The sequence below is a fragment of the Chryseobacterium lineare genome (genome assembly GCF_977014045.1).
On the sequence record NZ_CDRNIQ010000001.1, the window covers coordinates 1,153,433 to 1,211,103 of the forward strand.

The 57,671-nt window shown below is 34.9% G+C and carries 60 protein-coding genes (1 of these 60 cut by a window edge); 16 read left to right on the forward strand and 44 right to left on the reverse strand.

Annotated features, from left to right (window positions below; all coding sequences use genetic code 11):
* From ACWNCI_RS05140 to ACWNCI_RS05185, 10 genes are all read right to left on the reverse strand, one after another.
* Positions 1–239, reverse strand: the 5' portion of a protein-coding gene (locus ACWNCI_RS05140) for a catalase (protein WP_449387431.1). The gene continues 1,903 nt to the left of window position 1, outside the view; the window shows 239 of its 2,142 coding nt (coding positions 1–239); its start codon is at positions 237–239; its stop codon lies beyond the left edge, outside the window.
* A gap of 243 nt (positions 240–482) precedes the next feature.
* The gene (locus tag ACWNCI_RS05145; RefSeq protein ID WP_346985312.1) at positions 483–1,103 is read right to left on the reverse strand and encodes a ferritin-like domain-containing protein; all 621 of its coding nucleotides are present in this window, start codon (positions 1,101–1,103) and stop codon (positions 483–485) included.
* Between the two features lie 75 nt (positions 1,104–1,178).
* Positions 1,179–1,979: a KGG domain-containing protein gene (locus tag ACWNCI_RS05150; RefSeq protein ID WP_449387432.1), complete on the reverse strand. Its 801-nt coding sequence runs from the start codon at positions 1,977–1,979 to the stop codon at positions 1,179–1,181.
* A 208-nt stretch (positions 1,980–2,187) separates the two neighbouring features.
* Complete coding sequence (locus ACWNCI_RS05155) at positions 2,188–2,784, reverse strand: Crp/Fnr family transcriptional regulator (protein WP_449387433.1); 597 nt, start codon at positions 2,782–2,784, stop codon at positions 2,188–2,190.
* A gap of 74 nt (positions 2,785–2,858) precedes the next feature.
* Positions 2,859–3,455, reverse strand: a complete 597-nt coding sequence (locus ACWNCI_RS05160) for a Crp/Fnr family transcriptional regulator (RefSeq protein ID WP_449387434.1) — start codon at positions 3,453–3,455, stop codon at positions 2,859–2,861.
* A gap of 554 nt (positions 3,456–4,009) precedes the next feature.
* The gene (locus ACWNCI_RS05165; protein WP_042721528.1) at positions 4,010–4,606 is read right to left on the reverse strand and encodes a Crp/Fnr family transcriptional regulator; all 597 of its coding nucleotides are present in this window, start codon (positions 4,604–4,606) and stop codon (positions 4,010–4,012) included.
* Positions 4,606–4,983, reverse strand: a complete 378-nt coding sequence (gene ytxJ / locus ACWNCI_RS05170; RefSeq protein WP_449387435.1) for a bacillithiol system redox-active protein YtxJ — start codon at positions 4,981–4,983, stop codon at positions 4,606–4,608. Before ytxJ ends, ACWNCI_RS05165 begins: the two co-directional genes overlap by 1 nt.
* Entirely contained in the window at positions 4,980–5,441 is a 462-nt protein-coding gene (locus ACWNCI_RS05175; RefSeq protein ID WP_449387436.1) for a DUF1569 domain-containing protein, read from the reverse strand. The genes ytxJ and ACWNCI_RS05175 overlap by 4 nt, the downstream gene beginning before the upstream one ends.
* Positions 5,435–5,971 carry a YfiT family bacillithiol transferase gene (locus ACWNCI_RS05180; protein WP_346985306.1) on the reverse strand — a complete coding sequence of 179 codons (537 nt, stop codon included), beginning with the start codon at positions 5,969–5,971 and terminating at the stop codon, positions 5,435–5,437. The genes ACWNCI_RS05175 and ACWNCI_RS05180 overlap by 7 nt, the downstream gene beginning before the upstream one ends.
* Positions 5,928–6,527: a hypothetical protein gene (locus ACWNCI_RS05185; protein ID WP_449387437.1), complete on the reverse strand. Its 600-nt coding sequence runs from the start codon at positions 6,525–6,527 to the stop codon at positions 5,928–5,930. Before ACWNCI_RS05185 ends, ACWNCI_RS05180 begins: the two co-directional genes overlap by 44 nt.
* Positions 6,528–6,614: 87 nt before the next feature.
* Between ACWNCI_RS05185 and pncA the strand changes: the two genes are divergently transcribed.
* Complete coding sequence (gene pncA, locus ACWNCI_RS05190) at positions 6,615–7,220, forward strand: bifunctional nicotinamidase/pyrazinamidase (protein WP_449387438.1); 606 nt, start codon at positions 6,615–6,617, stop codon at positions 7,218–7,220.
* Positions 7,221–7,297: 77 nt separating this feature from the next.
* Here pncA and ACWNCI_RS05195 read toward each other — a convergent pair whose 3' ends face one another.
* Together ACWNCI_RS05195 and gyrA are read right to left on the reverse strand one after the other, a co-directional pair.
* Entirely contained in the window at positions 7,298–8,332 is a 1,035-nt protein-coding gene (locus tag ACWNCI_RS05195; RefSeq protein WP_346985303.1) for a tetratricopeptide repeat protein, read from the reverse strand.
* A gap of 29 nt (positions 8,333–8,361) precedes the next feature.
* Positions 8,362–10,941, reverse strand: coding sequence for a DNA gyrase subunit A (gyrA, locus tag ACWNCI_RS05200; RefSeq protein ID WP_449387439.1), 2,580 nt, complete (start codon positions 10,939–10,941; stop codon positions 8,362–8,364).
* Positions 10,942–11,089: 148 nt separating this feature from the next.
* Here gyrA and ACWNCI_RS05205 point away from each other — a divergent pair, with 148 nt between their 5' ends.
* Complete coding sequence (locus tag ACWNCI_RS05205; protein WP_449387440.1) at positions 11,090–11,404, forward strand: DUF4286 family protein; 315 nt, start codon at positions 11,090–11,092, stop codon at positions 11,402–11,404.
* Positions 11,405–11,501: 97 nt separating this feature from the next.
* On the opposite strand, the gene ACWNCI_RS05210 is transcribed toward ACWNCI_RS05205, so the two are convergent.
* From ACWNCI_RS05210 to ACWNCI_RS05235, 6 genes are all read right to left on the reverse strand, one after another.
* Complete coding sequence (locus tag ACWNCI_RS05210; RefSeq protein WP_449387441.1) at positions 11,502–11,687, reverse strand: hypothetical protein; 186 nt, start codon at positions 11,685–11,687, stop codon at positions 11,502–11,504.
* A 125-nt stretch (positions 11,688–11,812) separates the two neighbouring features.
* The gene (locus tag ACWNCI_RS05215; RefSeq protein ID WP_449387442.1) at positions 11,813–12,310 is read right to left on the reverse strand and encodes an N-acetyltransferase family protein; all 498 of its coding nucleotides are present in this window, start codon (positions 12,308–12,310) and stop codon (positions 11,813–11,815) included.
* 1 nt (position 12,311) lies between these two features.
* Positions 12,312–12,824 carry a DUF421 domain-containing protein gene (locus tag ACWNCI_RS05220; protein WP_449387443.1) on the reverse strand — a complete coding sequence of 171 codons (513 nt, stop codon included), beginning with the start codon at positions 12,822–12,824 and terminating at the stop codon, positions 12,312–12,314.
* A gap of 144 nt (positions 12,825–12,968) precedes the next feature.
* Positions 12,969–13,103 carry a bacteriocin-like protein gene (locus tag ACWNCI_RS05225; RefSeq protein WP_449387444.1) on the reverse strand — a complete coding sequence of 45 codons (135 nt, stop codon included), beginning with the start codon at positions 13,101–13,103 and terminating at the stop codon, positions 12,969–12,971.
* Positions 13,104–13,189: 86 nt separating this feature from the next.
* The gene (locus tag ACWNCI_RS05230; RefSeq protein WP_449387445.1) at positions 13,190–14,110 is read right to left on the reverse strand and encodes a carbohydrate kinase family protein; all 921 of its coding nucleotides are present in this window, start codon (positions 14,108–14,110) and stop codon (positions 13,190–13,192) included.
* 22 nt (positions 14,111–14,132) lie between these two features.
* Positions 14,133–15,131 (reverse strand): LacI family DNA-binding transcriptional regulator, encoded by a 999-nt coding sequence (locus tag ACWNCI_RS05235; RefSeq protein WP_449387446.1) that lies wholly within the window; start codon positions 15,129–15,131, stop codon positions 14,133–14,135.
* Positions 15,132–15,522: 391 nt separating this feature from the next.
* Here ACWNCI_RS05235 and ACWNCI_RS05240 point away from each other — a divergent pair, with 391 nt between their 5' ends.
* Positions 15,523–15,939: an NUDIX domain-containing protein gene (locus ACWNCI_RS05240; RefSeq protein ID WP_449387447.1), complete on the forward strand. Its 417-nt coding sequence runs from the start codon at positions 15,523–15,525 to the stop codon at positions 15,937–15,939.
* Between the two features lie 32 nt (positions 15,940–15,971).
* Here the strand turns inward: ACWNCI_RS05240 and ACWNCI_RS05245 are convergent, their stop codons facing one another.
* Positions 15,972–16,676 carry a DUF4294 domain-containing protein gene (locus ACWNCI_RS05245; protein WP_449387448.1) on the reverse strand — a complete coding sequence of 235 codons (705 nt, stop codon included), beginning with the start codon at positions 16,674–16,676 and terminating at the stop codon, positions 15,972–15,974.
* A 51-nt stretch (positions 16,677–16,727) separates the two neighbouring features.
* On the opposite strand from ACWNCI_RS05245, the gene chrP reads away from it, so the two are divergent.
* The gene (chrP, locus tag ACWNCI_RS05250) at positions 16,728–17,801 is read left to right on the forward strand and encodes a chryseobasin maturation metalloprotease ChrP (RefSeq protein ID WP_346985294.1); all 1,074 of its coding nucleotides are present in this window, start codon (positions 16,728–16,730) and stop codon (positions 17,799–17,801) included.
* Positions 17,802–17,879: 78 nt separating this feature from the next.
* On the forward strand, positions 17,880–18,530 hold the full coding sequence (gene rpe / locus ACWNCI_RS05255; protein ID WP_449387449.1) for a ribulose-phosphate 3-epimerase: 651 nt from the start codon (positions 17,880–17,882) through the stop codon (positions 18,528–18,530).
* Positions 18,531–18,820: 290 nt separating this feature from the next.
* Here rpe and ACWNCI_RS05260 read toward each other — a convergent pair whose 3' ends face one another.
* From ACWNCI_RS05260 to ACWNCI_RS05295, 8 genes are all read right to left on the reverse strand, one after another.
* On the reverse strand, positions 18,821–19,237 hold the full coding sequence (locus tag ACWNCI_RS05260) for a nucleoside-diphosphate kinase (RefSeq protein ID WP_042721546.1): 417 nt from the start codon (positions 19,235–19,237) through the stop codon (positions 18,821–18,823).
* A 336-nt stretch (positions 19,238–19,573) separates the two neighbouring features.
* Entirely contained in the window at positions 19,574–20,500 is a 927-nt protein-coding gene (gene rsgA, locus ACWNCI_RS05265) for a ribosome small subunit-dependent GTPase A (protein WP_449387450.1), read from the reverse strand.
* Positions 20,501–20,606: 106 nt separating this feature from the next.
* Positions 20,607–21,686 (reverse strand): chorismate mutase, encoded by a 1,080-nt coding sequence (locus ACWNCI_RS05270; protein ID WP_449387451.1) that lies wholly within the window; start codon positions 21,684–21,686, stop codon positions 20,607–20,609.
* Positions 21,687–22,118: 432 nt separating this feature from the next.
* The gene (locus ACWNCI_RS05275; protein ID WP_449387452.1) at positions 22,119–22,670 is read right to left on the reverse strand and encodes a hypothetical protein; all 552 of its coding nucleotides are present in this window, start codon (positions 22,668–22,670) and stop codon (positions 22,119–22,121) included.
* 68 nt (positions 22,671–22,738) lie between these two features.
* The gene (gene dnaX, locus ACWNCI_RS05280; protein ID WP_449387453.1) at positions 22,739–23,827 is read right to left on the reverse strand and encodes a DNA polymerase III subunit gamma/tau; all 1,089 of its coding nucleotides are present in this window, start codon (positions 23,825–23,827) and stop codon (positions 22,739–22,741) included.
* A 96-nt stretch (positions 23,828–23,923) separates the two neighbouring features.
* Positions 23,924–24,553 carry a TetR/AcrR family transcriptional regulator gene (locus tag ACWNCI_RS05285; protein ID WP_449387454.1) on the reverse strand — a complete coding sequence of 210 codons (630 nt, stop codon included), beginning with the start codon at positions 24,551–24,553 and terminating at the stop codon, positions 23,924–23,926.
* A gap of 6 nt (positions 24,554–24,559) precedes the next feature.
* Entirely contained in the window at positions 24,560–25,816 is a 1,257-nt protein-coding gene (locus ACWNCI_RS05290) for an aminotransferase class I/II-fold pyridoxal phosphate-dependent enzyme (protein ID WP_449387455.1), read from the reverse strand.
* Positions 25,817–26,031: 215 nt separating this feature from the next.
* A complete protein-coding gene (locus ACWNCI_RS05295) occupies positions 26,032–26,790 on the reverse strand; it encodes a response regulator transcription factor (RefSeq protein ID WP_346985285.1) in 759 nt (252 codons plus the stop codon).
* Between the two features lie 95 nt (positions 26,791–26,885).
* Between ACWNCI_RS05295 and ACWNCI_RS05300 the strand changes: the two genes are divergently transcribed.
* The 3 genes from ACWNCI_RS05300 to ACWNCI_RS05310 all read left to right on the forward strand — a co-directional run bounded on the left by ACWNCI_RS05300 (position 26,886) and on the right by ACWNCI_RS05310 (position 29,062).
* Positions 26,886–27,533: a DUF1349 domain-containing protein gene (locus tag ACWNCI_RS05300; protein ID WP_449387456.1), complete on the forward strand. Its 648-nt coding sequence runs from the start codon at positions 26,886–26,888 to the stop codon at positions 27,531–27,533.
* A 551-nt stretch (positions 27,534–28,084) separates the two neighbouring features.
* Positions 28,085–28,276, forward strand: a complete 192-nt coding sequence (locus ACWNCI_RS05305) for a hypothetical protein (protein WP_449387457.1) — start codon at positions 28,085–28,087, stop codon at positions 28,274–28,276.
* 366 nt (positions 28,277–28,642) lie between these two features.
* Positions 28,643–29,062 (forward strand): hypothetical protein, encoded by a 420-nt coding sequence (locus ACWNCI_RS05310; protein WP_449387458.1) that lies wholly within the window; start codon positions 28,643–28,645, stop codon positions 29,060–29,062.
* A gap of 67 nt (positions 29,063–29,129) precedes the next feature.
* On the opposite strand, the gene ACWNCI_RS05315 is transcribed toward ACWNCI_RS05310, so the two are convergent.
* On the reverse strand, positions 29,130–29,930 hold the full coding sequence (locus ACWNCI_RS05315) for an HAD family hydrolase (RefSeq protein ID WP_346985281.1): 801 nt from the start codon (positions 29,928–29,930) through the stop codon (positions 29,130–29,132).
* Positions 29,931–30,165: 235 nt separating this feature from the next.
* Between ACWNCI_RS05315 and ACWNCI_RS05320 the strand changes: the two genes are divergently transcribed.
* On the forward strand, positions 30,166–31,545 hold the full coding sequence (locus tag ACWNCI_RS05320) for a hypothetical protein (protein WP_449387459.1): 1,380 nt from the start codon (positions 30,166–30,168) through the stop codon (positions 31,543–31,545).
* A gap of 632 nt (positions 31,546–32,177) precedes the next feature.
* Here ACWNCI_RS05320 and ACWNCI_RS05325 read toward each other — a convergent pair.
* The 4 genes from ACWNCI_RS05325 to ACWNCI_RS05340 form a co-directional block, all read right to left on the reverse strand.
* Entirely contained in the window at positions 32,178–32,576 is a 399-nt protein-coding gene (locus ACWNCI_RS05325; protein ID WP_449387460.1) for a hypothetical protein, read from the reverse strand.
* 101 nt (positions 32,577–32,677) lie between these two features.
* The gene (locus ACWNCI_RS05330) at positions 32,678–33,034 is read right to left on the reverse strand and encodes a hypothetical protein (RefSeq protein WP_449387461.1); all 357 of its coding nucleotides are present in this window, start codon (positions 33,032–33,034) and stop codon (positions 32,678–32,680) included.
* Positions 33,035–33,496: 462 nt separating this feature from the next.
* Positions 33,497–34,822: a hypothetical protein gene (locus ACWNCI_RS05335; RefSeq protein WP_449387462.1), complete on the reverse strand. Its 1,326-nt coding sequence runs from the start codon at positions 34,820–34,822 to the stop codon at positions 33,497–33,499.
* Positions 34,823–34,832: 10 nt separating this feature from the next.
* A complete protein-coding gene (locus tag ACWNCI_RS05340; protein WP_449387463.1) occupies positions 34,833–36,728 on the reverse strand; it encodes a type VI secretion system Vgr family protein in 1,896 nt (631 codons plus the stop codon).
* A 678-nt stretch (positions 36,729–37,406) separates the two neighbouring features.
* Here ACWNCI_RS05340 and ACWNCI_RS05345 point away from each other — a divergent pair.
* Positions 37,407–38,774, forward strand: a complete 1,368-nt coding sequence (locus tag ACWNCI_RS05345) for a T9SS type A sorting domain-containing protein (protein WP_449387464.1) — start codon at positions 37,407–37,409, stop codon at positions 38,772–38,774.
* A gap of 113 nt (positions 38,775–38,887) precedes the next feature.
* On the opposite strand, the gene ACWNCI_RS05350 is transcribed toward ACWNCI_RS05345, so the two are convergent.
* On the reverse strand, positions 38,888–40,366 hold the full coding sequence (locus tag ACWNCI_RS05350) for an alpha-amylase (protein WP_449387465.1): 1,479 nt from the start codon (positions 40,364–40,366) through the stop codon (positions 38,888–38,890).
* Between the two features lie 166 nt (positions 40,367–40,532).
* On the opposite strand from ACWNCI_RS05350, the gene ACWNCI_RS05355 reads away from it, so the two are divergent.
* Positions 40,533–41,138 (forward strand): hypothetical protein, encoded by a 606-nt coding sequence (locus tag ACWNCI_RS05355; RefSeq protein ID WP_449387466.1) that lies wholly within the window; start codon positions 40,533–40,535, stop codon positions 41,136–41,138.
* A 117-nt stretch (positions 41,139–41,255) separates the two neighbouring features.
* Positions 41,256–41,837, forward strand: a complete 582-nt coding sequence (locus ACWNCI_RS05360; RefSeq protein WP_449387467.1) for a YciE/YciF ferroxidase family protein — start codon at positions 41,256–41,258, stop codon at positions 41,835–41,837.
* 77 nt (positions 41,838–41,914) lie between these two features.
* On the opposite strand, the gene ACWNCI_RS05365 is transcribed toward ACWNCI_RS05360, so the two are convergent.
* Positions 41,915–42,376 (reverse strand): Lrp/AsnC family transcriptional regulator, encoded by a 462-nt coding sequence (locus ACWNCI_RS05365; protein ID WP_042721138.1) that lies wholly within the window; start codon positions 42,374–42,376, stop codon positions 41,915–41,917.
* Positions 42,377–42,753: 377 nt separating this feature from the next.
* Positions 42,754–43,920: a cytochrome-c peroxidase gene (locus ACWNCI_RS05370; RefSeq protein WP_449387468.1), complete on the reverse strand. Its 1,167-nt coding sequence runs from the start codon at positions 43,918–43,920 to the stop codon at positions 42,754–42,756.
* Between the two features lie 188 nt (positions 43,921–44,108).
* Here ACWNCI_RS05370 and ACWNCI_RS05375 point away from each other — a divergent pair, with 188 nt between their 5' ends.
* Together ACWNCI_RS05375 and ACWNCI_RS05380 are read left to right on the forward strand one after the other, a co-directional pair.
* Positions 44,109–46,289, forward strand: a complete 2,181-nt coding sequence (locus ACWNCI_RS05375) for an outer membrane beta-barrel protein (RefSeq protein WP_449387469.1) — start codon at positions 44,109–44,111, stop codon at positions 46,287–46,289.
* A gap of 183 nt (positions 46,290–46,472) precedes the next feature.
* Complete coding sequence (locus tag ACWNCI_RS05380) at positions 46,473–46,745, forward strand: hypothetical protein (protein ID WP_449387470.1); 273 nt, start codon at positions 46,473–46,475, stop codon at positions 46,743–46,745.
* 50 nt (positions 46,746–46,795) lie between these two features.
* On the opposite strand, the gene ACWNCI_RS05385 is transcribed toward ACWNCI_RS05380, so the two are convergent.
* The 6 genes from ACWNCI_RS05385 to ACWNCI_RS05410 are packed head-to-tail and all read right to left on the reverse strand — an operon-like array spanning position 46,796 to position 54,081.
* Complete coding sequence (locus ACWNCI_RS05385; protein ID WP_346985266.1) at positions 46,796–47,158, reverse strand: response regulator; 363 nt, start codon at positions 47,156–47,158, stop codon at positions 46,796–46,798.
* Positions 47,159–47,173: 15 nt separating this feature from the next.
* Entirely contained in the window at positions 47,174–47,770 is a 597-nt protein-coding gene (locus ACWNCI_RS05390) for a chemotaxis protein CheB (protein ID WP_449387471.1), read from the reverse strand.
* Positions 47,770–48,600: a CheR family methyltransferase gene (locus tag ACWNCI_RS05395; RefSeq protein ID WP_346985264.1), complete on the reverse strand. Its 831-nt coding sequence runs from the start codon at positions 48,598–48,600 to the stop codon at positions 47,770–47,772. Before ACWNCI_RS05395 ends, ACWNCI_RS05390 begins: the two co-directional genes overlap by 1 nt.
* Entirely contained in the window at positions 48,601–48,966 is a 366-nt protein-coding gene (locus ACWNCI_RS05400) for a response regulator (RefSeq protein ID WP_346985263.1), read from the reverse strand.
* 15 nt (positions 48,967–48,981) lie between these two features.
* Positions 48,982–52,599 carry a response regulator gene (locus tag ACWNCI_RS05405; RefSeq protein WP_449387472.1) on the reverse strand — a complete coding sequence of 1,206 codons (3,618 nt, stop codon included), beginning with the start codon at positions 52,597–52,599 and terminating at the stop codon, positions 48,982–48,984.
* 6 nt (positions 52,600–52,605) lie between these two features.
* Positions 52,606–54,081 (reverse strand): hybrid sensor histidine kinase/response regulator, encoded by a 1,476-nt coding sequence (locus ACWNCI_RS05410; RefSeq protein ID WP_346985261.1) that lies wholly within the window; start codon positions 54,079–54,081, stop codon positions 52,606–52,608.
* Positions 54,082–54,515: 434 nt separating this feature from the next.
* Here ACWNCI_RS05410 and ACWNCI_RS05415 point away from each other — a divergent pair, with 434 nt between their 5' ends.
* Together ACWNCI_RS05415 and ACWNCI_RS05420 are read left to right on the forward strand one after the other, a co-directional pair.
* Positions 54,516–55,112: a Crp/Fnr family transcriptional regulator gene (locus ACWNCI_RS05415; RefSeq protein ID WP_449387473.1), complete on the forward strand. Its 597-nt coding sequence runs from the start codon at positions 54,516–54,518 to the stop codon at positions 55,110–55,112.
* A gap of 72 nt (positions 55,113–55,184) precedes the next feature.
* Entirely contained in the window at positions 55,185–55,514 is a 330-nt protein-coding gene (locus ACWNCI_RS05420; protein WP_449387474.1) for a DMT family transporter, read from the forward strand.
* Between the two features lie 57 nt (positions 55,515–55,571).
* Here ACWNCI_RS05420 and ACWNCI_RS05425 read toward each other — a convergent pair whose 3' ends face one another.
* From ACWNCI_RS05425 to ACWNCI_RS05435, 3 genes are all read right to left on the reverse strand, one after another.
* Positions 55,572–56,339 carry a class I SAM-dependent methyltransferase gene (locus ACWNCI_RS05425; protein WP_449387475.1) on the reverse strand — a complete coding sequence of 256 codons (768 nt, stop codon included), beginning with the start codon at positions 56,337–56,339 and terminating at the stop codon, positions 55,572–55,574.
* Positions 56,339–57,148 carry a type I methionyl aminopeptidase gene (map, locus tag ACWNCI_RS05430; RefSeq protein ID WP_449387476.1) on the reverse strand — a complete coding sequence of 270 codons (810 nt, stop codon included), beginning with the start codon at positions 57,146–57,148 and terminating at the stop codon, positions 56,339–56,341. Before map ends, ACWNCI_RS05425 begins: the two co-directional genes overlap by 1 nt.
* Positions 57,149–57,225: 77 nt before the next feature.
* Positions 57,226–57,657: a BT0820 family HAD-type phosphatase gene (locus tag ACWNCI_RS05435; RefSeq protein ID WP_449389481.1), complete on the reverse strand. Its 432-nt coding sequence runs from the start codon at positions 57,655–57,657 to the stop codon at positions 57,226–57,228.
* Positions 57,658–57,671: the final 14 nt, after the last annotated feature.

A 57,671-nucleotide genomic window follows, 5' to 3' on the forward strand; every position in this document is an offset into this window, starting at 1 on the left:
GCACCGGATCCGCGAGCATGGACTACCCTTTCAGGAATTCTTTCGTGATCGAAATGCGTAATTTTTTCTCTTAAAATAAAATCTTCCAATAAAGTAGGCCCTCTGTCACCAGCTTTCAGGGAATCTTGGTTGTTATTGATTTTCAGTCCCTGATTGGTGGTCAGTTTTTCATTTTCATTGGAGGTCATGTGAGATTCCAGCTGGTTAAGCTTTTCATTGGTTGGTTTCTTGTCTTTCATAATTCTTTAATATTTGTTGGGTGTAATAATTTTTCTCTTTAAGAAGTTATTAATTCATTTGTTGTTTTTAAATATTTTTCAAATCAGTACGAGTCTTTAAAGAAAAGATAAAAAAGTATCTTCCTGAGCTCTTTGGTTCCTGTTCAAGCTTTTATAATTTTATTGCAATTCACATACCTAAATATTAATATTGTAAATGAACAAAGCCATATAGAGAAGCTCTACATGGCTTTATGTTCAAGTTTAATCTTCCTGTTCCGCATCGAAATTGATGTAGGTTTCGGCAATTTCCGTCAGATCATAATCGGTGTCTTCTTCTTCCTGCAATGTTTTTTCCAGGAGATCTGCTGCCTTATCGTGTCCCATAGTGATGGCCAGCTGTGCCAGGCCCCCGTAGGTTGCAATTTCGTAATGTTCTACTTTTTGTGCCGCAATAATGAGAGCGGCATCACGAGTCATAGAGCCTTCTTCTGTAGATTTTATTATCTCTTCGCCTTCTTCAATGATTCCTTTAATGGCTTTGCATTCTTTTTTTTCAGGCGTTTCATTGATAAGTTTAAATATCTTTTCAAGACGGCTTACATGTTTTTGAGTCTGCAGCTGATGATCTTCGAATGCTTCTTTCAGCTCTTCTGTAGTAGCTGCTTCCTGCATTTTTTCCAATGCTTCAATGATAGCATTTTCTGCATAGTAAATATCTTTAAGAGCGGAAACAAAAAATTTATGTAAAGGAGAATTTTTCATCTCGTTTTTATCTACAGTAGCATTATCAACAGATGCTGTTTTTTTTAATGAACCAGTTGTGGTTGTAGATGAAGTACCTGTAGTACTGCTGTCTTTGTTGTCTAGCGTTTTAGTTGCCATAATGTGAATGTGGTGTTTGGTTTTAAAAGATTACCCCTTTACTTAATCAATAAAGAGGTAATCGTGGAAAAAGAATTATGAATTATTACGTCTGCCGCCAAATCCGGATCTGCCCGAACCTGAAGATCTTCCGCCTCCATGAGAGGCCTGTCCGCCCATACGGGCAATTCTCGTACGTTCAGCCTTACTCATTGAAGCGAAACCTCTCTTTGATGATCCTGAGCCGGAGCCTGAATTTGAACTTCGACCTGAACCGCCGTTGTTTCCGGATCTTGAGCCGCCTCTGCCGCTACCTGATGCGGATCTTCCTGAATTTGAACTTGAACCTGAGCTAGAGCTTGATCCTGAAGATCTTCCGCCTCCGTTTCTGCTTCCTCTTGGTCTTCCCGGATTATCGTGTCTACGATCGTAGTTGTCACTGTTTGAGTTTGATGAACCTCTCGATGACCTGCCTCTGCTTCCGGAACCTGATCCCCCTGATCCTCCTGAATTTCTCCCTCTTCCTGAACCACGTCCTGATCCTGATCCTCCACGAGAACCACCTCTACCACCTCCGGAAGTAAATCTTCCCTGGTTGTCTCTCTGCTGGTTTCCGTTTCCTGATCTTCCTCTTCCTCTATTATCATCGTCGTCATCATCGTAATCTTCATCATCGTCGTCGTAATCTTCATCATAGTCATCATCGTAATCCTCATCTTCATCATCATAGTCTTCGTCAAAGTAATCTTCATACTCTGAGAAGTCATCATCATATTCTTCGTCCTGTGATGCATCGTTATAACCATGGTCATAACCTAATTGATAAATTTCTTCTAAATTACTTGATGAATCTGAATTCCCTCTGGAACTACGATTTCTTGAATTTCTAGTGTTCATAACTGAATTTTTATATTAATATTATAGTGATGGTATTGCTGGCCGTGACTAGTATTAGACAGCAATGAGTTTTTGGTTAAATTTATTTGAACATATAAGCTAAAGCTAATATGTACCTCGAATGAGGTTTAAGAATATGGATGAATTATTAACTCAAATGTACGTTAGAATATATCACTATTTTATGACCCAAGTCATGTTGGAAATATTAATATAAAATTTTTCGGTCTTTTATCGTGAGTTTGCCTTGCTTTTCCATCTTTTTCAGATTTCTGATAACAGTTTCTACCCTTAGTCCGGTAAGGTTGGCGATCTGTTGGCGGGTTAGTTCTACAGGGAAACATTGTTCGCAGTCACCGTCATGATAGCTTTTCAGGTAATTGAGTAATCCCTCAAGGCGTATCACCGGATTCTGAGAAGACATGTTCTGTAACATGATGGCTTTAAAATACAGTCTCTGAGACAGACATGCATTCAGTTCCAGAGAAATTTTCGGGTTGTTTTCGAGAAGCTCGATAAAGTTGTTTTTTGGAAGTCGTAATACTTCTACATCAGTAAGGCAGACTGCATTCATAACATAAATTTTTTCAATAAAAATCAATGAGTCTCCAAAACTTTGATTTTCACCGATGATATTATGAATAAATTCTTTGCCTCCTTCGTCGTAGCTGTTAAGCTTTACTTTTCCTTTTGTGATCTGATAATAATATGCGGCATGGTCTCCTTCTCTGTAAATGATCTCTTTCTGTTTATAAGATTTTCTTTCGGCACCGTATGAGTAAAGAAGTTCGGGCTCAATGTTCATGCAGCTGATCGTTTTCATTTTTCTACAGTTATTTTTTCTAAAAGGTCGTAAAAAAAATTAGTATTCAAACAAAATTAATATAAAATTTTTCGGTCTTTGATTTTTACTATTTTTTCTTTTTCCATTACCTTAATTGTTCTTATCGCTGTTTCTACACAAAGACCTGTAAGGCTTGCCATTTGTTGTCTGGTTAGCGGAATCATAAAGGAATAAGGAGATTGTTCTTTCTGAAAGCTTTTTAAATAGTCCATCAGCACTTTAAGCTTTGCTGTCGGATTCTGAGAAGATAGGTTCTGTGCCATTATCAGCTTAAAATAAAGCCTTTGCGAGAGGGTTTTGTTCATGTTTAAAGATATTTCAGGATAAAGCTTCATGAGATCAAGAAAAATGGTTTTAGGAATTCTAAGGACAGTGCATTTTGTAATAGCAATAGCATTTACAGGATAGGCTTTGTCCAAAAAAAGCAAAGATTCGCCAATGCTTTGACCAGGTTCTAAAAGTGTTTGTATAATTTCTTTTCCGTCGTCAGTATAATTGTTAAGTTTTGCTTCTCCATCGACGATCTGATAATAGTAATGTGGAATATCACCCTCTTTAAAAATAATATCCGCGGGGTTATAATGTCTCGTAACTGCTCCTACTGAACGCAGAATTTCTTCTTTAATAACCATGTCAGTTGTTTTTGATGTTTTTCTTCTATTGTATAAGCATTCCTAGTAAATAATTATTGATCTCTTATCTAAATACAAATTTCGCACCTTATTACATTTTGGATAATTAATTAATTCTATTGTCAATTTATCAGCAGTAAATTAGTTTTAATATTGCATTATAAATAAAAATATCTCGCTTTTCTAAAGACAAACGAGTATTGTAATCTATCAAAAATTGTAATGCTTATATTATCAGCAAGATTTTAGATATATTTAATTTTTCTTGTTTTCCTATTTCAAAATAAATATTCTTATGATCTATTAAAATAAATGATTTAAAATTGATATTTTAAAATAAGGTCAAAAAGATTTTATGAGTTTTTGATCAGCCGGGTGAATGCTGACTTGTCGGATTTTTGGAGGGAAGTTTCATATTATATTTTAGTGGTGTGATTACTAAAGATAGACCTATAATTTTTGTTATACTATGATCGTGGTCATAAGCAAAAATCCGCCAGGAGATTTACCTGGCGGACTAGAAATATGTCAACTTAGCTGTGAGTGCTAAATTTTTATTTACTGTCGGGAACAAAATTTTTCCGGGCAAGTTCCTTTCTTACACGGCTTAAGCTTTCAGGAGTGATCCCGAGATAAGAAGCAATCATCCACTGAGGAACTCTCAGGAGAAGATCCGGATACATTTTAATGAACTTCATGTAACGCTCTTCTGCAGTTTCTCCCAATAAAGAATTGATTCTGTCCTGAAGGCTTTTGATATGTTTTTGTAAAAGAATGTCACTTTTCTCAAGACTGTTCGGAAACTCGCCAATCAGCTTATTGATAAAGTCAGGATGTAAAAGAAGAACTTCAGAATCTTCTACCGCTTCGATATAATAAATTGATTTTTCATTAAAATATAAACTGCTTCGATCTGAAGTAAGCCAGCTTTCCGGTGCAAACTGAATGATGTGCTCTTTTCCGTTTTTATCAATAGAGTACATTTTCAGCAACCCTTTTTCAACGAAATAAATATATCTGCAGATTTCCCCGTATTGTAACAGAAACTGGTTTTTCTGAACCTTTTTTACTTCATAATGCACACTGCACATGTTCACCTTTTCCAACGGAACATCAAGAACTTTAGATAAATAATTATTAATATTCTTCATTATACAATTTGGTCTGCCGATATATGTTGATGCGATGCGCTATTCATTACTTTTCCGTTTTCAATGACGAGTAATTGCGGGCTTTCATGTCTTACATTCAAATCTTCTGCAATTTTATTTGAAATGGCTCTGTGGGCGAGCAAGTCCAGGAAATACAGTTCCGGCTTACTCTCTGAATTTTCAATTTCCTTTTCAAAATTTCTTAGAACCGTTTTACTTATAAAACAGCTGGTTGAATGTTTGAATATAGCAATTTTATGGTTGAATGAACTTTCAATAGCTTTTTTCAGATCTTCCTCAGATTCTATATATTTCCAGATCGGATTCTTGTCAGAAATTTCTTCTTTTCCACCGAATATTTTGTCAAAAAAACTCATACATTAAATTGTTTTAGATGATGATGAAGATGTTTGTATTCCAGAAATCCCCAGTCTTTTTCTTTCATTTTACCGAAAAGAACATGATGATCGGGCAGATTTTTGTTTTCAAAACAGATTCTGTATTCTTCAAGCGTTTTCAGAAGACTTTTCTTTTCTTCTTCAAAATCACACTCAAAATTAACGATAAGTTTTTGAAAAGTGGGCATATTTGGAGGAATTCCGTTATTAAAAATCTGAATCTCCCATTTTGTAACAATTCCTATGGCTCTAAATAAAAGGTTAATTTTTGGAAGCTCAATTTTCCCAAGCGGAACCTGAAGAACCTGATTACAGTGTTTCATCATCTGGCAGACATCCATTTTTCCCCATATCGGTTTTGAATTTTGATGTAAACAATAAATTCTGCTTATAATCTCTTCGAAAAAAAATGGGTTATGAAGACTTTTTTTTACCAACCTTTTTCTTTCTTTAAGTTTTCAATATGAGCAAAATGATGATTGCAGTGCCATGCATATATAGCGAGAGAGTTCCTCAGATCGTAGTTTTTATTGTGCTCAGGATGATGAAATGTTCGTTCAAACTGTTTATTGGTCATACTTTTCAGTAATGCCGTCCACCTTTGATGAGTTCCTTTTATCATTCTCATTGCGGGTTTTACAGGCATATTCTGACTGTCCTGAAGTTCTGCCCATTTTGCTTCTTCATATGGTTTTATTGTAGGATTGTCTTCCGTAAGAGCCAGTTTGAACCGTATAAAACTATTGATATGACTGTCGGCAATATGATTCACGAGTTGTCTTACTGTCCAGCCACCTTCTCTGTATTGTGTATCGAGTTGATCATCCGAAAAATCTTCAATCAGGTTTTTCAGTCTTCCCGGAAAATCTTTGATAACTTTTATGTATTCATCCAGTTTAACATCACAGATGTTTTCAGGTTCCTCAAACCTGCCTATGGGAAACTTTTTCTGTTCTATAGAGTTCATTTTTAATTATGTAATTTAATAATTCTGATAAAATAACAGCATCCTGATCATTTAAATAATATAACATTTTGTTGTGATACTGATCTGTTTCTGAGAAAATTATAAAATAGTGATAGTATTTTTTAATCATTAGATTTTCCCATGGAATTACCTCCTTACCGAAAGTAATTTTATCATTAGAAATTTTAATGCCACTTATTATCAGGTCTTCTTTATTTAAGAACTTATTAATATAATTTTTTAAAATATCATTGTAAAAATTCTCCCAAAGCGTATCAATAATCTCACAGTAAAGTTTATGTTTTTCGTTGAGTTTTCTTCCATAAAAGAGTCTGAAGGAAATCTTCATTTCTTTACCGGAAACTGTTTTTATAAAGATCTGATATTCTCTCCCGATCGTTGCCATATATCCTCTGATGAAATGTATCCCATATCGGATTCCTATAATTTCCTTTTTTATCAAAACAACACCATTAAGCGTTAAGGTTTTTTCATCAACAGTGAGAATAGATTTTTTATTGTTCAGGAATCCTTTATCAATGATATATGTTTTCATAATGCCTATTTGTCCGATAAATTTTATTTGGACAATTTTTTGAATATTAGTTTTTGTAAATTTATCAAAAATTCGATAATATTAAATATGAAAAAAGCGTTAATAATCGTAGATGTGCAGAATGATTTTTGTGAAGGCGGCGCATTGGCAGTTCCCGGAGCAAATGAGGTGATTCCCTACATCAATGCTCTGATGAATGAAAACGAGTATGATCAGATTGTTTTAACTCAGGACTGGCATCCTGAAAATCATAAAAGTTTTGCCAGCAATAATGGCAGAAAAGTCGGCGAAAGTATTATTCTGAATGGTGTTCCGCAGTTTATGTGGCCGGATCATTGTATCCAGGGAACTTTCGGGGCAGAATTTCACAAAGATCTTAACCGGGATAAAGTCACCCATATTATCCAGAAAGGTAAAAATGTTGAAATTGACAGCTATAGTGGCTTTCAGGACAATAATCATTTTATGAAAACAGGATTAGATGATTTTCTGAAATACCATGACATTCAATTATTGGAAATTGTAGGCCTTGCCATGGATTACTGTGTAAAATTCACCTGCACTGATGCCGTGAGCAGTGGATATGTCACATGCCTGCATTTCAACGGAACGAAGGCCGTAAATGTGAAACCTGATAACGGAAGAGATGCAATTTATGAAATGATCCAAAAAGGTGTAACTGTGCTGGGATAATCTGAAAATTAATTTAAATCAAAAATTTAATAATAAAAAAACCGAAACTTGATGTTTCGGTTTTTTATTTGATTGACTTATTTCGGCTGCTTGGCTTGAAGTTCAGCTTCTTTAGCTTTCATTTCATTATACTTAGCCGTATTTTTAGTTGTATTATAGATGTCCTTTAATACCTGAACAGCAGTAATATCTGTCGGCATTGCCTGATACCATTTTTCTGCATAAGGTAAAGATTTATTAAATCTTTCTTTTCTTGCTTCAATAAGTTTCGTTGCATCGTCCGGCTTTGATTTTCTCAATGCATTGATTTCACTTACTGCTTTTTCATCATCACCGATCACGGTGTAAACAAGGTTCTGATAAGCATTTGAGAAATCTGGTTTCAGCTCAATAGCTTTCTGGAAAGAAGCAATAGCATCATTTACCGTTTCAGGATTTTTTGACTGAAGAACTCCAAGATTGTACCAGTTGGTTGCATCATTCGGGTTTTTCGCCAATTGTTCTTTAAGGTTCTGCATAAATTTATCCGTGTTTCCGGATGCGTATAATGCACTTCCCTGATATTCCTTTAATTTAGTATTGTTAGGAAATTTGGCAAGACCTTTTTCAATAATGGCTAAAGCTTCGTCATTTTTCTTAGCATTCAGCAAAAGGGTTGATAAAGTCTCATAAAGATCAGCTTCCACACTTGGAGTCTGCTCCGATTTGAAATCAGAATAATCTTTTGAAGAACTTTTCTTTAACAATTCCCAGGTGCTTTTATCGTAGCTTGCCACCTGTCCTGTTTTGTTTTCTTTGGCCGTATAAGTCGTTTCAACGCCGGTGTAGCCTGAGTTAATAAGATCGGTATATATTTTTGTAGCCTGAGGAATATCATTTGCCAAAGCATAATTAAGACCTGCATAATACATATATACTTTATTGTCCTGTCCACTAGTCTTCAGTAAGTTGTAAACTTCCATAAACTTAGGAGCCGCCACAGCATAGTTTTTTGCGTTGTATGCATCCATTGCTGCTTTGTTAGCTTCTTGTAGCTGAGCGTTCACATCACCTTTCTGTCCGAAAACAAAAGCTGACGCTACGATAGCCATACCTAAAATTAGCTTTTTCATAATCACTATTTTATATTAATTGTACAATATTATTCTTCCGAATCAGAACTTTCATTTTCTCCCGCATTATTATCTGTCTGCGGTGTTTCTGTCTCGTTTTCGTGGTTATCAGCTACAGTTCCTTCTATTTCTTCTATTTCTTCAGTATCTTCTACTTCTTTGTCCATTGCTACTTTTGCAATAGCAGCAATTTCATCATTTTTCTTAAGGTTAATCATTCTTACCCCTTGCGTATTTCTTCCCATTACTCTCATCTCGTCCATTCCCATTCTGATGGCAACGCCGGATTTGTTAATGATCATTAATCCGTCTTCATCCGTTACATTCTGAATAGCAATCAGGTTTCCCGTTTTTTCAGTAATGTTGAGCGTAATAACTCCTTTTCCTCCTCTGTTGGTAATTCTGTAGTCTTCAACAGCTGTTCTCTTACCATATCCTTTTTCAGATACTACAAGAACAGTTTCTTTTTCTACGTCGTTTACTACAATCATACCGATTACTTCATCATCATCTTCCATGGCGATACCGCGTACCCCGATAGAACCTCTGCCCACTTCTCTTACCTTTTCTTCAGGGAAGCGGATACATTTACCGTTTTTCGTGGCAATCATAATTTGAGATGTACCATTTGTAAGGTATGCTCCCAACAACTGGTCATTATCTCTGATTTCAATGGCATTTACCCCATTCACTCTCGGTCTTGAATATGCTTCTAATGATGTTTTCTTAATGGTACCGTTTTTGGTAACCATTACCACGCTCATCTGGTTTACATATTCAGAATCTTTAAGGTTATTGGTTCGGATATAAGCTTTAATTTTATCATCAGGTTCGATGTTAATTAAATTTTGTACAGCTCTTCCTTTTGCGGTTTTAGAACCTTCAGGAATTTCAAACACCCTTAGCCAGTAGCATCTTCCTTTTTCGGTAAAGAACAGCATATACTGGTGATTGGTAGCAGAAACAATATATTCAAGGAAGTCGGAATCTCTTGTTGTTGCCGCTTTGTTACCCACACCTCCTCTGCTTTGTACCTTGTATTCTGAAAGTGAAGTTCTCTTGATATATCCGGCATGCGAAATAGTAAGTACTACAGATTCGTTCGGAATGATGTCTTCGATAGACATTTCACCTCCTGAGTAATCAATTTCCGTTCTTCTTTCGTCGCCGTACTTTTCTTTAACATCAATTAATTCATCCTTAATAATCTGGAATCGTCTTGGTTCATTTGTCAGAATATCTTCCAGATCTGCAATTTCTTTCATGATAGCGTCGTACTCATCACGGATCTTATCAAGCTCCATTCCTGTAAGACGGGCAAGACGCAGATCAAGAATCGCCTGAGCCTGAATTTCAGAAAGTTCGAAAGCTTCGATCAATCCTTCTTTTGCAGCCTGCGGATTGGCAGAATGACGGATGATAGAAATAGCTTTATCTAAAGCATCCTGCGTTCCGATTACTTTCATGAAACCTTCCAGAATATGAGCTCTTTCTTTTGCTTTTCTAAGCTCAAATTTGGTTCTTCTTACAATTACTTCATGTCTGTGTTCCACAAAATGGTGGATGATATCTTTCAGGTTTAATTGTTCCGGTCTTCCGTGAACCAATGCAATATTATTAACACTGAAAGATGTCTGAAGTGAAGTATATTTATATAATAAGTTTAAAACTACATTCGGAATTGCATCGTTTTTCAATTCATAAACGATACGAAGTCCTCTTCTGTCAGATTCGTCTCTGATTTCGTAAATTCCGGGGATTTTCTCGTCTTTTACCAAGTCTGCGGTTCTGGCGATCATCTCGGCTTTGTTTACCTGATAAGGAACTTCATTGACGATAATGGCATTTCTGTTTCCTATTTCTTCGAAAGCAACTTTAGCTCTTAACACGACTCTGCCTCTACCGGTATGGAAAGCATCTCTTACCCCATCATATCCATAGATAATACCACCTGTAGGAAAATCCGGAGCGATGATGTGCTGCATTAACTCATCAATCGTAATTTCTCTGTTATCAATATAAGCACAGATTGCATTTACAGCTTCCGTCAGGTTGTGAGGAGCCATATTGGTAGCCATCCCTACTGCGATACCTGAAGTTCCGTTAACCAAAAGGTTAGGAATTTTTGAAGGCATCACCGTTGGTTCAGTTAAGCTGTCGTCGAAGTTATTTTGGAAATCTACCGTTTCTTTGTCTAAGTCTGAAAGTACTTCATCAGAGATTTTTTTCAACCTGGCTTCGGTGTAACGCATCGCTGCCGGTGGGTCACCATCCATTGAACCGAAGTTACCCTGGCCGTCTACCTGAGGATAGCGGAGGCTCCAGTCCTGAGCCATTCTTACCATTGCATCATATACAGAAGAATCTCCGTGAGGGTGATATTTACCTAAAACGTCCCCAACAATTCTAGCAGATTTTAAATATTTTCTATTAGAAAAAACCCCTAATCCATACATACCGTAAAGTACTCTTCTATGAACGGGTTTTAAGCCGTCTCTTACATCAGGTAACGCCCTTGAAACGATTACCGACATCGAATAATCGATATAAGACGACTTCATTTCATCAACAATGTTGATGGGAATCAGTCTTTCTCCTTCTTTTTGCATAAACAAATTTTATTATAATGACAGTCAGACCCTTAGCTATACGTCTGAAAATTATTTTTTTTGAATTTTTATTAACGGGCTAATTTACGAAAAATTTGTCGATTTTTGCGGTAGAAATTTACTCAAAACATTAAAAATATCATAAAATATGAGCCTGCTTAGTATAACTTTCCACTGCACAAAAAACAATCTGGAAAAATGGGAAAACTATATCGATGAAACATTGGTTTTAATGACGGAAAATTTAATGGACGTTAATAAATATATCCTTTCAGAAGTGCATAGTGACTACATTGAAGAAGGAAAAAATTATAATCTTCTGCTTCTTTTTGATAATGATGAGTTGAGAGAAGACTTTGTGAAAAGCGAACTGCAAAATATCGCAGAACATGTTGAAGCCAGGTTTGGACAGGAAGTGATGATTTTCAATACTTTTTTAAATCCTAAAAAATCAAGATTTTAAATAAAGGCTGCTGTATAATTTTAAGTAACTCTTATTTGATAATTTATATCAGAACAAAAGCACCGAAAAAATCGATGCTTTTTTTATTTTTTTCAATTTATCTATGGCGTCCATGCCCTCTGTGATGCCCGTGCCCATGGTCATGTCCCGGCCCTCTTTCATAAATATAAACTTTTTTCGCTTGTCCCGGAGGCATCCCTCTTCTTCCGTGATGTTCATGAACAATACATGAAGTCATCATCATAATTGCTGTAACTCCAACAATTTTAATCAAATTTTTCATTTTTTCACTTTTCAAATTCCGGGATATGGTGAACAAGGTTAGTGCCAAAATGAGCAGGAACTTTTCGGCGATTTGTAAAATTATTTAAACAAACGCTTAAAGCTAATTAAATAGATAAAACATAATCAATTAATTACAGAGCTTCTTCTTTCAAGCAGAATGACATCTTTCCAGATTCCGTTGAGTTTTGCAAGTTTTTCCCGCACGCCTACTATTCTGAATCCGTTTTTCTGATGGAACTTTACAGAAGCCTGATTATCTAGAAATACATTTGCCTGCAGCGTCCAAAAACCGTGATCTTCACTGTCTAAAATAAGTTTTTTAAGTAACACTGAACCCAAACCTTTACGCTGATAATTGTTATCAAAATAAATACTTATTTCCGCGACACCTTGATAGCAATCTCTTTTACTGACAAGTTTTAAAGCGCACCACCCTACAATTTCCTGATTTTCATTTTCCAGAATCCAACGGCAGTCGTTGTGATATTCCATATCCCAGGCTTCAGCAGTGGGAACTGTCGTTTGAAAAGTTGCCATACCGCTCTCAATACCTTGCCTGAAGATGTCTAAAACCCTGTGTATATCATCAGGAAGCATTTCTCTAAGTTCATAGTTCTTCATATCAACGGTATTTATGTCTGTATTTTCTTTTAATTCTTGAATAATGAGTCTGTTTACTTTGTTCATCTTCGGAGATCACGCTGATATTTCCATCGACTTCAAGAATTGATAATTTCACTTTTTTTATTCCGTCTACACCATGCTCTCTTACTGCTTCCTCCAGTTCATCTTTACTGATCTTTACTTTATTTAAAGCATTTTCGTCTACTTTGCCATCCTTTATCAAAACTACCGGATCTTCTTCCATAAAACTTTCAAATTTTCTATTGGAAAACATTAATCTTTTAACGATAAAATTAGCTGCAAAAAGAACAAGCGCTGCTACAAGACCACCTTCCAGAGAAGTATTTTCGCCCACCATTGCATTCTGAACGGCATTAGAGATAAGCAGAAGCAGCACAACATCGCCTGCATTAAGCTGTGAAAGCTGATTTTTACCAAAAAGACGAATAGCGATCACCATGAAAAGGTAAACACAAACGGAGCGGATAACAACATCTAGAATGGGATTCACTACAGTTTTAATTATACCGTCAAATGTATTAATTTTTGTGGTATAATATCTTTTATGACTCGGTTTTTTAGGTAAAATAAATACAGTGAATGCTAAATAGAAAATGATAATAAAAAAACCGCCTGAAAAGCGGTTGATAAATGATTAAGGACATTGTGCGATTGGAACTTCGCTACAGACTGTTTTGTTTAATCTTTCACAGTAAACGCAATACTTTTTTGGTTCACCGCCGTACAATGACTTAAGTTCTGTTTTTGTAAGTTTCTTTAAATTTTTCATATCGTTTTACTTTTGTTGATCTAATTTAAAACGAAATCCGTTCTTAATTATTACAGATTTTACATGAAAATTTTCATGATCTGCATTTATGTGGTAGCCTGTTCATTCAACCCAAATTTTTCCTTTTTAAATTTTTCGAAATCTGAATACTGATATTCTGGACATGCACCGGATTGTGATGTGATGAACGCTCCTAAAGCGATTGCCTGTTTTAGAATTTCTTCCGGATTTTTGTTCCGGATTCTTTTTGAAATAAATCCTGATAAAAAAGCATCCCCACTTCCTACCGTATCAGCAACTGTAATTGGTAATGCTGCAAAAGTGTAGTTTTTATCGTTTACAAAATACCTTGCTCCGTCACTTCCTTTAGTTAAAACAACTTCCGTAATGTTGAAACGTCTTTGGATCGCTTGTACAGCTTCCTCTTCAGTATTAAATTTTTCATCTGTAAAATCTACAATCTGCTGCAGTTCGGATTTATTTATTTTGACAATATCGGATTTATGCAAAAGAGTTTTAATTAGTTCTACATCAATGAAAGGTGGTCTTAAATTAACATCAAAAATTTTAAGCTTTGCTATATCAAGAAGCTTAATCAGGGTATTTTTTGTTTTTTCACTTCTTGAAGAAAGACTTCCGAAGACAAACGCTTTAGCATTGGATATTAATTCTTTATGTTCATGAAAATATTCAATATAATCCCATGCCACATTATTAATAATCTCATAAGTTGCTTCGTTTTGTTTATCAATCTTCGCAATTACTGTACCGGTTGGATGATCATTATCAGCCTGTATGTAATCTGTTGAAATTCCCCAATTACTGATCTTTTGTATTAGTTTCTTTCCAAGTTCATCATCTCCTGTTCTGCTGAGTACCTTTACATCAATACCCATTTTATGGACATTATATGCCACATTAAAAGGCGCTCCTCCTGCTCTGGAACCTTCAGGGAAAATATCCCACAGAACCTCTCCGAAACATGTTATATAGGTTTTATCTTTCATTTAATTTAAAACATTAAAATTGTTATTCTACAGAGTTTCTTTCCATAAATTTTGCCTGAAAGGTTACTCTTTTTCCATCCGGTGTATAATTATTGATCTGTTTGTCAAGGAGTTTTACAGATTCCCGTGCCATCTCCGCCAAAGGTTGTTGCACGAAACTCACTTCCGCAGGGAAAAGGTAATACGCTTCAGTTTCATCAAAAGCAACCAGCGAAATATTTTCCGGAACTTTGATATTGTTGTCAATAAGATATCGCAGGCCGGCAATTCCCAGCTTGTTACTTGAAAAATAAATAGCTGTTTTTTTAGAAAGATTCAGATTATTTTTCAGTTTTTCATGCAGTTCTTCCGTGATATTATGAATACCGGTTAAAATTCTCTTTACCGGAACATGAGATTTTTCAATTCTTTTTTCAAAACCATGCTGCCTGTCAAGAAGATGTGGCAATCGGGTATCATAACCAACATAAATCAGCTCATTAAAGTTTTTCTCAAGCAAATAATCACAAATTTGTTCCGAGACTTCCGAATTATTAATCATTACACCCGGAAGATTTACATTTTTCAGGTAGCGGTCGATAGTTACAATAGGATATTCTTCTTTAATCAGTTTGATAATTGCTTCGTCGGAATCTACAACCGGTGCGACGATCATTCCGTCGACCTGCTGCTCGGAAAACAGTTCGGTCAGCTTTTTAAATTTTTCAGGATTCTCATCACAGCTTCCGATCAGGAGTGTATATCCCAGTTTCATCGCTTCATCCTCAATACTTCTTGCAATATTGGAATAAAAGTCATTTGAAATATCTGCCACGATAAGTCCGATCAGCTTACTCTTGCTCATCTTTAAACTTTTGGCAATTTTATTCGGTGTATAATTAATATCCTCAGCGACTTCCAGGATTTTTTTCTGTGTAGCTTCACTGATCCGGCTTCCTTCTTTTCGATTAAGAACATATGATACCGTTGCTACGGAAACTCCCGCGATTCTTGCAATGTCTTTTATAGAAGCTCGTTTCATGATGGTTTACTTTAGTGCAAAATTATTCTATTATAGGGTAAAAAAACAATAGCATTATTTTTTGGCCGTTTCAAAAATAATTGTAGTTTAGCGGCTTTTTAAATTTTAAACATTAATCTATCAAAATATTAATAATCAAACACTTGGATCTATTTACAATTTAGCGATTATCAAAAATTTATGGATAATACTAATATTTTCATTGTGTTGATACTTATTTTGGTTAAACGTTTATCTTAAATAAGGTAGTTAAAATTTAATTTATTTCAAAACGGATTGAAAATTATTAGTTATTGAATTCAAAGAAGATCTTAAAGATAAAATCTTTTTAACTGTTCTCACGGCCCTTTTTGCATATAAATTCTTAATTTAGCGATACAAATTATTACATATGATAGATAAGATAAACATTAGGGTTTATGCATGTGCAGTGAAGGATAAAAAAGTCCTGGCTTTGTTTGAAGAATATGCTGGTGAACCTTTAATGAAATTTCCGGGCGGCGGATTGGAATTTGGAGAAGGCGTAATAGAATGTCTGCACCGTGAATTTGATGAAGAACTAAACGTAAAAATCGAAGTAAAAGAACATTTCTATACTCAGGAAAATTTTCTGGTATCACGATTCCGGGAAAATGAGCAGCTGCTTACTATTTATTATCTCGTGAATATCATTAACGAAGAAGATTTTCTCATTCTCGATCCTTGTATAGAAAAAACAGAATGGATTGATATCAACAGACCCGATAACCCTTTTGTCCTACCGGTTGATGCAATTGTTTTTGATAAGCTGAAAGAAAAATTCCTGTAAAAAAATTTACAGGAATTTTTGTATGCTGATTATTATTTGTAGATTTTAAAGTTATTGGCTCCCGGATAAGGCTGCAGATACCCTGAATTCCAATTGGATTGAAGTAATGATTCAAGATATTCGTCTGTTCTGTTGACATGTGGATCATATTTCTCTTTAAGGTCAATATCTGCCATTTTGCCTTTTAAATTCCACCAAAATGCACTCCAGCCTCCTCTCAGTTCTTTTATGATTTCATAAACGTTCTTTCCTGTTGCCCTGTTCATTAGTTTTGTAAATATCTGTCCTTCAGTTGTTGTAAGATCCCGAAGCTGCTTTTCATATTGATCAGCGAGAATATTCTGACGGTCTCTTAGATATTTCCTTTTTGCTTTGCTGTTCATATTGTTCATTTCCCCCTGGATATCCCTGTATTGCTGCAAAGCAGTTACAAATAAGGGGTAAACTCTGTACAGTTTTTTGTTGAGAAAATAGTAATAGTTTCTGTCTAACTGGTTATTAAATTTAGGTTTATTCAGCAAAATCAATTCGTCCATTACGACAACTGTTTCACCATTTATTTCGTAAATCTTCGCCTTCTGCCTTTCATCATAAAAATATTTATTTCCGAATTCGTCTACCTTCAGCAATTCCTGAGGATATTGGCTTAGCGGTTTTGCAATAACAGAATCTTTCTGACCAAAAACACTCACCCCAAAAAAGAAAAGATAAAGACAAATAATCTTGCTAAATTTCATTATTTTTACAGCTATTATAAAGAAATTTAAACGCAAAAATCATTCCTTTTTATGAAATTTGATAAGAAATCTTTGAAATTTTTAGAAAAATATTTAAATACTTCTTCCCCGACAGGTTATGAGCATGAAGGACAGAAAATCTGGATGGATTATATTAAACCATATGTTGACAAAATTGAAGTGGATCATTATGGCACATGCTATGGAATTATCAATCCTGAAGCAGAATTTAAAGTAGTTATTGAAGCTCATGCAGATGAGATTTCCTGGTACGTGAATTATATTACTGATGACGGATTGATCTATGTAATCCGAAACGGAGGTTCTGATCAGACGATTGCTCCATCGAAAGTAGTTCATATTCATGGAGAAAAAGGGATTATTAAAGGAGTGTTCGGATGGCCGGCTATTCATACAAGAACTAACCAGAATGAGCCAGCTCCCAAAATCGAAAATATATTTATCGACTGTGGCGCCACTTCAAAAAAAGAGGTAGAAGAAATGGGAATATACGTTGGCTGCATGATAACATATCCTGACGAATTCTTCGAAATGAATGATCGCTATTTTGTCTGCAGAGCGTTGGACAACAGAATTGGCGGGTTTATGATCGCTGAAGTAGCACGTCTTTTAAAAGAAAATAAAAAATTGCTTCCTTTCGGATTGTATATCACCAATTCCGTTCAGGAGGAAGTGGGATTGTATGGCGCAGATATGATCGCAGACACAATAAAACCCAATATTGCCATTGTGACCGATGTTACCCATGACACATCGACTCCCATGATCGAAAAAAAGAAGGAAGGCGACCAGAAGTGTGGTGACGGGCCGGTTGTGTTTTTTGCACCAAGTGTTCACCATACCATCAGAGAATTAATTATCGAAACGGCCAAAACGAAAAAGATTCCTTTCCAGAGAGCTGCTGCCAGCAGAATGACAGGAACTGATACAGATGCTTTTGCCCATTCTAACGGAGGTGTTCCAAGTGCATTGATTTCATTACCTTTACGTTATATGCATACAACGGTGGAAATGGTTTCTAAAGAAGATGTGGGGAATGTTATTAGGTTGATTTATGAAACTCTTCTTAAAATTCAACCGGAAATGAAACTGAAATATCATTAATTAATATTGTAGAGATAGATTAAGATCTTCGTTTTTTTTAAGTTAAATGTAATAATAAAGTAAAGTATAAATAGTAAAATGAAAACTAAGCTTATTGCTCCTTCTCTGTTGGCCGCAGATTTCGGAAACCTGCAGAGAGATATTGAAATGATAAATAATTCACAGGCTGACTGGTTCCATGTGGATGTCATGGACGGAAGATTTGTTCCAAACATTTCCTTCGGTTTTCCGGTAATGAAAACCGTGCAGCAGCATGCCAAAAAGTTTGTTGATGTACATCTGATGATCCTAGAACCTGAAAAGTACGTTGAAGAATTTATAAATCAAGGTGCTGATCTTGTTTCTGTGCATTACGAAGCCTGTACTCATCTTCACAGAACAATTCATCATATTCAGAGCTTGGGGGCAAAAGCAGGTGTTGTCCTAAATCCCTCAACCCCTGTATTGATGCTTGAGGATATCATTGCCGATGTAGACTTGGTATTGCTTATGAGTGTAAATCCTGGGTTTGGTGGTCAAAAATTCATTGAAAATACCTATAAAAAGATAGCTGAAACGAAAGATCTTATCTTAAGTAACAATTCTACAGCACTCATTGAAATTGACGGAGGCGTGAATATCGATAACGCTGCCAAACTATTTGAAGCAGGAGCAGATGTTCTTGTGGCAGGAAATGCCGTTTTTTCAGCAGAAAACCCAGGAAGAACCATTGAATTGTTGAAAATATGACACTTCAACTATTATATGACAAAAAGGCAGCTCAATGAGCTGCCTTTCTCTTTTACCGAATCAGAGTCTTTAATGGTTATTAGCTTAATAATTTCTGTGTAGTAATTATGATGTAAAATTGGTAAAAAAGAACATATAAAATATCAGTAAAAACACTGAATTTGCTTTTCCGTATTTATACTTAATATGATTATCCATGAGGGTTTATTACTCATTAAGCGATTTAATTCGTAACAAAAAAATCCGGAGAAGCAGTGCTTTTCCGGATTCGTATTTTTAAGTGGATCTTATTAGAAAATCTCTCTTCCTGAAAAGTGAAATTTAGCTTCGATAAGAGCATTTTCATCAGAATCTGAACCATGAACGGCATTTTCTCCAATACTTCTTGCAAACATCTTTCTGATTGTACCTTCTGCTGCTTCTGCAGGATTGGTAGCACCGATTAATGTTCTGAAATCTTCAACAGCATTGTCTTTTTCAAGAACAGCTGCAACAATTGGTCCTGAACTCATAAATTCAACCAATTCTCCGTAGAATGGTCTTTCAGCATGAACCTCATAGAACTTTTTAGCATCAGCTACTGTAAGCTGAGTAAGTTTTAATGCTTTGATTTTGAAACCTCCTTCTGCAATTTTACCTAATATAGCACCGATATGTCCGTCAGCAACTGCATCAGGCTTGATCATGGTGAATGTAATGTTAGACATATATGTAATATTTTTTTAATGGCGCAAAAGTACAAAAAAAATCGGTTATTTCGATTTTAAACAAATTTTAACTTAAAAAAACGTTTATTAAGAAATGGTAATTTAAAGTTTGGCACAATAATTGTTTATTTCAATCCGATTCTCATGTTTAATTTGAGTTTTCATGGTTATTAGTTTTTACCCAGCCTCGGCTGGGTTTTTTTATTGATGGGTGTTTCAGAGGATTTGACTGCATTTCAGATTCAAATAAATGACAAATTAAACGAAATCAAATACTTATTGCTTCGTTTTAAATCAATGAATGTTAAAATGAATTTATTGTTACGGACAGATGAATTATTTCTGAGCATTTTCTTCTGCCTCCTCCATCAGTTTGATATAAGTAGAATATCTTGAATGTTGAATTTCTCCTGTCTCAAGACTTTCAATAACAGCACATTTAGGTTCATTAATATGAAGGCAGTTGTGGAACTTACATTCTTCTCTTTTTTTGAAAATTTCAGGGAAATAATGCTGCACTTCCTCTTTTTCGATATCAATCATGGCAAACTCACGGACACCTGGTGTGTCTATAACATTACCACCGAAATCCCAGAAGTACATCTGTGCAAATGTTGTTGTATGCTTACCTTTTAAATGAGTATCGGAAATTTCTGAAGTTTTTAAATTGAGTCCGGGCTGTAATGCGTTAACCAAGGTAGATTTTCCACAACCGGAATGTCCAAAAAATACTGAAGTTTTATCTTTTAAAATATCCTTAAGTTTATTTAAATTTAAACCTGAATAGGATGAGATTTCAAGAGTCTCATAACCAATTTCATTGTAAAGGAATTCTATATCTTTCACAATTTCAATTTCTTCCTGATGCAGAACATCCATTTTATTGAATAAAATCAGCGGAGTGATATTATATGCTTCGCAACATGCGAGAAATCTGTCCAAAAATCCGAGAGACGTTTCCGGATGTTTCAGAGTGAATATGAAGCAGGCAAGATCAATATTAGAAGCAATGATATGTGCTTCTTTGGAAAGGTTTACGGATTTTCTGATCAGATAATTTCTACGAGGCTCGATTTTCGTAATCCAGGCAATGTCATCCTGTTCCAGCTGAAATTCTACAAAATCTCCTACAGCAAGCGGATTGGTAAGTCTGGTTTTGATCAATTTAAATTTACCACGAATTCTGGCTTCAAAGATTTTATCGGTTTCCACTTCCAAAACCTGATACCAACTTCCTGTAGATTTAATGATTTTTCCTTTCATATTTTAACTTGGTGCAAATATAAGAAATTAGGGCTTAGAAATCAGGTTAAAATATTTTGCGTTATTTCCTGAAATCTAAGCCCTAATTATATTATCTGTAAATGATTTATCTGTCAATCATAATATTATTCTGAACCTCTATGGATTCTTCGTGAATGGCTTTAAAAACCTTTTCGATAAATTCCTTCGACATACCGGTTTCTACAGCTTTTTGAGTTGCATATTCCGTGATAACCTTCCAGCGTTCCGGCTGAAATATGGCAATATCATTTTCTTTTTTAAGTTTACCAATTTTCTCTGATATCTTCATTCGCTGGGAAAGCAGTTCAATCAGCTGAAAATCGATATCGGAAATTAATGTTCTGTGTCTTCCCATATCACCTTCAAAACCTGCCAAATCTGTGCTTCTTACTTTCAGGTTGCCAATAAGTTCTGCCAGAACTTCGGGTGTAATCTGCTGGGCCGCATCACTCCAGGCTTCATCAGGATTTGCATGGGTTTCAATAATGGCTCCCTGGTAACCTACATTTAATGCCTCCTGAGTAATATCTGCAAGCCCTGTTCTGTTTCCGCAGATATGGGAAGGATCAATCAGCATCGGAATATTAGGAAACTGGCTTTTAAAATCCAAGGCAATCTGCCAATTGGGATTATTTCTGTATTTCGTTTTCTGATAGGTAGAAAATCCCCGGTGAATCACTCCAAGGTTTTTAATTCCCTGACCAAGAAGTCTTTCTAAGGCACCGATCCACAATGCAAGATCAGGATTTACGGGGTTCTTTACCAGGACGGTTTTCTCAGTTCCTCTCAGTGCCATCGCAATTTCCTGAACGGTGAACGGATTTACTGTAGAACGCGCTCCGATCCAAAGAATATCAACATCCGCTTCAAGAGCAGCGAAAACGTGATGCGCATTGGCAACTTCAGTAGCAGTTTTAAATCCGTATTCTTCTTTTACCTTTTTTAACCAGTTTAAACCGATCACTCCTACTCCTTCAAATCCATTTGGTTTCGTACGTGGTTTCCAAATTCCAGCTCTGAATATTGGTACATTAGCATTGGTTTCTTTAATTCTTCTGGCTGTTTCCAGCATCTGAGATTCGCTTTCAGCACTGCATGGTCCGGCGATCATCATGGGCTGCGAAAAAGCATTGATCCAGTCGTTCTGTAATTCTCTTAAATTCATTATTCTTAATTCTTTTATTCTTATTTGTTAATACATATCAATAGCAATTGCATTATAAAGCTGATTTATAATTCTTTCTAAAAAAATGCCGTTAAAATTTTAATTAATGGAATCAGGACCGAAGACTCGGATTTCCTGTTATTTTTTGGAAAGAAATTCAGTTAAAAATACCAATAATAAAATCGATAATTTCTTCCTGAACTTCTAAAATATGCTGAAGAAAAGCAGAAATCACCGCTAAAATATGTAGCGGGTGTAAAAAAAGATTGATATGATTTCAATAAATTTTCCACTGTTAATGATTGATATGCTTTCCTTTATTAATTGCTTTTATTGAATAATTACTTTTTCAACAATTATTTAGCAAATATATAAAATTTATTTAAATATGGTACTCGGGATTTTAAAAATCTGTTTAAGAGATTTGTTTGTTTAAGTAAGGTCAAATCTCATCAAATCATCAAGATCTTTAAGAAGCGGGTTCTTTTGTACAAATTTTTCAAAAATCTTACGTTTTGTCATCACCTCAATCTTAAGATTTTCAACGTCTCTTTTGTAAATTATTTCGATTGAAAAATTATGTACTTTCGTTTTGAAGTGATTAAAAAATTCCCTGCTTACTTTGTCAAATTCTACTTTTGCAGAATCTGACGGAAACATAACCGTAATCTGATTTTCACCGGATTTGATTATTTTAAACGATTTAATCGCATTAAAAACAAAAGTATCTTTCTTCTGAAGTTGCTTTAACAATAAATTCCATTCTGCCTGAAGATCCGTTTCAGTAAAATGATTTTTTGGGAGATGATCAGTCTTTACCGCTGTTTTATCTTCCTCATCTTGAGGTTTATCTTCTTTATTTAAAAATGCGTTAATGCTGAAGCCTGTAGATATTATCTGTTTTGTAAGAGGTTTGGTTGTTTTTTTAATTTCAGCTTCCTGTGGTTTATTGAGATCTACAGTTTGTGGCTGGCTGATTTTCACCTCTTTCTTCTCAATGCTTTTTTCAGGAATTTTTAATTCCTGCTTTTCACTGAGAAACGGCGCTAATATTATAAACTTTTTTTTTTAGAAATATCTCCTCCGTTAGCTGTAAGAGAAGACATTTGCATCAAAGCAATTTCTACGGTAAGTCTTGGATTTTTTGAATTTTTATAATTGATATCCGCATGATTACAAATTTCAATCGCATCAATCAGCTGTTGGGCATTCCAGTTCTGAGCCTGCAGGACAAACTTAGCTTTCGTTTGCTCACCAACTTCGATAAGATCGATAGTGGATGAATTCTGCGCCATCATCAGGTCTCTGAAATGATTTCCAAGTCCTGCTATAAAAATATGAGGATCAAAGCCCTTCTTTACAATTTCATTAAATGCGGAAAGAACTTCCGGAATTTTACTTTCTTTGGCTAGGTCTACAATTTTCAGATACTGATCATAATCAAGGATATTCAATACTTCAGCTGCTTTTGCTAAAGTTATATTTTTCTGTGAAAAAGTAGAAAGCCTGTCAAAAATAGATAATGCATCTCTCAAAGCACCATCGGCTTTCTGAGCGATCAGATACAAAGCATCATTTTCATATTGGATATTCTCTTTTTGAGCAATATTTATGAGATGTTGCTGGATGTCCTCGATTGTGATTCGCTTAAAGTCATAGATTTGGCAACGGGAAAGAATTGTAGGAATTATTTTATGCTTTTCGGTTGTTGCCAGAATAAAAATAGCATGAGCCGGTGGTTCTTCAAGTGTTTTAAGGAAAGCATTAAAAGCTGCGGAAGACAGCATATGCACCTCGTCAATGATGTACACTTTGTATTTACCTACCTGTGGTGCAAAACGCACCTGATCGATAAGCTCTCTGATATCGTCAACTGAGTTGTTTGATGCTGCATCAAGCTCATAAATATTATAAGCAAAACCGTCATCTGATACGGAGCCGTCTTTTTCATTGATTTTTCTTGCAAGAATTCTTGCGCAGGTAGTTTTCCCGACACCTCTGGGTCCGCAGAACAATAAAGCCTGGGCGAGCTGATTTTCTTCAATTGCATGTTCTAAAGTATCCGTAATATGAGATTGCCCAACAACAGTATCAAATTGCTGTGGACGATACTTTCGTGCAGATACGATAAAATTTTCCATTGGCCAAAAGTAAGAAATATAGTTGTAATCTGAAAATTTTAGATTTCAATTTATCCACAAAAACTTATTGGTCAATAGGAAAATTTTTTCTCATCATTATTTTTCCTCGTACGCGAAATCAATGATTTCAGCAATAGCTTTTTCAATTTCGTGTCTCCCTTCATCAGATTTCAGATCAATCCCGCAAAATGTGCTTGCATTATGTGCAGTATATAGATTCAGGTAATATGCTCCTGATACAAGAATCGCAGCGATAGCGCGGTACCTTGTAGATTTTTCCTTAAAATGAGGGTCTACGATATTGCTGAATAAAAGCTCTCCCATCTGTTCTCTCTCATCTGCAATTCTTTTAAGAATCGGTTTGCTTTCCGAAAGTCCCCAAAGGATAATTTTCTGAAGTTCCTTATTCTTTTTAATAAATTCATACTGATTAAGAATCGCTACTTTTGAAAGCTCTTTTCCGCCATCAGAAACATCAACTTCGATATTGTTCTGGTTCATTCTGCTCCAGTAATCCTGCGTTTTTACGTATTCGTCAATTAGCTTTTCGGTGCTTCCGAAATATTCATAAATCAGCTTTTTGTCAAATCCGGCTACAGCGGCTATCTTACTTACTTTCAGACCTGCATAACCTTTTGTTCTTAAAATTTTCCCTACTGCGCCCAACAGTTTCTGTTTCGTTTTTTCTTTGTCCCTGATAGGGCCTTGGACAACTTTTCTAGCCATTTGTTATTATTTTTTCGCAATATGCAACTTTTTATTGATATCCTCAAATGCATTGAGTGTTTTGTCGAGATGTTCCCGATCATGTGCAGCCGTCATACTCATCCTGATACGCGCATCTTTTCTAGCTACCGCCGGATAAATAATAGGATTGGTGTATATGCCCCGTTCAAGAAGCATTTTACCTGCATCTCCTGTTGTATGGGGATCACCGATTTTTACCGGAATCACCGCTGAACTTGTAGTTCCTGTATTTAAGCCTAAATCATCAAGTCCTTTTTTAAAATAATTAATATTATCCCAAAGCTTTTCGCGCCAATACGGTTCTTCATCTATTAATTCAATAGCTTTTATGATACCGGTGGCTGTGGAAGGAGGTGTTGTTGCAGAGAAAATCTGCTGTCGAGACTGGAATCGTATAAAATTAGCCAATGTTTTATTAGCAATTACATATCCTCCAAGATTACCAAATGTCTTGCTGAATGTTCCTGTAATAATATCAATTTTATTGAGTAATCCTGTATCTTCAATAGTGCCTCTTCCTGTTTTTCCCAATATACCTACTCCATGAACATCATCAATCATAAGATAGGCATTATATTTTTTTGCTAAATTATAAATTTCTTCAATAGGTGCAATGTCTCCATCCTGAGAATATACACCATCAATGATAACTAATTTTGTACGATACCTGTTTTCAGAGGTTTTTAGAATATTTTCCAGTGCTTCCAGGTTATTGTGCGGGAATGTTTTCCTGTTTGTAAGTAAACATCCTTCATAAACGCTTGCATGCACTGCCATATCGACGATAGCAATATCCTCTTTCTGAAGCAAAATCTGCAATGTAGCACTGTTTGCCGTATATCCTGTAGTGAAAATAGCCACTTCATCCTGCATTCTGCCAAAAAATGAAGATATTTTCTTTTCAAGATCATTGTGATAAGAGTAATATCCTCCAATGAGTGGCGTTGCAGCAGTACCTGTACCATATTTTTCTATTCCGTCTATGGCCGCCTGCTTTACTTTCGGATGTTGGGTGAATCCCAGGTAATCGCTGGTTACAAAACTCACAAATTCCTTAGTTACATTTTCTGTACCAACATTCATGACAGAGCTGCATCCTGTATTGTTTTGCAATCTATACCTGTGGCCGTTTGTTTTCATATATTCAAGGAAATCGTAATAAATATCCGCGCGTTCCATCATATCAAATCCCGGAATATTTTCAAAATCCTTAAAAGTCGCTGTTGAGAAATTAATATTCATCCTATAAGTGTTAATTGTTTATATAACAAATATAGGATTTATTTAAATTAAATTATTGTAATTTTTCATTAATTTTTGAAATATTAAGAATGTTATGTATTAAAAAATCTTAAATATTTTTCATATTCTCAATATTTTTGAATAAATAATATTAATAAATTAAAAGTAAGGAAATCAATGCAATAAAACATTTATATGATTGTCAATAAATTTATTCAAATAAATTTTTCAAAAGCTTCATTAAATGCGCTTACAGAATTTTTCACTTTCAGTTTTTCCAAAATATTTTGACGGTGCCGGCTAACCGTATTGATACTTATGGATAAAAGAACGGCGATTTCTTTGCTTGTAAATCCTTCGCCTACATATTTTAGCACTTCCATTTCACGAGGGGAAAGAATCTTGTTGTAATTCAATTTGTCTTCAATAGCTATTTCTCCTTTTACAGTATTGATAATCAGAAATCTTGATGACACTACCGACTGATCCCAATCGATATCATACAGACAAAGAGCAAATCTTAGTTTTTGATTGTATGGCGAGAAAAAATAGAACATTCTGTGCCTTACAAATTGATAGATTCCATTTTTATTATCCATTCGTATTTTTGATAGAACGCTGTATTCGGAACGTTTTTCAGAATCCATAGACTGTAAGAATTTAAAAAACCTTAGTTCATGAACGTATTTTTTCATTCTGTCGTCCGGATGAATCTTTTTCAGGATCTCTTCTTCCCAGATTGAATCAATAACCGCCGGATGATCAGCTAAATTCAACCCTAACTTTAGAGCCGTTTTTGAACTGAAAATATAGCTTTTATCATGTTGCATATCACTCAGAACTGCTACTGAATTTTCTGTTCTGGTATAGGTTTTCGCCATATTTTTGAACTCTTCAATATCCATGGGACATACTTTACCAGCTTCAGGTTTTTTGTGAAGTAAAGCTTTATTCAGTGTTTTTACAATTTCCATAAAATGGTTATTTTTCAGTATTGGATACAATAGCTTTTAGTAATACTTTTGCTAAAATAACAATAATTACACGTACTGTGTTTACCTGGAATACAATGAAGAGAATATTTTTAAGTTTATGTGCATTAAGTATGATCAGTAAAAGCTATGCGCAGACATTGGAAAAGATGGTGTGGTTTAACGAGCCTGCAAAATGGGAAATTAAAAACAATACGCTGAGCATGTTTGTCACTCCACAAAGTGATTACTGGAGGATCTCGCACTATGGCTTTACAGTTGATGATGCTCCATTCCTGTATAATATATATGGTGGAGAATTTGAAGCGAAAGTGAAAATTAAAGGAAATTACAAAACGAGATTCGATCAGATGGGACTTATGCTGAGAATAGATAAGGAAAACTATATCAAAGCCGGAATTGAATTTGTAGACGGAAAATACAATCTCAGCACTGTTGTGACCCACACAACCAGTGACTGGAGTGTGATAGCACTGGATAAAATACCTTCAAATGTCTGGATAAAAGCGGTAAGAAGACTTGATGCTGTAGAAATATTCTATTCTTTTGACGATAAAAACTATATCATGATGCGTAATGCCTATCTTCAGGATAATTCTCCTGTAATGGTAGGCCTTATGGCAGCCTGCCCTGACGGAGAAGGATTTAATGCTGCTTTTGAAAATTTTACAGTAAAGCATTTGCCCGATGAACGCCGTCTGAAATGGCTGGAAAACCATAAATAGATTGAATTAAAACTCAATACATAGTCAATTTTATTCAACCTCTCCTGATCAGAGAGGTTTTTGTTGTTCGCCGTTTTTAATGTTAAAAAGAAATCAATAAAAAGATACCACATTTTTATTATTTCGTGAACTTTATTGCAAATTTTAATAATTTTATTACAAAATTTAATATATTTAAAAAGAGAATATACTTTTGGTTAGATATTTGAATAAAGAATTTTAAATACAGATTATATTTTCCATTCACACACCAACATTAAATTAATATGATGCCAACACATTTTATCACACCAAAAGACTGCCTAATCAAGGTACTCAGAAAGTCTTTTCCGATTCCCGTCAATGTGATTCTTTAATGTCATATACTTAAGTGTTTTTAAATTATTTTTAACTCTTTAACAATTTTAACGATCATGATTTTTGAAGATGAACATTCTGTATTACAGGATAGCCACAACCTTTCCTTTACGAAAAATATCATAAACTTTCACGGAGATAAATCTTTCATTTTAAACTCTTTACAAAAGATAAAGAATAATACCTATTGTAAAATGAAAAGAAAAACAATCAATAAGCTTATTAAAGATTATACGCGCCATCTCAATTATATAGAAAATGAAGATATTAATTCAAACCCTGAAAATTACGAACTCTCCCTTGTTTATGCGAGGCAGTCTTACAATAAGGTTGTAAAAGAAGACGAATACCTGCAGAAAGTATTGGTATTTTTAATGAATCAGTAATATGTTGCTGATATGATTTAAAGGAATTCCTTATCATTAATTTTAAGAAAATAAAATTAAATAACGACCCGAAACTGGGATTAATAATTAATATCTCATCGCCGCATACCTTATAAATCACTTTAAATAGATAAATTAAAATCTACAGATACCACAATGATACCATGTTTTTCAATTATTGTTTTCCTGTTTAAATATGATGAATATCCTTTGCTTAGGACTATATAAAGGTGTTTTATAATTTATTATATCTAAAATTTAACATCTGTTTAAAATATTATTCAAAACATAAGGCATAGTATTTGTAAAAGTATACACACAACACATTCACTTAATTTGAATAATAACTCAAACACACAAAATATCATGAACGTTGCAGATCTAAAAATTAAAAATCTAGTAGAATACAAAAATCAGATTTATAATATCACTGAGATATTTCAGGATAATAATGAAAAAGATTATTTTGTGAAAATTGAAAATGAGATTCACAGTTTTTCTGTTCCGGCCAATTCTATCAAGCCGATTCAGATTACTGAAGAATGGCTGGAAAAGTTCGGTTTTTTAAGAACATATATTTCTGATCAGCGTATCAGATATGAAAGACCGGAAGCCTTTATAAAATATGACATCGATCTTAGTTCCAGGAAAATTGTAGACGGATTGAAAATCTACGGAAATTCAATAAGATGCAAGTATATTCATGAGTTTCAGAATATTTTTTCTTGCCTTTTCGGAAAAGAGCCGGCAACAATGAACTACGGATTAGTAGGCACCGAATCTTAATTATAATATATTTTCCAATCAGAAAGATGCTGCTTCATTGAAGCAGCATCTTTTTTACGATTTAATTTTAATTGATATTTAAATAATCTTTTATGATTTTTAAAACGCCAAAATTATCATTAGAGCATGCTTCAAAGCTGGCCGCCTGTTTTACCGAAGGGTGCGCATTTTTCATTGCGTAAGAATATTTGGAATTTTTCAGCATTTCTATATCATTCATATAATCACCAAAGGCCATTGTCTGCTGCGGAGTAATATCCAGTGCATTCTGAAGTTTTTCCAATGCATTTCCCTTATTGATATTTTTGTTCATGATATCAAGCCAATATTTCCCTGAAACGACAACTTCAAGATTGTACTTTTCAAAGTCTTTTAGAAAAGGATAAACGTTTAATTCAGAACCTTCGGGATGATACACTGCAATTTTAAAAATACTGTCGTCATTTTCTGACGTCAAATCACCGACAACCTGATTATCGGTGTAAAACTGTGATATATAGGTGATAAAATCTTGATTGTCTGTTTCCACATAAGCCTTTTTCTTTCCCGATAAAACAGCAGTCGCCCCGGAAATATTGCGAATAGATCTGATAATTTCGGCAATATATTGCTTTTCCATCCTATCTGCAAAAAGCTCTTTGTTTTTATAAATAACGTATCCGCCATTTTCAGCAATAAAGGCCATTTCGCTTTCAATATCACCAAAATATTTCGTTATTCCGAGCATCTGTCTTCCACTTGCCGGTACAAATAAAATATTTCTCTTTTTTAGTTCTTCATATACTTCCGGAAAATCAGGACTCACCTGGTGTTCTGAGTTCAGAAAAGTTCCATCCATATCCGTTACAATCATCCTGATGTCATCCATAAAAATATTTTCAGTGCCTTATATTAATTCTATACAAATATATTATTTATTATTTAATGTGATTTTGGCGGTGTAAGAAATTGATATTTAAGTATTGGTAAATACTATTTCGTATTTCTTTTAGTTCTGCATCTCATACCATAAATTATCAGCAGAATATTAATATTATTATTAAATTTACAGAGAATTCGTAATTGTACTTGATGTAATGATGAAAAATATGCGGCTATTTTTTTTGTTAATCCTTTTTTTCTATTCGCTGGGTTATTCTCAGTCTCAGAAAACTCGTGAAGAATTTAAAAATAAATTAAAAGTAAATTCCGAATTATTTCGTACAGATATCAACAAAGCTTATCTCGATCTTAATCCGTTAATCAAAACATCAAGAATCCTCAGGGATTCATTGGCCGAGATGCAGTTACTGGAACGAAAGAGCCGTTATTTTTACAATAAAAACCTTGTTGATAGCCTTATTATTTCCTCTGAAGAACTTCAGAGAGTTTCAGCACAGTATGAAAATGTGTATTATGAGGCCATGGCTAATGTCTATATTGCAGAAACATATTCTGTAAATAAACTCTATGACAAAGCAATTGTTCATCTCAATAATGCCTATTCGATACTGCAGAAAGACCAATCAAAAAGTAAGAAAATATTCTATGCAAAAGCTAATGTTTTGAGCAGTTTTGCAAATGTTTACCTGGATAAAGATGAGCCTAGAAATGCTGCAAAGAAAATTCGGGAAGAGATAAAAAGTGGAAATGCAATACAGGATAAAAATGAATTCGCAAGATTTCAATATGTTAATTATTCCAATATTTCAAGTATTTATTCTCAATATGATCTTGATTCTGCTTTTTTCTTTGCTAAAAAATCTGTTGAAATAAGACCTTCTGCGATCTCTGACGACAAATCAATGATTACCAATTTTACGGTTTTCGGAAAATATTACATGAAAAAAAAGAACTATGAAGAATCAGTACGAAATTTTCACAAAGCACTTAAAGTCGCTCAACGAACAGGAATAGAACTAAATATAAATGATACATATAAATCACTTCAGGAAATTTACATCGAAACAGGGAGAAAAGACAGCGCAGATTATTATGAAAATAAAATAAAACAGAATGATCTTCAGATGCTTCAGAGTAAATACAATTCTCTGCAGGAAGTTATCAGTAAAGATGAGCAGGAACAGGACAAAAAACTAACCCGTAATTTTTTCATCTGGGGACTTTCCATCCTTATGGTTCTTGCAGGATCTGTATTTTTTTATTTAAAATTAAAAAAGAAAAAAACGGTTGAAAACAACCAGAATCTACACGAATTGTTTAACAACCTTATCATCCTTGTACAGAATAATGATCCTGCTTTTATGTTTGCCTTTGAAAAGGCTTTTCCAGATTTTTCCGGTAAATTATTAAAACTTAACCCCGATCTTCAGCAATCTGAAATAGAATTCTGTGCTCTGCTGAAACTAAAACTGACGACCAAAGAGATCGCTAAATATACTTTCATCGAGACACGAACCGTACAGAATAAAAAATACAGACTCAGAAAAAAGCTTGAAATTCCTCAATCGGTTGATATCTATAACTGGATTGATACTGTATAACTAATTCTACATGAAAATTCAATCTTTACTCTTCTGAGTTGTTTAAAATTAAAATAATCTTCGTTCCACTTCTGGTGTGAATTGCTTTCTTGTCATTTCCTGAAGTATAATGAGAACTCGTTTCATTCCCGTTATAATGCGTTCCCCATTACAAAAGGTTTTCTAATCAAATGAATCTGCTGTAAAATCGTTAAATACAATAAGATACGAGTATATTAAAGACGCTATAAATAAAACCAATATTGAAATATAAAATATATGAGTTGTTTCCGACGCCGGGACAGGATCATGTCCATTAAAAGCATCAATCATTCCAGCATTTGATAAATCATAGAAATTTGCATTTGTGATAACAAGATTAAGTTCTTGTTTTTTATATAAATTATAAGTATTTATAACTGTTGAACTAAATAATTCTTCTTTCGTTCGAACCAAGGTTAGCACATATCAAAGCCTCCCATAAGAAATTTAATTTTCATTTATTAAATATTTTTGTTTATCCAATTGGAGTAATATTCCATATCATATTTAGATGTATATTCTCTTTCAATAAATTCCAATGCTCGTTGAAAACGGTAATATCCTTCCGTTAAGATTTGATCTTTGAATTCTGTTAATTTGTCCTTTATTATTTAAAAAGGAAATCTATACCCATCTCCATTATACCCATTCTTATATCTTAATCTTATCTTTGATTTTTTAAATCTTGCCTCTCCTGTTTTTGAATCTACCCAAACACCCCCTACAAAAGCTTTAGCTTCTTTAGGTGTTAATGCCGAATTAAAAACATAATAATCATTAATAATAAAAAAAAGCCAATTTTCTGGATTTTGGTGTTTTTCTTTTGAATATTCTTTTTGAATTCTCCAGGCTTCGACTATACTTATATTAGCTTTTTTTTCAAAGTCTTCAAATTCTTTAGAGTCATAATAAATAATTTTATTTTCTTGCAAAAACTTTTCTTCTTTGCTTTTGCATCCAAATAGAGTGAATATTGTTGAAAATATTGACATATAAATTATTTTTTTCATATTTAAGGGAAATTTTTACTTTCAGGGTAGTTTACAACCTTGTGCGACTTCCGTAATATTTGCTGCCATTAAAGAATAATCTACAACCGCATTTTGAATCATCATTCCCCAGCATAACTACTATGACTTGCACATGCTGTTTCAGAAATATTCATTCCTGCATTAGACGTAATATTTATTCCTGCTGTTATAGTAATATTTTCTCCCGCCGAAAAAGTTATATTCTTCGGTGCATTTAAATTAATATTCCCTTGTCCATCCATCAGATACGTGTTTCCGCTCGGATCTTCTATAAAAACGCTTCCTTTTGCATCATTTAATATAATTTTAGTTCCGCTCCGGGTATGAATGACTTTTTTATCATTGCCTGAAGTATGATAAGAGCTTGTCTCACTTCCATTATAATGCGCTCCCATCACAAAAGGTTTTTCTGCATTTCCGCCTTCAAAACCAACCAATACTTCCTGGCTGATTTCGGTGATGAATTGGAAGCCTTTTTACTAACTTTAAACTTTAAGAAATTTTGTAAAAACTAATACTACTGATGAGCCAACAATTAGATACAAATAGGAATTGGAGAAAACTCCAATAAGTTCACCCTTTAATGAAAAACTACTCCATGAAGAAACTCTATCAATAAAAATATTGTAATTATTAAAAAAAATTATTACTAAATAAATTACTATAAAAAAGAAAATTACCATTTCTTTTTTTAGAAACCTTTTTAGTAATATGAAAATAATCATAAGTGCTATAGATGAAAAAAGTGAAAAAATGAAAACATCTCTTTGATATGAACAATCAAAACAAGAAGATGAGCTCTCTTTTGAATATTCATACATTGAAAAATATGTTGTAAGGTAGGATAATCCTAATATTAAAAGAAAAAATAGTACCTTTTTAGAATATTTCATATCTTATTATTTTAGTCTTGGGGTTTTATCCTTTTCAAATATAAATAATCCACTTTGTAATAATCCAGCCGGAGAGTCTCCTGATTTTGGTGGCAAAAAAGCCCCATCGGGATTCCAAAGAGCTTCATCCCAGCCCTTACGAAACCAGTCTTTAGGATTAAAAGGATTGCTAACATTTTCATCTTCGATTGTAATATATTTAGATTTATACTCTTCTTTACCTCCATCAAGCCAAGTTGACATATAATTACTCCTTCTTAAATAAGCAAAAACTTTTGCATCTAAATTTTGACTTAATTTTTGAGCGAGGCTTTCTTCAGGCTTTACTAGTTTAATTGATTCAGAATCATATTTATAAGATGGATTTAACGTTACTGTTCTCCCATCGCTATTTCCAGTTCTACATGCATAAGAATATATCTCTGGATTACTTGTGAAAGATTCTTTTTTTAGTCTAGCGACATGTTCTATTTTAAACCGTTGATTCTCTTCATGATCTCCATCTAAACCAAAATCTAAAACACTCGGTAAACCATGTGAAAAAAATTTAATTGTAGAAATTTTGATTTTACTTCTACTTACATTTCCGTCTCCTTTATTAATATAGTTTATTAATTCAGTAACTGAATTAATTTGTTTCATATATAAATTTATATTCCATTTTTTTGCATCTCTTTTAATGATGCTTAATTGCATATTTGTGAACGCATCCTTAAAAATAACAATATTTGCATACTGATGATTTTTGTAATTTTCTCTTAATTCTCGTACAGCCTGCGCAGGAAACATTAGTTTGTTACCATACGTTTGAGAGTGTTGTTCAGTTCCTACTACAAGTAAAACCTCTCCCTGAATAATTTCTGCTTTAGTATTTGTAAGTGGAGTTTGGAAAAATGCAAAAATTCTAAGCCTCAAATTATTATTATATCGCAAAACTTTATGTGCAATTTCAATTTTTTCTTTATTTGAAACATCAAATAATAGATTTTTTTTACCACTTTCATTGTATTCGCAAGCCCATTTCAAGGTTTTTAATTCGTCCTTTTCCGGAGTTCTATTAAATTTTGCCTTGTAAGTGTACCATTTTTCCTTCGCAATAGAATCAACGAGTTTCTCATTTTCATCAAAAGGACCCTCTACTTTAATAACTTTTAAAGCCTCTTTTCTAGGTTTATTTACATCATTATTTACCCCATCAGTTTTACCCCATTGATAAAATTTTCCACCGGCAATATTTCTCGTAAACTTTCCTTCTTCCAAAATTACACCGGATGCTGTTCCTCGAATATTCTTGGCAATAATCAAAATTTGTCCTTTTTTTTGTTCACCCATAAGTTTGGAGTTATGTGTTATTTACCTTTTCTCCGGCAAGGTTATGTACCATTTTTTCACTGTTCTGTATATAATCCTTACCTGCCGCAACATCGATATTCTCCATTGCGTTTTTGTGAATATCATTAGCTTCATAGCTATAGGTTTCACTTGCTATTTTGGTAATATTGGTTGCATTAAGGCTAAAATCTAATGTTGCATTCTGGAAAATATTCATTCCCGCCATTTCCATAATATTCATTCCTACTGTATTATTTTGGTTTTGCCCTACACTCGTCGTCATATTCTGTCCAACATTAATAGTTAAGTTTTTCCCTACCGTAAAATTCATATCATTTGTTGCATTCAAATTAATATTTCCCTGTCCATCCATCAGATACGTGTTTCCGCTCGGATCTTCTATAAAAATGCTTCCTTCTGCATCATTTAATATAATTTTAGTTCCGCACCGGGTATGAATGACTTTTTTATCGTTGCCTGAAGTATGATAAGAGCTTGTCTCAGCTCCATTGTAGTGCGTTCCCATTACAAAAGGTTTTTCTGCATTTCCTCCTTCAAAGCCAACCAAAACTTCTTCACCGATTTCAGGGATAAAATAGAAACCTTTCCCCACCCCGGAATACGGCTGTATCATCCTTATAAACGGCGTTTTCTCTCCCTTATCCTGTTGCCATGGAAACTGTACTCTCACTCTTCCCATTCCCTGAGGATCATTGTTTTCTATCACTCTCGCGGGCTGCTCCTCGCCTTTTGGTACTGCTTCTGTATCAATATAATGAGCAGCATTAAATAAATCCGGAATCCCCATAAATTCGTTATAATAATCATCACCGCCTGCATGAATGTGTCTGATCTCAATAATCCTGTATGTTTCCATTGCTTTGCCATTAATGTCTAAGAGTCTGACTCTTCCGCCTATCTTCAGATCTGGGTCTTTACTTTTCCCTTTTATATTCATCAGGTTTTCCCGGCGTTCCTTTTCCAGAAGCACAGCTTCTTCCAGTTCACTTTCAGAATCACTGCTGATTCCTGTATGATTAAAGTGCATCTTCGGGCTATTTGAAAAGATTTTCGCTGAACGGTTAACACCAATCGATTGGAAAAGGTTTTCCTTAAATTCGGATTTCAATATGCTGCTGTCTTTTTCTGTTTTTGATCCGGTTATGGCATCATAGCTGGTAAAACTAAAATTCTGAGCCTGCATTTTTAGATCAAATTCCACATCAATCAAATCGATATTTTCTTCAAGGTTTATGAGTGGCTGGGTTGTTGTTCCGAAAATGAGATTTTCTCCATTGTAATAGAAAAATTCTCCATGGCGTATAGCCAGTCTCCTGATGAACTGATAGTCAGATTCTTTATACTGTACAGTATAAGCTAAAGCGTGCTTGGTATTAGGAAAATCTGTTTTTACTCTGGCTTCCTGAGGATAATTTTCGGTGATTTCCCTTATGATATCTTCCAGCGTTTTCTCTTCAAAGCTTTGACAGTTTTTACCACTTTCCAGTAAAATACTCGGAGCATAACCTGTAATGTACAATATTCCGTATCCTCCGCCTTCGTCTTTTTTGTTTCGGATACCGCTGATAACTCCGGAAAATGTTTGCCTGAGTTTTCCGAAACGCCAATAATTAATAGTAAGATTTTTACCTAAAAGATTTTTAGAGTTTTCCATCACATAGCCTTCAAAGCTATCTATAGCGTCATCCGGAACGGTAATGGTGAAGCAATCATGGTCGGCTGTTTTCTGGTGAAGTTCTACAGTGTAGCTGTTTTTTGAAAGAAAATCTTTCCCATCCAATGTGAGCAGACAATAAACCAAGGGGTTTGTAGGATCCTGGAGCCAGTCTGTAAAGGTACGTGAAGTGCCAAAGACTGCTTTAAAGTCTTGATCTTCGTTTTTCATATTTTCATCATTTGTATAATATTAAACCATTTTAAGTGTAAAAGGTCATTAAACAAATGTAAAAATATTTTTTGATCCTGAAAATATTTTTCAACACATTTGGATAAATAAATATCAGTAAATCAAAATGTTAAGAATTAAATTTTCAAGTGTAAAATAAAAATAATAGTCAATTTTATATAGTAAATAAATATACTTTCATATTCTGTATTCATAAAATATTACTGTTAGATTATTTACAATCCGAAAATTTTATATCATATAAATCGTGTTGAAATATTTTTATGCATTTCAAAAACTGATAGTGGTGAAAGCAAGGTCAATATTTTTCTAATTATTGTGGAATTAAACAGTAAAAAGACATTCATTTCTACACCGTGAATTTTAAAATTTATCAAAATTATACTGTATTGAATTAGAATTAATTGATAAGAAATAGTGAAATTTTTAAATATCCAAAAATTTCTAATTTTATTAAAACATTAAAAATAAGACTATATAATATATAAAAGTATCAAATGAGTATCTTATTTATTATTAAATCATCAATAAAAATAGGAATTATTTAAATCGATACATACATTTGCTATACAATATTCCTGAAGAAATACAACCATATAATTCACATTATATTAAAACTAAAAATCTAAAAATTCACGCTTATTAAACATTATTATTATGGTAAAAAACTCTTCTTTTAAATTCAAAAAGGCTGTGGTTCTATTAGGGCTGGGAGTTACTTTTTTTGCAAGCGCTCAGTCTTGGGATAATGTAAGTTCTTCAGATGTTATTTCAGCAGGCAACTCGAGTTTTAATAATTTGACAGTCGATGCGTCGGGTAATTATTACGTTTCTTATTATGATGTATCTGTAGCCAAGGGCTCCGTACAGAAATTCGACGGAACTTCTTGGTCATATCTTGGAGGATCACCGGGAATTACCAACGGTGTTGCCACCTATAATGCACTGGCCGCAGATACTCAGGGAAATATCTATTACAGCAATCAGGCCAGCTATCCTTCTACCGGTATGGAAGTAAGAAAATTTAGTGCAGGATCATGGAGCCAGCTGGCATCTGCAACAACTTCCGCTACCACTTATCAGGCCATGGCAGTTTCGCCTTCAAATACTCTTTTTGCTTATGCATCAGATGGATCCGGAACGGTAAGAAGATACAATAACAGCACATGGGAGCAGGTAGGAAATGCAGGTTTTGCAGGTGGAGCAACATTTGCAAAGATGATAGTAGGTTCAGATAACAACATTTATACATGTCAAGTAAATAGCGGTGGTGTTAAAGTGTACAGTATAAATGCTAATGCAAGCTCTACAGATTCATGGACTCAGGTTGGCGGAACTACTGCAGGAAATGCCTATAGTTCAGACAATTCTTATTCAGATATAGCTTTATATAATAATATGCCTTATGTAGTGTATGTCTCAAGTACAGCTGAAGGCAGAAAATTGAATGTAAAGAAATTTGACGGAACTTCCTGGGTGCAGGTTGGTAATGCCAACTTTTCTAATACTGTAGTCAACAATACGGCCATTGCGGTTTCACCAAACGGTACACCATATGTAGTTGCCTGTATTTGGGACAGCTCTTTTTCGGATCATGGAAGGAACACTGTATACACATTAAATGCTTCTACAGGAAACTGGGAAAAGGTAGGAGGCGATTTTGTCTCATCAGGAGTTTGTACTTATAATGATATCGCTATAGATCCGGTTAACAATTATCTTGTTCTTGCCTATTCTCAAAACGGAACCATTGTAAAAAGAATTTCTTTGAATGCTTTAGCCGTAAATGATGTTAAAAAAGATGATTCATTCATGGTATATCCAAACCCTACAAAGGGAATAATTATTATTAAAAATAATAAAAAAATAAAATCTGCTGAAGTAATAAGTGTTTCAGGACAGATTATGAATACAAAAATTACAGATCAGAAGGTTGATATTTCTGATGTTCCTAAAGGTGTTTATTTCCTTAGAGCAACCTTTGACAACGGAAAAACTTCAGTAAAAAAGATTATAAAACAGTGAGAAATTGATTAAATAAAAAGTAAAGTAAAAAGTGAATTTGGTAAATTAAGAGAAGCCCGGAAACTTCAAATTGAAGTTTCCGGCTTTTTGTTCTAAAGTCATTTAAATTATGTTCATAATACATCAGCTTTAACCCAAACACTCACTGAGCAGGAATTTACGAGGAAAGCTGCTTTTCCTTGTTCATCTGTAATTACTTCTTCTTTTCTGTGATCCAGAAAATCTTTAAATTTTAAATGTGCATTTCTTTTTCCCAGATTAATTTCTTTAAAGCTCTCGGCACCATTTGAAATTATGGTCACACATCCGAAATTTTCATCACTTCCCATTCTCACCCAGGCGATGCAGTTAGGATCATCAAAATATTTCATCTGTTCTCCAAAAGCAAATTGCTTTCTGGCTATAAGTAACTTAGGTAGAGCTTCAATTTTCGGCATAACAATTTTCACTTCTTTTCCATCTTTTGTATCGGTGTATTCCGCTCCGTAAAGGTCAGGATAAAATATGCACGGATACGCATCTTCAGACAGTAAAATAACTGCATATGCCAGCGGTTTAAACCAAGCCTGAACGGCAGACTCCAACGCCTGCAAATTTTGGGTATCGTGGTTTTCAACAAATGAAACCGATGATGCAGGTTTGCACTCCATGAAACTTCCTTTCAGCAGTTGCGTCAGATCATAATCTTTTCCTTTTTCCGAAGCTTTAAAAAAATTATAATGCAAAGGCACGTCAAAGCATGAAATAAGATTATTCATTTTATCTGAAAAATAAGTGATCTTTTTCACATCATCCTTCCAGAATTCTCCCAAAACATAACAATCGGGATCTAATTCTGTTTTTATATAGGTAATCCATTCTTTCAAAAAACCGGAAGAAATGTGTTTGAGCGCATCCAGTCGCAGACCGTCCACTTTGGTTGTCTCAAGATACCATTTGATCCAATTTTTCATTTCCTTTATCACACCGGGATTCCGGTATTCTACATCAGCACCCATAAGGTAATCATAATTTCCGAACTGATGGCTTACATCATCCGTCCATACTGTGCCATATTCATTATGAATTTTAAAAATTCCAACCATTTCTTCGCCGTCTTTCCGTACAATATCGATTCCGCTGAAACAATTATGATCCCAGATAAAATCGGAATATTTACCCTTTCTGCCGGGAAATGTAAATTTGGTCTGAGCCAAAACTTCAAAAGTATCGGAAATAACAGTATTCCTGTTTTCTTCGTCTACCTCATGAACCTCTATTTTTTCTGCTTCATCAGCTCCCATCCTATGATTAAGCACAATATCGGCATACACATCAATACCGGAGTGATGGGCTTTTTCAATAGCCTTAATATATTCTTCTTTCGTACCGTACCGGGTAGGAATTCCGCCTTTCTGATCAAATTCTCCGAGATCATAAAGGTCATAGACATCATAACCTCTTCCATCAGTTCCCAAATTACACTTTGTAGCCGGAGGAAGCCATACTGCGGTAATACCGAGACTTTTTAAATATTCTGTATTCTCGGCAAATTCATTCCAAAGGTTACCATTATAATACCAGTGGAAATACTGAATAATTACTCCGTTCATAGTTTAATAATGTTACGCTTATTTGTTTGATCAGGTCGAATTTCGTAAATAATATTTTCTTAAAAATATGACTGTAATCATCGGGAGATGAAAATTTATTGTGATTTTGCTCATAATACTTTAACCTTATAGATGCTATCTTTGTTCAACACCTATAAGAAAGCATATGAAACCTAAACAAATTCCGGGAGTTCCCCGCCAGAAAAGCGGGGGATTTCATGATACTGAAAGCATAAAGCAATTTAAAACAATTGAAGTAAATGCTAAATTTGAAATCCTGAAAAAACGTTTCTTTTCTATTAATGAATGGAAAAGCTACTGCGGGAAAGCATCATCTGAATTTAAACATTTTAGTGAATCCGGGCATCCGGTCGACAGAGTTCCTCAAAGGGGAGATTTTGTAAGAATCGGCATTCCTGGCCCGGGTGCAAAGGAAGCAGATGGTTATGATTGGGTGGAAATTATCAATATTGCCCACAGAGATACAGGTGATTATGAATCGTACCTTGTTTCATGCCGACCTTCAAAATTACCGAATAAATCGAAGGGGCATGTTGCCCATTTTTATAGTGATTCTGCAACATCTAATTTTATGATTATTAAAGATGGTAATGTACTGAAAGTCGGAATTTATGGTCGTAATGAAAAGCCTAATTTCAATGCAACTTTTATTGATAAAATCAGGAATTCTATGATTGCGCTGGGCGGAATATTCGGAATTTCAAAAATACAGTGGAAAGTGCTTGCGGAAGGACTGCTTGATTTCAGATAAGTACATTTTTCAATTTATAAGATAAATCTTTTGATACCACATATAACCGTTTTCGACAAAGATGGTCTTATAGTTGCAGATTCATCACCAATCAATAATCACTAAATATAATTTATTATGGAAACTAAAACACCAGCTAAAAAGACAGCGGCAAAAACAACAACTTCTAAAACTTCAACAAAATCAACTTCTAAAACTCCTGCCAAGAAAGGTGCAGCCAAAGAACTGAAAGATCTTTTTGAAGATTCATTAAAAGATATTTACTGGGCAGAAAAAGCATTGGTAAAAGCATTACCGACAATGATGAAAAATGCCACTGATGAAAAGCTGAAAACAGCAATCGAAAATCACCTTGCTGAAACAGAAACTCATGTGGAAAGACTGGAAGAATGTTTTAAAGCTTTAGGCAAAAAGGCTCAGGCAAAAAAATGTGATGCCATGCAGGGACTTCTTGATGAAGGGAAAAGCATCATCGAAGAAACTGAACCTGGAACTGTAAGAGATGCAGGTATCATCGCTGCCGCACAAAAAGTAGAGCATTACGAAATTGCAACATACGGAACACTTGCAGCATTTGCAAAAGTCTTACAAGAAGAAGATTGTCTTAAATATCTTCTTGAAACATTGAATGAAGAGAAGAAATGTGACGAACTTTTAACTAAAGTAGCTGACACCAACCTTAACAGCAAAGCTATGTAAGCAATACTAAGCTACAAGAATAATAAGAGGTCTTTAAAGGCCTCTTTTCTTATATAATCCCGACTTCTTCATTATCATTAGATCGTCAATCCATAGGTGTTTTTCACCTGAGCCATCACAAAAGTACTGTGAGTGCTGCCAATGGAAGGAACGGCACCAAGAATGTTAAAGACAAAGTTCTGATACTGCTTCATATCCCGAACGTAGACTTTCAGAAGAAAATCAAAATCGCCGGAAATACTGTAGCATTCTGCCACTTCCTCAATTTCCAAGATCTCGCGTTCAAATTCCACGGCCAGATAACTGTCATTACTCTTTAATTTCAGCTGACAATATACTGTTAGTCCAAGATTGAGTTTTTCGGCGTCAAGTAATGCCGCATATTTCTTTATATATCCTTCCTGTTCGAGCCTTTTTACTCTTTCAAAAACCGGTGACGGTGATAGATTTATTTCCTTTGCGAGTTCTTTAACCGTTAGTTTTGAGTCATTCTGAAGCAATCTGAGCAGCTGCAAATCTTTATCATCAAGTTGATCCATAGAATAATATTCTTTATATGTTATAATTAATTCAAATATAAAGTAATTTATTCTTTTTAAAAATAATATAAAAGAATTATTTACTTAATTTAATACCAATCGTTAATACATTATTCTTTATCTCTATCTTTACTTAAAATAAAACGCTAAAAACGATAATGCTTTTAACGTTTTTATCTAATAAAAAGTAAAGGGAATATTTTATAATGAGAGATGCTCCTATTCTGGGGCTCTCTCTTTTTAAATGAAATACACATATACACGATAAAAATTTTACAAATTAGTAAATTAATCTTAGGGGAAGCAGCTTTACAATATTTTGTTCAGCTGCTTTTTTATTAACTATGATTTGAATTTTAAATAAATTATTCGTAAAACTATTTCGGTAATTCAGGTAAAGATATTCTTTGAGGATTTGCAGATAAAGTTCTAAGGAAAGCTTCCAGCTGATGGACTTCCTGATCAGACAATTCCAGCATTCGTACCATCCCGGATCTTTCAGACTTCAATAATATTCCCTCATAAACCGTAGAGCGTTTCTGAGAATACTCGGGATTTCCTTTACTGTAAAATCGTATCACTTCGTCTAATGTTGCCATTGATCCGTTATGAAAATAAGGCCCTGTACGGGAAACCTCTCTCAATCCCGGAACACGGAATTTTCCGGCATCGTTTGTATCTTTTGTAAAGAGATACCTCCCGGGATCCTCTCCTTTTTCACCCAACAAAGCCGTTCCGATATTTTCAAACTTATTATTAGAAAAGTATCCTGAGTTGTGGCAATTGATACACTGCGCTTTAGTTCTGAAAAGATGAAGTCCCATCAGCTCATCATCGGTATATACATCCGGTTTACCATCAATAAACTGATCAAATTTACTCGCTGTGCCTTTGACATTTCTTTCAAAAGTGGCAATCGCTTTTGAAATACGTTCTTTTGTGACAGTTTTATTGCCGAATGCTTTTTCAAACAACATTTGATATCCTTTAATACTGGCAATTTTGCCGGCTGCCACGTCCATGTGCTCGCCCATTTCTTTTTGATCCTGGATCGGCATTTGTGACTGCTCTTCCAGCGATCCGGCACGACCATCCCAGAATAAAGATTTTGCATACGCCACATTAAAAATGCTCATTGCATTTCGGGATCCCAACTGGCGGTCGTGACCGAAAGAAAATGTTCTGTTATCACACCAGGCCAATTCCGGATCATGGCACGATGCGCAAGCGATCTGATTTGATTTTGAAAGGCGCGGATCAAAAAAAAGTGTTTTCCCCAGCAATTCTTTTTCAACTGAATACTGATTGTCTGCAGGAAAAGAAACATCCGGCAAATGACCGATTTCGGAAAATGTTGAAACAGATTCCGGATCCAGAATGGGCTTTGGCCATGTTGAAACATCACCTGACGAATATAATTTTCGCAGATGGTTCATGAAATCAGCTTTTTGATTAAGTTCTTTCTGTACAGAATTGTTCAGACAATTATTTAAAACTGAAACAAGAAGAAACAAAACAAGGATCCAGCTTAAAGCATTCTTCATAGGTCATTTGAATTTCAGCAAAAATATGATTTTTTAATTTTGATTCTTAATCGCTGAACTTTTTTATATTATTTAAAACAATTAAGCCCTTTATAAATCAGGTGTTAAGAAAAAATATTGCAAAATTAATCATACAGATGTAACAATAAGACACCCCAGGGTGTCTTATATCTAAAACTTAGTTTTAAATGAAAACCATTTTAACACCTATTGCTTTATTGGCTAGCATTCTGACATTTGCACAAACTGAAAAAGATACAATAAAATCTACCAAGGAAAAGGAAATAGAAGGCGTAACGGTAACGGTAAGAAAACCCACCGTAGAATCTAAAGTTGACCGTACTGTGTTTAATGTTGCGAACAGCTCAATACTGGCCGGAAATACAACCTGGGATGTACTGCGAATGACTCCGCTGGTGAGTATTGATAATAATGATGCGATAAAAGCAGAAGGAGAATCGGTAACGGTATATATCAACGACAGAAAATCTGTTTTCACAGGAAAGGAATTAAAAGAATATTTAAAGACTATTCCTGCCGACAATCTTATGAAAATTGAGGTGATTACAAGTCCGTCCTCACGTTACGAAGCAACAGGAACCGTTATTAATATTGTTCTGAAAAAGCGTGACGATGAAGGGCTAAAAGGAAGCGTAACACTCAACAACAGACAGAATACAAAAAATTCCCAGTACACCAATTTTAACCTGAATTACCATAAAAAGAATTTCACCCAAACGCTCATTGGAAGCTATAGTGATAACACTTATGTGCAGAAAGATTCAAGTTTTTACTCATGGTATGCCGACAATTCTACCAACCAGATCGACAGCTATGTGATTGGAAGAAGCAAAAGCCCTTCCGTTTCTTCCACTTCCGAATATGAGATTGATGCCAAAAATACCGTGGGGGTCATCCTGGAATATTACCAGAGCAATTCAACTTCAAATTCTGAATCCAGCGGAAGCGATTATCTTAATAATATTTTTAAAAGTTCTTTTGATCAGAACCAGAATTCAACGGGACTCAACCGTAATTTGGGAACCAATATTTTTTATAAATGGTACGATAAGGAAAAGAATAAAATTCTCGATGTAAATCTCGGAACCAATTATTACGGACAGGCGGAAGACAGTTATTTTATCAGAAATACTCTTTCAGCACAAGACGGCCCTTCAAACCAGAGTCTCGGAGTTCTCACAGATACAGAAAACAGGAATTATTATGCAAAAATAGATTACACCCAGCCTTTGGGTAAATCCGGAGCAAACTTTGAAGTCGGAGGAAAAATAAATTTTAATAATAATGTCATTCCCAACAATTTATACGGGAATATGCTGAGCGGTCTCAGCAGTCATGATGTTTTCCATTACGAAGATTATATTGCATCACTTTATGCGAATTACAGCAGGACTTTTTTTAAAAAGCTTGAAACAAGGATTGGCCTTCGTTACGAGTATATCGATTATAAACTCCGTCAGGATGTGGCGGGTGCTTCGAGAAAAGACTCTTACGGTACTTTCCTGCCTAATATTTTGCTGAAATATACATTCTCGGATAAATATGATTTAAGTTTGACCTATAACCGTAATATCTGGAGACCATGGTACGCAGAATTCAATCCTTTTATGACACCAAATACCAACGGAATTTACAGCCGCGGAAATATTGATCTGGATCCTAATCCAAGTGACAGGCTTTACATGAAGCTCGGAATTATGAAGAAATATTTTATCTCCGCAAGATATATGTACACAGATCAGGATTACTGGACCGATTACCTGCAGGAAGATATTCCGGATGGTACCGGAAAAAAGACGATCAATATCACCCAGCCGTCCAATTTTACCGGAAAGGTTCACAAATATTATTTGTATGCCAATACCAATCAGACGTTTTTTAAAAATAAATTTACGGTAAACCTTGGGCTTGGATGGTATTATATTGATAACAGTGATTTTAATACGAAAAATGGTATTAAAGGCGATCCATATATCAGCTATCTGAGTGCATCTACAAATCTTTCTTATACCAATCTTTTCAATAAGAATATTAACATAAGTGCATGGATGGAGATTTCCAACCAGAATAATGGAAACTCTACAACCAACAAAGCCAATATTTTTCACAATATTTCTGTAACCAAAATATTTCCTAAAACCCAAATGGAAGTCAGCCTTCAGCTGATGAATATTTTCCAGAGACCGAATTATGATGCAACTACTTACAACCAACAGGGATTTGTACGAAGTGCTTCGACCTGGGATTGGTATGGCGCTTCCATTTCATTTGTAAAACGTTTTGGAAACCAGAAAGTAAAAGAAAATACCAAAACCGATGTTGAGAAAAACGGCGGCGGCGGAAAATAAAGTTAACATTCCTCATTAGCAAACGGGTGATGAACATAATATGTTATCATCCGTTTTTTTATTTAATTAGAATGAATAATAATAAAATATGCTAAATAATTATTTTTAACCCAATCGTGGCACGAATATTTTATGCTATAAATAAAAATACCAAGGATGATACAAAGCTTCGAAATAAGAAAAATGATCAGAAATTATTTAACTTCATGTGTTAAATCACAGTTCGACATCGATATAAATTTAGAAAAAGAATATATACTTACAGAAAATTTAGTATCAAAAAAAACAATTATTGCGCCTACTTTTACAAATGAAATACTGTCAAGGCCAGATATTAAATTGTTTTTAACATCATTGATAACAGAGATAAATAACGAAAAATGCAGCAGGGAATTCATTATGGAAAAAATGAAATCTGCAAAAGAATCTGATTCTCAGCAGGTGGAAATAATATAGCAAATCCCGGAAATAAATCCGGGACTTTATTTTAAATAAACGATAATTCTTTATTGTAAAAAACTTGCCACCTTTTCTTCAAGATCTTCCAGATTAAAAGGTTTGGCAACATAATCATCCGCCTGCGCCTGTTTTGCCAGAGCAACAATATCATTATTCGCCGTGACATAGATGACGGGAATATTTTTAAATTCATCATGATTTTTCAGAAGTTTTGTTGCTTCCACCCCACCGATTTTAGGAATCCAGTTATCCATAAGAATAACATCCGGCTTGTATTGTGCCACTCTTTCCAGAATATCGTGCGAGGTTTCGGAAATTTCCACCTGATAACCATTTTCTTCAAAAATGATGCTGATCACTTCAAGAATTGTTGTGTCGTCATCAAAAATCAGGATTTTCTTTTTATTCATATTCTTACGTAATTGTTAGGGATTTTCTTTATTTATTAATTGATTTATGTATTTTGGGAGATCTTCCGGTTTAATGATGAGGTCATATTTCACTTCCTGAATGGCATGTTTCGGCATGTAATCAACCTCTGCGGTTTCGGGATCCTGGATCCATACGGTTCCGTTATTCTTTTTTATATAAGATAAACCTTCTACACCGTCGGCATTGGCTCCTGAAAGAAGTACGCCGATAAGATTTTCGCCATAGATCTCCGCCGCCGATTTGAAAGTAACATCAATTGACGGTCGGGAATAATTCATCTTTTCTGAACTGTCCAGCGACATTGTTTTTTTATCTTCAAAAAGCAGGTGATAATCTGCAGGGGTAATGTATATTTTATTGGATTCAATTTCCGTTTTATCGTCAATTTCCACCACCTCGACTGGTGAAAGCTGCTGAAGCAGTGCCTGAAGAATATTATTGGAATGCGCCTTACGATGCAAGACTAGCAAAACAGGAACTGCAATTTTATCATTCAGTTTTTTAATCATTTCAATAATTACCTGAAGACTCCCCGCAGAGCCTCCGATAATTATCAGTTCGGTATTTATATTTTCTTTGTTCAATATCATTAATTATGATCCAATTTTTTCCAGATTCTCTGATCGTCGATCTGATGATAATTTTCATCTAATTTAGAAAATCTTAGTGTTTCTTTCGCTCCTAATGCCAAAAAACCTAAATTTTCTAAGCTATTATCAAATAAACGGAATACTCTTTCCTGAAGACCACGATCAAAATAGATCAGAACGTTTCTGCATACAATCAGCTGAAAGCTGTTGAAAGAGCTGTCTGAAACCAAATTGTGTGTAGATAATATGAGCTTTTCCTGTAAACTTTTATCAAATTTTACACTGTCATAATTTGCGGTATAATAATCTGAAAAATCTTTTTTCCCTCCTGATAAAATATAATTTTCAGAATATAGTTTCATCTGCTGCAATGGGAAAACTCCTGCTCTGGCCGTTTCCAGAACTGAAGGATTGAGATCTGTTCCATAAATCAGAGATTTATGATAAAGGTTGGCTTCTTTCAGCAAAATAGCGATCGAATAAGCCTCTTCACCCGTCGAACAGCCGGCGACCCAGATTCTTATCAATGGATAGGTTCCCAGCTGAGGAAGGATTTTCTCTCTTAAAGTCTTGAAAAATAGCGGATCACGAAACATTTCCGTAACATTAACCGTGATTTCCTCTATGAAACGTTTCAGGTATTCCGGATCGTTCAGAATGGTATATCGCAGTTCTGCAAAGCTGGTAAACCTGTCTATCAAGCAAATACGATTTACCCTGCGTTTAAACGACGCTCTGCTGTATTCGGAAAAATCGTAGCCATACATATCATAAACATCTTTAATCAAGTATTCTACCTCTTCATCTTTTATGATACTAGGCTCCAGCATTTACATTAGTTTTTCAATAGCATTTATTAACTGATCCACATCTATCGGTTTCGATACATAATCCTGAGCTCCGGCATCAAGACATTTCTGACGGTCTTCGGGCATAGCCTGCGCCGTTACGGCAATTACCGGAATTCCACTGATAGAAGGTGTATTTCTTATTATTCTTATCGCTTCGTAACCGTCCATCTCCGGCATCATCATATCCATAAGCACAGCGGTGAACTGATTGTCTTTCTTCAGAATATCAATAGCTTCCTGGCCCATTGTACAGCTTTCGATCTGATATCCCCTTGATTTCAGGGTCAGTTTTAGAGCAAATATATTTCGCGGATCATCGTCCACAATTAAAACTTTTTTGTTCATCAGAATTTTAGCTGTTTAAATTTCATATAACCAAACTCTAAGTAAGGATAATAGCTGATCGATATCCACCGGTTTCGAAATGTAGTCCGAAGCTCCTGCAGTGATGCATTTTTCACGCTCTCCGATCATCGATTTTGCAGTGATGGCAATAATCGGTAATCTTGTAAACATCGGCATTTTCCGGATCTGCTTTATTGTTTCGTATCCATCCATTTCCGGCATCATCATATCCATTAAAATAACGTCTACGTCAGGATGTTCTTTAATTTGCTGCAGTGCATGCTTTCCGTCCATGGCAACTACTACTTCCACTTTGTATTTCTCCAGAGCTTTTGTCAGAGAGAATATATTCCGTACATCATCATCGGTGATCAGTATCTTTTTTCCGCTTAAGACTTCTGTTAAAGATCCTAACGTTTTATTCCTTACTGTTTCAGTAGAATTATTCTTTTCTTCTACAAGATGTAAAAATAAGCCTACTTCATCTAAAATCCTCTGATAAGAATGCGCTGTTTTTACCACGATAGAATCAGCGTACTGCTTTATTTTTAATTCTTCTGATTTAGACAAATTCCGTTCCGTAAATATAATGATCGGAAGATTTTCCAGACCGTCATAGCTTTTTATGGATTCAATGATTTGATATTCATCTCCTTTTAATGATCCTATATCAAGAATTACACAATCTACGTGATCGGTAGTGAGTGCTTTAACGCTATCCTCAACATTGTTTTCTACCGATAATGAGATGTTAAAATTGCCCAGGAAATAAGAAAGCGCACTAGCATGTCTGGCATTTTCTTCAACGATTAAAACTTTCTGCGGAGATTTGCGGATGACTTCTTCAATTTTTCTGAATACTTCGGTCATCTGATCCAGCGCTACAGGCTTATTGATAAAGTCGATGGCACCTTTCATCAGGCTTTCTTTTTTCACATGCAATACAGACATCATATGCACCGGAATATGCTTGGTTTCAGGGTTTGATTTAAGCTCATCCATCACCTGCCATCCGTCTTTTACCGGAAGCTGTACATCCAGGAGAATAGCATGCGGACGGTACTGTAATGCAGCCGGAAGACCATGATCCCCCCTTACGGCTACCACTGCTTTATAATTCTGCAGATGAGCATACTTTAACAGAGCTTTTGCAAAGTTGGTATCATCTTCGATAATTAAAATCACCTTGTCACCATCCCGGATATTTTCCCTGTCGTCATTTACATTTTCAGGGATTTTCAGATCATTGATCGTATTGTAATACTCTTCTTCGCCATCATCAAGAATATTTTTAATTTCCACTACATCTTCACGAATAATATCTACCAAGTCCTGATCTGTTTCTATGTGTTCAATTTCATATTCAGCAATCGCTTTTACCGGAATGATGAGGCTGAATTCACTTCCCTCACCCACTTTACTTTCCAGATTCAACTCTCCTCCCAAAAGTCGGGCAATTTCCCTGCTGATTGATAATCCAAGGCCTGTACCTCCAAATTTTCTTCTCGTAGAACCGTCTGCCTGCTGAAATGCTTCAAAAATAATTTTCTGCTTATCTTCTGCAATGCCTATTCCGGTGTCTTTCACGGAGAAAATAATAAAATCTTTCTTCCTGGGATCTTTCTTAATATTTAAACTAATGCTTCCTTGCGTTGTAAACTTCAAAGCATTTGACAATAAATTCCTTAACACCTGATCTACTCGTAAGCGATCGGTTTCAATGGCTGGCTGTAAATCATTTTCGATCTGTATGTTAAACTGAAGCCTTTTTTCCTGAAATACCGGGTTGAAGAGGTTTTTTAAATCTTTAACAATATCATCAACAATCACCTCCTGGTATTCCAGTGTCATTTTACCTGATTCGATTTTGGCAAGATCAAGAATCTCATCAATTAACGTCAGTAAGCTGCTTCCCGAACTTTGAATTACTTTTGCCGATTCGATCTGGTCTTCATTTAAATTCTCTTCCGGGTTTTCGGCCATCAGACGGGATAAAAGCAAGATTGAATTCAGCGGTGTACGCAGCTCATGAGACATGTTCGCCAGGAACTCCGATTTATACTTGGTGCTCAACGCAAGCTCTTCTACTTTTTTTTGAATCTCATTATTACGTTCAGCAATCAGGTGATTTTTTTCTTCCAGTAATCTTGATCGTTCTTCCAGCTCGGCATTCGCCTGCATCAGCTCTTCCTGCTGTACTTTAAGTTCTTCCTCGGAAGCCTGTAATTTTTGGGTCTGCGCTTCAAGTTCTGTATTAAGGTTCTCAAGTTCAGAATGCTGTACCTGTAACTCTTCAGATTGTGCCTGGGTTTCTTCCAGAAGTTGCTGCTCTTTTTCACGGCCTTTCGCAGCGCTTAATGCAACGCCTATATTTCGGGTACATTCAACAAAATAGTTCACCCTAGTTTCATCGAAATTATTGGTAGATCCTAATTCCAGAACACCTATGACCTTGCCATCCGCAAAAATCGGGAGGAGTAATATTCCATAAATTTTGATTTTGCTGCTGGCAAATGTTACCACAAAATCATCCTCATGAAGATTATTATAAACCTGAGTTTTTTCGGTAATAAAAGCCTGACCTACCATTCCTTCACCAGGTTCGAAAATCTTTTTCATGTTGTTTTCCAGGCCTAAAGCAGCTTTTAGCTTAAGCAATCCTTCATCATAAAGATAAATTGAACCATTGATGCATTTACCGTATTCTATGATCTGATCTAATGCATTATCAGAAACTTCCTGTACAGACTTGTTTCCCATCATCGATTCATTGAGTAAAGCAAGTCCTTTCTGGCGCCAGTCGCTGGCATTAATTTTATCAAAAGAAATCTTAAGAGATTCCGTCATATTGTTCAGGGATTCTGCAAGATCACCAAGATCATCCTGAGAATTGTCTATCGCCCGTTGGCTGTAATCTCCGTTGGCTACTCGGTTGGCAATCTGCTGAATAGCACTTACCCGTCTGCTGATTTCAATATCTTTTGCCTGAAGCGCTTTTTCTAATTTATCTCTACGAATAAGGTCTGCTCTCAGTTTTATATAAAAATATGCAGTCACTACAATAGCACCGATAGCTGAAATAATAATAAATAAAACAGTTGTATTGGATGATCTGTTGAGATCTTTATTCTTCATGGCAAGCTGAACCTCCTCATACTGAACGAATTCCTGAACAAGTTTTCGGCATCTGTCCATGTAACCTTTACTTAGAAGAATCTGCTCCTGAGTCATTGTCATGCCTCTTTTCCTGTTATCTACAAAATGTTTTAGATTTGAAATATTAGTATTAACATTTCTTTCAAGCTCATGCAATCGGCTAACCTGCCTTTTATCTTTAATGTCTAAATTTTTAGCTCTTTCTATAGCTTTGGGAAACTCGACAAGACTCCTGTTGAAAGGTTCCAGAAAACTTTCCCTGCCGGTCAATTGATATCCTCTATTACCCGTTTCAGCATCCAGTAAAGAAATTAAAACATCTTTTACTGCTGTGATGGATCTTCGGCTTTTTGAAAGATTTTCGCGATTTTCCATCTGTTTCTGTATGCTGACATAAGATGCAATGGAACTCGCAATCAGGATGACTAAAGAGAGTCCTACCCCAAACTGAAGATTTCTTATAATTTTTTTCGGCATTGAAAATTAATTTAATGGTAATGTGAAATAAAATGTAGATCCCTCATCTACTTTGCTGGAAACACCAATATTTCCGTGATGCTGCTTGATGATTTCAGAGCATATGAATAAACCAATTCCCATTCCCTGGAATTGAAGAGAAGATTCTTCCACACGGTAAAATTTACGGAAAACAGCTTCCTGCTTAAAATCCGGAATACCGATTCCGAAGTCGGTAACATTCACCTTTACTTCCTGCTCTTCTTCGTCTACAAAAGTAGTGACAATCACCTGATTGTTTTTAGGGGAATATTTAATGGCGTTTGTTAAAAAATTGATTAAAACCTGCTCAATTCGGATCTCATCAAGCGGAATAAGAATGTCGGGCTTTACACCGTCCCTTTTTATTTTAACACGACTTTCATCATGAGTCTGAAGAATAGTTTCAATCGCATTGCTGATCACATTTTCAAGATTGGTAGGCTTTTTATTTATTTTAAGTTTGCCGTTTTCGATTTTGGAAACATCCAGCAAATCTGTAATCAGCGTATTAAGCTTCTCTATCTGATCCTGAACTTTTGTCACAAATCCTGCTTCAGCACTTTCCTTATCCAGTTTTAATTTTCTTTCCAGAAGCTGAACATAAGCTTTAATACTCGTTAAAGGAGTTTTGAGCTCATGGCTTGCAATACTCAGGAATTCATCCTTTTCCTTTTCTACTTTTTTCTGGTCGTCGATATCTGTGAAAGTTCCGACCCAGTTTTTAATGGCATCGCCGTCATATACCGGAGTAACGCGAAGCAGATGATAGCGGTAATCTCCCGACTCAATATTTTTAATTCTGACCTCAAGTTCCAAAGCGATTCCTTTTTTTCTGCACCGCTCAAATTCTTCTTTAATATTGAAGTCATCGGGATGTGTTTCCGGGAATTGTTTCTCAGATTCGGAATACTGATACCATTTGCAGTTCACAAAATCTACAGATCCTTCTTTAGTCAGCGTAAAAGCAATCTGGGGCAGTGACTCCAGCATCAGATGGAAATGGTCGATCTGAGATTTCAGAGTTACCTGCGATTCTCTTCTGCCTTTTACTTCAAGTTCCAGACTCTGTTGCGTTTTTTTCAGGGCAATATTCTGCTCCTGAAGGTTGTAGAAGGTTTTAACTTTTAATAAAAGAATTTCCGGATCTACAGGTTTTGTCACGTAATCTTTACCCCCGGATGCATAACCTCGTGTTATAAATCTTTTTTCAGTATTTACCGCGGATAAGAATATAATAGGTACTTCCTTCGTTTTACTGTATCCTGCAAGGGTTTCCGCTACCTCGAAGCCGTCCATATCAGGCATCTGTACATCTAAAATAATTAAGGCATAATCATTTTTCAACGCTTTTCCCAATGCTTCCTCACCAGAATCAGCTGTATCAACCTGAAAATCTTTTGATTCCAGCAGTTTTTTCAGCGAATAGAGGTTACTTTGGTTATCATCAACAATTAAGATCATAGAAATATAGAATCAATAATTAATTATATTTAGTTTAACCTCAAAAATACTCACAAAATTCCGAATAATACTAACATTTTAGCGATTATCCGCCTGCATACCACATTAATGCGAATATATTTTTAAGGGTAAAAAAAATCTCTAAGTACGCAGCAATATTTATTCCAGTAAATCAATGTTTTAGAATAAAATTAATTGAAACTTTATATTTTGTAAATAAATTTCCTAAAAAAAATATAATTCACGGCACAGTGTTTGAATATTAGCTGACAACACTTTTTCACTTAAATATATACTTTCAAGTTTTAAACCCCTGTATTTTCGGGGGTTTATTGTTTTTGTATTTAAAATATAATTAAAGTGTACAGATTTTGCAAGGATGATTTTATAATAATTAATTTAAATTATCAGTATCAAATTAAAAAACTTATTATATGTTAATTGAAGAACAACTCTTATTATCATACGGAGCAGAACTCGAAGACCTTAGATCTTCTTACGTCATATTTGAGGAAAACAGCGTTCCTAAGTATTATTATCAGATCGTAAAAGGAAGAATAAAGCTTAATCATTACAATGAAGATGGTAAAGAGCTCATTCTCGCCATCCTGAATAAAGGGCTTAGTGTATGTGAATTATTATTATTTATTGACGAAACATATCCTGTAAATGCAATAGCTTTTGAAGAAACGACTGTGTTGAAATTACCGAAAAATAGTTTTGTGAGATTATTGGATGAGAATCCGCAAATTTCAAGGGATATCAATAAATTTTTGTCTGAGCGCCTGTATTATAAATACATCATGCTGGAAAACAATACTTCTCTTCGTCCGGATGTCCGGATTAAAGGCGCTTTACGCTATCAGAAAAGCTTCAGTGCCGACGATTCGAAGTTCTCATTTGAAGTTCCTCTTACAAGGCAACAGATTGCCTCAATTACCGCTCTGAGAGTAGAAACGGTAATCCGAACCATCAAAAAACTAGAAAAAGAAGGTTTTCTGAAAATTATCAACAGGAAAATTTATATTTAATTTTAATGTTTCCCTAGCTATAAACAACTGAATTGTTTTTAAATTCAGAACTTTGCAGCAGAAACTTAAAAAATGAATTGGATTATCTTAATTATTGCAGGATTGTTTGAAGTGGCCTTCGCATCATGCCTGGGCAAAGTGAAAGAAACGACAGGAGCTACCATGTACTTCTGGTTTGCAGGATTTCTTATTTCCCTTACAATCAGTATGCTTTTACTCATCAAAGCGACAGAAACACTTCCTATCGGTACGGCGTATGCGGTCTGGACCGGAATCGGCGCAGTAGGAACGGTACTGGTGGGTATATTTTTATTCAGAGAACCGGTAACATTTTGGAGGATATTTTTTATAATAACATTGATAAGCTCTGTTATCGGATTAAAAGCGGTTTCTTCGCATTAAGATTATTAAAGAAAAATTTTTAAATAGAAAACGCCTCCGGCAGTCGGAGGCGTTTTATTATTTTTTATAAACTAAGGGCAGAATTTCATTTTTTCTGAGCCCATATTTTGTAATTTCTTCCTCTGAAAACTGTTGGGAGTAGAAATTGACGTCTATTTCAAAACCTACTTTCTGAAGTCTGTCGAAATAATCCATTCCGTACCAACGCACGTGGTCATACTGTCCGAAATGTTTCTGACGTTCCTTAGGATCTTTGATCGTAAAATCTTCATAGGTTTTTTCCAGAGAATTCTTCATAGGAACCTGCAGAATACCCCATCCGCCGGGACGCAGCACACGATACAATTCACTCATAGCTTTCGCATCATCTTCAATATGCTCTAAAACATGATTACAGAAAATAATATCAAAACTTTCATTTTCGAAAGGAAGATCCAAGATATCTGCTTTTACATCCACGATGGGAGAAAATAAGTCCGCTGAAATATAATTCAGGTTTCTCATTCTCTTAAATTTTCTCAGAAATTCCTGCTCGGGAGCAATATGCAGAACTTTATAATTTTTAATAAAAAAATCGGTTTCATTCTGAAGATACAGCCACATCTGGCGATGTCTTTCCAGACTTAAAGTTCCAGGTGATAAAGCATTTTCACGTTGTTTTCCATATCCGTAAGGAAGAAACTTTCTGTATGATCTTCCGTCGATAGGATCAATAAAACGGTCACCTTTAAAAAGCTGATAAATGAGAGGCCTCGCCCAAATGCTTATTTTAATCAGCATAGGACGTGGAATTTTATTTAATAAAAGTTTGGCAACCTTTTTCATTAAAAATCCAATTGGAAAGCTTTTTCCTCATTACTTTCAATACCTAAAGCATCGTAAATATACCGAAACGTAGAAAGCAGCACCGGTTTTCCGTTAATTACTGCAACATCATGCTCAAAATGCGCAGATGGCTGATTGTCTAGAGTAGTCACCGTCCATCCATCATTATGAAATTTCACTTTTTCGGTACCGAGATTAATCATCGGCTCAATAGCGATTGTTAAACCATCTTTGATCACTTTTCCGCTTCCCTGTTTTCCGTAGTTCGGAACCTGCGGATCTTCATGCATCTGTCTTCCTACGCCGTGCCCCACAAGTTCTCTTACGACTCCATAGCCCTCTTTTTCGCAGTGAGCCTGGATGGCATGAGAAATATCTCCTATTCTTTTTCCTCTGATGCACTGCTCAATACCTTTGTAAAGAGATTCTTTAGCGACTTTCAGAAGTTTTTTGGTTTCAGGTTTTACTTCTCCAATTTCAAATGTGTAAGCGTGATCTCCTACAAAACCATTTAAAATAGCTCCGCAATCCACAGATAAAACATCACCTTCTTTAATTTCTTCCTTACTAGGAAAGCCGTGAACAACCTGCTCATTCGGTGAAATACATAAAGAATACGGAAAACCTCCATATCCTAAAAATGCGGGTTCAGCGCCGTGATCTTTAATAAAATCATGTGCCAGTTTATCTAAATACAAAGTGGTAATTCCCGGTTTGATCTCTTTGGCCAGCATTCCTAATGTTCTGGAAACCAACTGAGCACTCTGTTTCATCAGACGTAATTCGTCTATTGTTTTTAATTGAATCATAAATAATGTAACAATTTAAAAATTTAACAATGTAACAATCAAAAATTGGTAAACTGTTATATTGTTAGATTTATTCTTTACCAGAATAATCCTTTTTTCTTTTCTTTTTTAAGTTTTGAATACGCCAAAACCTCTTTTCCTTCCACACGGAATTCTATTCTTTCCTGAATAATATTGTAGATTTCGCCCCATCCCGGAAAACCACCCAGATTTCTGTCGTCAATGAACCAGTCTGCATCTATTTTTCTTGATTGGGTTTCAGAATCAAAAACTTCACCTTCAAAACTTGAATTGACAGCATAAAATTCAATACCGTTCTTTTGACAGAATTCAATGGCCTCATCAAGTGTTTTTCCATGACGGTATGTCCAGAGAATCAAGCGATACCCTTCTGACTGAAGCTTTTTTAATGTCTCAAAAGCAAAAATTTTTGCTTTACCAATCGCCGGATAGGCATCATCAACAATAGTCCCGTCGAAATCTACAGCAATTTTCTTATTATTCATTATGTGAATTTATTTTT

Bases quoted from the DNA above. Each gene is read 5' to 3' on its own strand.
- ACWNCI_RS05145 (WP_346985312.1), bottom strand. From the start codon at position 1,103: ATGGCAACTAAAACGCTAGACAACAAAGACAGCAGTACTACAGGTACT.
- ACWNCI_RS05150 (WP_449387432.1), bottom strand. From the start codon at position 1,979: ATGAACACTAGAAATTCAAGAAATCGTAGTTCCAGAGGGAATTCAGAT.
- ACWNCI_RS05155 (WP_449387433.1), bottom strand. From the start codon at position 2,784: ATGAACATTGAGCCCGAACTTCTTTACTCATACGGTGCCGAAAGAAAA.
- ACWNCI_RS05160 (WP_449387434.1), bottom strand. From the start codon at position 3,455: ATGGTTATTAAAGAAGAAATTCTGCGTTCAGTAGGAGCAGTTACGAGA.
- ACWNCI_RS05165 (WP_042721528.1), bottom strand. From the start codon at position 4,606: ATGAAGAATATTAATAATTATTTATCTAAAGTTCTTGATGTTCCGTTG.
- ytxJ (WP_449387435.1), bottom strand. From the start codon at position 4,983: ATGAGTTTTTTTGACAAAATATTCGGTGGAAAAGAAGAAATTTCTGAC.
- ACWNCI_RS05180 (WP_346985306.1), bottom strand. From the start codon at position 5,971: ATGAACTCTATAGAACAGAAAAAGTTTCCCATAGGCAGGTTTGAGGAA.
- ACWNCI_RS05185 (WP_449387437.1), bottom strand. From the start codon at position 6,527: ATGAAAACATATATCATTGATAAAGGATTCCTGAACAATAAAAAATCT.
- pncA (WP_449387438.1), top strand. From the start codon at position 6,615: ATGAAAAAAGCGTTAATAATCGTAGATGTGCAGAATGATTTTTGTGAA.
- ACWNCI_RS05195 (WP_346985303.1), bottom strand. From the start codon at position 8,332: ATGAAAAAGCTAATTTTAGGTATGGCTATCGTAGCGTCAGCTTTTGTT.
- gyrA (WP_449387439.1), bottom strand. From the start codon at position 10,941: ATGCAAAAAGAAGGAGAAAGACTGATTCCCATCAACATTGTTGATGAA.
- ACWNCI_RS05205 (WP_449387440.1), top strand. From the start codon at position 11,090: ATGAGCCTGCTTAGTATAACTTTCCACTGCACAAAAAACAATCTGGAA.
- ACWNCI_RS05210 (WP_449387441.1), bottom strand. From the start codon at position 11,687: ATGAAAAATTTGATTAAAATTGTTGGAGTTACAGCAATTATGATGATG.
- ACWNCI_RS05215 (WP_449387442.1), bottom strand. From the start codon at position 12,310: ATGAAGAACTATGAACTTAGAGAAATGCTTCCTGATGATATACACAGG.
- ACWNCI_RS05225 (WP_449387444.1), bottom strand. From the start codon at position 13,103: ATGAAAAATTTAAAGAAACTTACAAAAACAGAACTTAAGTCATTGTAC.
- ACWNCI_RS05230 (WP_449387445.1), bottom strand. From the start codon at position 14,110: ATGAAAGATAAAACCTATATAACATGTTTCGGAGAGGTTCTGTGGGAT.
- ACWNCI_RS05235 (WP_449387446.1), bottom strand. From the start codon at position 15,131: ATGAAACGAGCTTCTATAAAAGACATTGCAAGAATCGCGGGAGTTTCC.
- ACWNCI_RS05240 (WP_449387447.1), top strand. From the start codon at position 15,523: ATGATAGATAAGATAAACATTAGGGTTTATGCATGTGCAGTGAAGGAT.
- ACWNCI_RS05245 (WP_449387448.1), bottom strand. From the start codon at position 16,676: ATGAAATTTAGCAAGATTATTTGTCTTTATCTTTTCTTTTTTGGGGTG.
- chrP (WP_346985294.1), top strand. From the start codon at position 16,728: ATGAAATTTGATAAGAAATCTTTGAAATTTTTAGAAAAATATTTAAAT.
- rpe (WP_449387449.1), top strand. From the start codon at position 17,880: ATGAAAACTAAGCTTATTGCTCCTTCTCTGTTGGCCGCAGATTTCGGA.
- ACWNCI_RS05260 (WP_042721546.1), bottom strand. From the start codon at position 19,237: ATGTCTAACATTACATTCACCATGATCAAGCCTGATGCAGTTGCTGAC.
- rsgA (WP_449387450.1), bottom strand. From the start codon at position 20,500: ATGAAAGGAAAAATCATTAAATCTACAGGAAGTTGGTATCAGGTTTTG.
- ACWNCI_RS05270 (WP_449387451.1), bottom strand. From the start codon at position 21,686: ATGAATTTAAGAGAATTACAGAACGACTGGATCAATGCTTTTTCGCAG.
- dnaX (WP_449387453.1), bottom strand. From the start codon at position 23,827: ATGGAAAATTTTATCGTATCTGCACGAAAGTATCGTCCACAGCAATTT.
- ACWNCI_RS05285 (WP_449387454.1), bottom strand. From the start codon at position 24,553: ATGGCTAGAAAAGTTGTCCAAGGCCCTATCAGGGACAAAGAAAAAACG.
- ACWNCI_RS05290 (WP_449387455.1), bottom strand. From the start codon at position 25,816: ATGAATATTAATTTCTCAACAGCGACTTTTAAGGATTTTGAAAATATT.
- ACWNCI_RS05295 (WP_346985285.1), bottom strand. From the start codon at position 26,790: ATGGAAATTGTAAAAACACTGAATAAAGCTTTACTTCACAAAAAACCT.
- ACWNCI_RS05300 (WP_449387456.1), top strand. From the start codon at position 26,886: ATGAAGAGAATATTTTTAAGTTTATGTGCATTAAGTATGATCAGTAAA.
- ACWNCI_RS05305 (WP_449387457.1), top strand. From the start codon at position 28,085: ATGAAAAGAAAAACAATCAATAAGCTTATTAAAGATTATACGCGCCAT.
- ACWNCI_RS05310 (WP_449387458.1), top strand. From the start codon at position 28,643: ATGAACGTTGCAGATCTAAAAATTAAAAATCTAGTAGAATACAAAAAT.
- ACWNCI_RS05315 (WP_346985281.1), bottom strand. From the start codon at position 29,930: ATGGATGACATCAGGATGATTGTAACGGATATGGATGGAACTTTTCTG.
- ACWNCI_RS05325 (WP_449387460.1), bottom strand. From the start codon at position 32,576: ATGAAAAAAATAATTTATATGTCAATATTTTCAACAATATTCACTCTA.
- ACWNCI_RS05335 (WP_449387462.1), bottom strand. From the start codon at position 34,822: ATGGGTGAACAAAAAAAAGGACAAATTTTGATTATTGCCAAGAATATT.
- ACWNCI_RS05340 (WP_449387463.1), bottom strand. From the start codon at position 36,728: ATGAAAAACGAAGATCAAGACTTTAAAGCAGTCTTTGGCACTTCACGT.
- ACWNCI_RS05345 (WP_449387464.1), top strand. From the start codon at position 37,407: ATGGTAAAAAACTCTTCTTTTAAATTCAAAAAGGCTGTGGTTCTATTA.
- ACWNCI_RS05350 (WP_449387465.1), bottom strand. From the start codon at position 40,366: ATGAACGGAGTAATTATTCAGTATTTCCACTGGTATTATAATGGTAAC.
- ACWNCI_RS05355 (WP_449387466.1), top strand. From the start codon at position 40,533: ATGAAACCTAAACAAATTCCGGGAGTTCCCCGCCAGAAAAGCGGGGGA.
- ACWNCI_RS05360 (WP_449387467.1), top strand. From the start codon at position 41,256: ATGGAAACTAAAACACCAGCTAAAAAGACAGCGGCAAAAACAACAACT.
- ACWNCI_RS05365 (WP_042721138.1), bottom strand. From the start codon at position 42,376: ATGGATCAACTTGATGATAAAGATTTGCAGCTGCTCAGATTGCTTCAG.
- ACWNCI_RS05370 (WP_449387468.1), bottom strand. From the start codon at position 43,920: ATGAAGAATGCTTTAAGCTGGATCCTTGTTTTGTTTCTTCTTGTTTCA.
- ACWNCI_RS05375 (WP_449387469.1), top strand. From the start codon at position 44,109: ATGAAAACCATTTTAACACCTATTGCTTTATTGGCTAGCATTCTGACA.
- ACWNCI_RS05380 (WP_449387470.1), top strand. From the start codon at position 46,473: ATGATCAGAAATTATTTAACTTCATGTGTTAAATCACAGTTCGACATC.
- ACWNCI_RS05385 (WP_346985266.1), bottom strand. From the start codon at position 47,158: ATGAATAAAAAGAAAATCCTGATTTTTGATGACGACACAACAATTCTT.
- ACWNCI_RS05390 (WP_449387471.1), bottom strand. From the start codon at position 47,770: ATGATATTGAACAAAGAAAATATAAATACCGAACTGATAATTATCGGA.
- ACWNCI_RS05395 (WP_346985264.1), bottom strand. From the start codon at position 48,600: ATGCTGGAGCCTAGTATCATAAAAGATGAAGAGGTAGAATACTTGATT.
- ACWNCI_RS05400 (WP_346985263.1), bottom strand. From the start codon at position 48,966: ATGAACAAAAAAGTTTTAATTGTGGACGATGATCCGCGAAATATATTT.
- ACWNCI_RS05405 (WP_449387472.1), bottom strand. From the start codon at position 52,599: ATGCCGAAAAAAATTATAAGAAATCTTCAGTTTGGGGTAGGACTCTCT.
- ACWNCI_RS05410 (WP_346985261.1), bottom strand. From the start codon at position 54,081: ATGATCTTAATTGTTGATGATAACCAAAGTAACCTCTATTCGCTGAAA.
- ACWNCI_RS05415 (WP_449387473.1), top strand. From the start codon at position 54,516: ATGTTAATTGAAGAACAACTCTTATTATCATACGGAGCAGAACTCGAA.
- ACWNCI_RS05420 (WP_449387474.1), top strand. From the start codon at position 55,185: ATGAATTGGATTATCTTAATTATTGCAGGATTGTTTGAAGTGGCCTTC.
- ACWNCI_RS05425 (WP_449387475.1), bottom strand. From the start codon at position 56,339: ATGAAAAAGGTTGCCAAACTTTTATTAAATAAAATTCCACGTCCTATG.
- map (WP_449387476.1), bottom strand. From the start codon at position 57,148: ATGATTCAATTAAAAACAATAGACGAATTACGTCTGATGAAACAGAGT.